A 57,671-nucleotide genomic window follows, 5' to 3' on the forward strand; every position below is an offset into this window, starting at 1 on the left:
CTTGAGGCCCCAGTCATACTGGTGGCTGCCTTTGAGGAAGAAGCCGGGGGCGGCCTGCGGGATGTCGGTGAAGTATTCCTTTTCCTTCTTGTCTGCTGCGCTGGTGGTGATGTCGGCCATGGTCGTGCGGGGTGGGGATGAATGAAGGCCGAACGCATACCCACAAGCGCCTTGGCTTCCATGCCTGCTTCGGCGGGAGTTGTGTCGGATTCCGCAACCATAAATCCACATCCCATTCTCTTCACAAGGCGTAGTGCCGTGCGTGTTTGATGCTTTTACCCTCCACTTCATGATCACCTGTGCCCTCGCCGGTCTGGTGTGGACGGTGCAGGTGGCGGTGTATCCACTGTTTGACCGGGTGGGCGTGGATGCCTTCAAGGCATGGCATGCGGCTTACACGACGTGCATCGGATGGGTCGTGGGGCCAATGATGCTGGCGGAGTTGGGCAGTGGTGCCTGGCTGTTGTGGACGGGAAGGCGTGACACGAGCTTTTTGATCAGTCTCGCGCTTTTGGCCGTCGTGTGGCTCTCGACGGCGCTGGTCCAGGTGCCGCTGCATCAGCGGCTTTCGAATGGTTTCGATGCCTCGACACACCAACATCTGGTGCGCTCCAACTGGCTCCGCACCGCCGCCTGGACGCTGCGCGGAATCTGTCTGCTTTTCTGTCTATGAACGATCTCTCTGGAAAACGCATCGCCATCATCGGCGCCGGGCTCGCGGGCATCGCGGCAGCGCGAGGACTTTCGCGACGTGGCGCGGCGGTGACGTTGCTGGAGAAGTCGCGGGGCTTTGGCGGGCGTTGTGCGTCGAAGCGCTGGGAAGGGCATGTCATCGATCAAGGGGCGCAGTATTTCACGATGCGCGATGACCGCTTTCGCGAAGCGGCCGTCGCGGCTTGTGGCGAGGCTTTGTGGAGACTGGAAATGCCAGTGCGGGATGAAAACGGCCGCGAGTTGCCAGATTCAGGCCGGTGGATTCATCGCGAAGGCAACAGTCGCCTCGCCCGCGAGTTGGCGAAGGGGTTGGAGATCCGCACCGAGTGCCAGATCGAGGATGCGCGGAGCCTGCTGGCTGATTTAGATCAGGTGGTGAGCACCGCGCCGTGGCCACAGACGGCGCGGCTTTTCGGTGTGGAGCAGAGTTTCGATTACATCCCATGTCTCGCGGTGGTGCTGGCCTATCATGGCGAGTGGATCGGCCGCACGCGTGAAACCTATGCCTTCAGCGCACCCGGCACCGCGCTGGCTTGGACGGCGTGCGAGAATCACAAGCCGGGACGCATCGCTCCGGGCTTCACGGTGCTGGTGGCGCATCTCGGTGAGGCCTTCAGCCGCGAGCATCTCGAAAAACCGCCTGCGGAGTATCCTGCGCTGGTTCGCTCGATGGTCGAAGAGCGCTGGGAGATCCCGGCAGATGCCTTTGCGGGTGCTTTCGGGCATCGATGGCGGCTCGCTCGTGTCGATGCGCCGATCACGGTGCCTGCTTTGCCCCCACGTCTGCACTTTGTGGGCGATGCGCTACGTCGTTCACGCGTGGAGGATGCGTGGCTCGCAGGACATGAGTTTGCCGAAACTACCTCATTTGAATCATGAACAACGTTCTCGAAGATCGCTGCGCCGGGATGGTCACCGGTGCCTACATTGGCGATGCGCTGGCGATGCCGGCGCATTGGTATTACGACCGCGCCGCGCTGCGTCGCGACTACGGCGTGATCCGCAGCTACCTGGCGCCGAAGCATCCGCACCCCGATAGCATCCTGTGGCGATCCAGCTACACGCCGCTCAACGAACGCGGCGACATCCTGCGAGAGCAGGCGCAATACTGGGGCCAGCCGGGCATGCACTATCATCCGTTTCTACGGCCGGGTGAGAACACGCTTAACCTCCAACTCGTGCGTGTGCTCGATGAATCGCTGACTGCCAAGGGTGGCTACGATCTCGATGACTACTTGCAGCGCTACATCGACTTCATGCTCACGCCGGGGCGGCATCGCGACACCTACGCGGAGGAGTATCATCGGCATTTCTTCACCCATCTGGCGCGTGGCTGGAAGCCGCAGCGCTGCGGCGGCGCGGATGTGCACATCGGCGGTCTCGCGGGCGTGGGACTGCTGTGTGCTCGTCTGGGGAAGGAAGCACCGGAGGCTGTGCTGGAGCATGTCGGCTTTTCCCATGGCGATGCCGACATGCTCGACGCGGCGAAAACCCTCACGCGCATGCTGCTGGCTCTGTTGCTCGGCGAGCCGCTGCGCGAAACGATTCTGCATCATGGCGGCCGCTGGTTCTCGGAGCGAAAAGCGGCGCTTTGGTCCAAAGAGCCCGATTTGGTGGTCATCGGCCGCCATGTGAGCCCCGCGTGTTACATCCGCGAATCGTTTCCCGCCGCGCTTTACCTCGCATGGAAGTATGCCGACGAGTTCGAGGCCGCCGTGGTGGCCAACACCATGGTCGGCGGTGACAACTGCCATCGCGGTGCGGTCATCGGAGCACTCGTGGGAACCGCGTGCGGCTTTGAACGGCTGCCACAGGCACTGCGAGAAGGTTTGCGCGTCAATGAGCGCAGCGCGGTGGAATCTCCGCCAAAGATCGCTTGATGCTCCAAGGCATCCCGGACAGGCTTGTATCCGATTCCGCAAAACCGCATGCCAGACAAGCCTTCCATCCTCAGTGTCGTGCCCGCTGGGTCGGCACATCGCGTGCAGGGTCACCGCAGCGTGGCGCTGCCGGGTGTGACGGTGGACATCCTCACCACGCGCAAAATCGAGCTGGAGCACTGGGAGCTGCGTCGGCTGAACGATCCCTACTGGCGGCTCTACTGGCCGATGCAGGAGGGCGGCGTGGTGGAGATCGACGGGGGCTCGACTGTGCTGAAACCGGGCACGGTGTATCTGATTCCGCCACGCACCACCTTCAGCACGACGACGCGGCGGCCCTTCAGCAAATGGTACTGCCATTTCAATCTCGGTCCCGCAGCGGATCGTGCCGCGCCGGGCATCTATGCCTTTCCCGCGACTTCGGCGCACAAGTCGATGCTCAACGAGCTCATCAAACTCGGTGCGAAACCGCAGAGCGTGCGCTTTCCATGGGTGAGCATCCAGCTCGTGAGCGAGTTCGTGAAGAAACTGCCCGCCAGCGTGTGGGAGCAGCAGCGACTCGATGCGCGAGTGCTGCGTGCGATGGAGTTCATGAACCAGCATCTCGGCCTGAAGCTCACCGCCGATCAAATCGCCCGTCACGCCGGCCTCAGCGTGCGCAATTTGAACCATCTCTTCAAAGAGGAGGTGAATCAGCCGCCCATGCGCATTCTGCTCGACTACCGCCTCGACGAAGCTTGCCGCCTCCTCCGCCACACCGACGACAGCATCGAAGCCATCGCCGAGACCTGCGGGCTGGTGAACCGCCACTACTTCAGCCGCATGATGCGCCAGTATCGGAATACTTCTCCTGCCGCCTATCGGCAGGAGAGTTGGGGATGAAGGTGGCGCATGCTCACTTCATCGGATGCGCCTTGAGGATCTCATCCGTCGTGAAGAGCATCATGCGGCCTTTGTTGGCGTCGCGGATGGCTTTGACTTCGGCGGGGGTGACGGGGTCGGCTTTGTTGCCGAAGTTGTTGCGGACGAAGGTGAGGACGTTGGCGATTTCCTCATCCTTGAGCATGCCGGCGAACGGGGTCATGGCGACCTGGCCGTTGTATTCTTTGCCGCCGACTTTGATGGGGCCCATGAGACCATACATGACGATCTTGATGAGGCGCTCCTTGTCGTCGGTGACCCAGGGGCTCTTCACGATGCTGGGGAAGGCGGGATCGAGTCCGGCCCCGTTGGGCTGATGGCAGGTGACGCAGTGGCCTTCGCGAAAATAGACCTCCTGTCCGGCGGTGAACTGGCCTTTGGCGACCGCGCTCAGATGCGCAGGCGGCGGGACGACCTTGTACTCGGGCTTGGCGACCTCGACGATGCCAGCGAGGCGGTCGGCGGCGGTTTTGGCGGCGTTTTGGGTCCATTCATCGAGCGGGAGCTTCGCGGCCAAAGCGACGATGTTCTTCGCGGCGGGGATGTTGGGCAGCCAGGAGGCGGCGATGATGGCTTCGAGGCGCACGCGGCCGTTTTCGTCCTGCGCGGCCTTTTCGAGCAAGGCGACGTGATCGGCGATGCGGTGCGTGTTGTAACGCAGCACGCGGACGGCGGCGGCGCGGGCGTGGAAGTCCTTCGCGGCAAGCATTTCACGCAGCAGGCCTTCATCGGCGGCATTGAGGCCCCAGGTGGTCCAGAGGGCTTCGAGCTTCGCATGCGTGTCGGTCTGCTTGGCAGCCCAGGCTTTGACGGCGGGCAGCACTTTCTCCGCACCGAGGCCACGCAGTTCACGACGTGTGCGGTAGCGCTGGCGGAGTTCGGGAGCCTTCAAATTCTCCAAAAGAGCCTCCACCGGTGCTCCGGCGACGGGCGCGGCCTTAACGAGCGGGCGGCTCGGATAGGTGATGCGATAGATGCGGCCGTGGACGTGGTCGCGGAGGGGATCGCGGGCGTTGTGCTGCATGTGGCCGATGAGCACGTTGTGCCAGTCGATGACGTAGAGACTGCCATCGGGTGCGAATTCGAGATCGACGGGGCGGAAGTTGCCATCGCTGCTCTGGAGGAGGTCGGGCTGGTGCGTGGTTTTCCAACCGGTGCCAGCTTCGTTGTCCTCGATTTTCACCTGCTTGATGCCGAGGAAGCCGATGGCGTTGCAGTAGATGAGGTCGCCCTGCACGTTGTCAGGGAAATGGCGGCTGCTGACGATTTCGAGGCCGCTGGTAGGACGCACGTTGTGGCCTTTCGGGACAAGGTCGGGCGTGGAGGGCGTCTTGCTGCCAAAGGCGGGCTTCACCTGCACGGGCAGCGCGTAGTTCATCGTGGTGCCGGAGGTGTGGAGGAGGAAATCCTGGCCCCATTGGTCAAAGACATAGCCCCAGGGATTCGGAATGCCCATCTGGATGGTGCGCTCGAGCTGGCCGCGCTGCGGGCTGTAGCGGAAGAAGCCGCCATCGACGCAGCGCACGGGGCCGTAGGGAGTTTCGACATTCGAGTGAAGGAACACGCCTTCGCAAAGCATGAACGCGCCACTGGGATCAGCCGTGAAGGCGCTGATGGCGTGGTGTGTGTCGTGCGTGTCAAAGCCACCGAGCACGATCTCCATGCTGTCGGCCTTGTCGTCGCCGTTCGTGTCGCGGATGAGCACGAGATTCGGCTCCTGCGTCACATACACGCCCTCGGGTGCGAACTCGAAGCCGATGGGCAGGTGCAGCTTGTCGGCGAAGACGGTTTCCTTGTCTGCTTTGCCGTCGCCATTGGTGTCTTCATAGATGAGCAGTTTGTCATCCGGCAGCGCATCACCGGGGCGATAGTGCGGATAAGTCGGCATCGTGGCGACCCACAGGCGGCCTTTGTTGTCAAAGCTGAGCTGCATGGGGTTCGCGAGATTCGGGAACTCCTTTTCGCTGGCGAACATCTCCACTTTGTAACCTTCCGGCACGGTGAGGCTCTTCACGGCTTCCTCGCCATACAGATACTTCGTGCTGCCGTTCTTCACGCTCGGCTGGTAGTTCGTGGGCACCTCGGGCAGCTTGTGCGTCTTGCTGTCATCGACCTTCAAATCGGTCGTCTTGCCGGCGGCGACATTGCGGATGAGGTCATCACGCAGCGCGGCCATCTCGCGGGTCTTTTTCACTTCATCGGGGTAATTCTGCGGGCCGTAGGGGTTGTAGCGCTGGCCGTGCGTGTGCACGCCGTTGAGGATGTTGTAGTCGTTGTTCCAGAACCAGTCCTTCTGCATCACCGCCTCGTGCACGAGCTTCGGATCGGCCTTCGATTCGCGGCTGGCGTGGCCGTAGAGGCCGGTGGCGAGCCATTCGGCCATCTTCTCATAACCCTTGTCCGTCGGCACAAAACCACCCGTGGTGAAGGCTTCGCCGCCTTCGGCATAAACCGCCTTCGAAGGCGAAAACACGTCGATGTAGGTGAGTGAGTGCTTCTTCGCCACTTTCTCGATGGCGGCGGCATAGAGCAGCAGGTTCGCGTTTTCAGTATCACCCTTCGGCAGATCGCGTTTTGCGCTCTGGTCTTCATACGCGATGGGGCTGACGAGCACCACACGCGGCGCTTCCTTGCCGTTGTAGGCCTTGCTCAGCGTGTGAACGACCCACGCATCGAGTTCCGCCTCGAAGTTGCCCACCTTGTTCGGGCCGTCGAAGCTCTCATTGTAGCCGAAGAAGGCCACGATGGTGTCCGCCTTCAGATGCGTGAGCCACTGGTCGGGCGTCGGGTAGAAGCCCTTGCCATTGTGCACGGTCTTGTCGGGATGAAACTTCTCCGCGCCGGGGAAGGCCCACTGCGAGACGCGTGCGGGATGCGGACGAAAGCCCGGCGTGTCACCCACATGGCCCATGTTGCGGAAGAAGAGCTCGCGGCCCGGATAACGAAGCTGCAGCTCCGTCTCGATGCGGCTGTACCACGTGTCACGCTCGGCGAGTCCATTGCCGATGAGCACGATGCGCTCGCCTTTGCTCGGTGGAGCGACGTTTTGCGCACGCGCCTTCGTGGCGGCAGGCGGCTCGGCATTCGGCGCATGCGGCGGATGATCGGCGGCTGCGGCATCAGGCTTTTTGTCACCGGGAAGGCCCATCGAGGGGCTCTTGCCCGTGGCGAAGTCACCGGGCTTCAAATTGCGCTGCTTGAAGTAGCCCGCGTCTTTGATGAAGCCATACATCGTCGGGTTGAACGGATCGACAAAGGCCACATCGGCCTTCGCAGGCACTTCGATGCCGGTGAGGTGATACGCGGCATTCACGATGAGGCGGCGCAGGTCCTCGTCGATGAAATCGACCGCCGCACCCATCGTGGTGCAGAAGGACTTGCCCTGCGTCTTGCCATCCGGCGCGGTGTAATTGAAAAGCCATGCGAGCGCCTGCATCGGGTTGTTCTTCGGGCCGTCGATGGGCAGCGAGCGATCATGCAGGCTGGAAGTCACCGCGCCGCGCAGGAGGATGGTGGCCTTGCTCAAATCGAGATTCTTCACGCCATAGACATCCGAGGTGCCAAAGATCTCCTCCACGCCGCGAAGGACGGGGTTTTTGAGGTTCGCGGTCTCAAACTGACTGCGTGTGCCTTCCTTCTTGTGCGCCCCATGATGCGACACCCACTGCTCACCGAGGATTTTGAGGCCGAACTGGCTCCATTTGAAGTCGCCGGTCGTCGCACTGCCGGTGAAGGCATGCGTGGCCGTGCGAAAACCGATCACCGGCTTGCCCGCATTCAGGAACTTCGCGAAATGCGCCAAATGCTCGTCCGGGAGCTGACGGAAGCGCGTGCCGATGATGAGCAGGTCGGCGTCGTTCAGCGTCTCGGTGCCGCGGATGTTCTTCTGGTTGTTCGGGTCGATGTAGCCCGCTTTTTCATCCGTGGAGAAAAGCACGATGCAGTTGAAGCCATGCTTCTTCGCCAAAATCTTCGCCAGCATCGGCATCGACTCCTCCGTGCGGTATTCTTCATCCCCTGCGACGAGCACGACTTTCTTCCCACCACCCGGCAAACCGGGATTCGCGGCGATTTCGAGGTATTCCTGCGCGGACGCGACCGAGGCAAGCAGGGCGAGAGAGAGGGCGATGAACTTCATGGGTTGGGGAAAAACAGCGGGGAGCGGATATACCGCATTAAAAGCCAAAACCGGACAAAAAAAGTGGGCGACCCTTCATTTTGCGGGCCGCCCACGATGGTTTGTAGAACTCAAACAGTTGTCACTTCGCGTGCAGTACGCCGCGCATGATGATGCCGTGGCCGGGGAAGCTGCAAACAAATGGGTAGTCGCCTGGAGCGGGCAAAGTGAACTCCAACGTCTCTTCTTTGCTCATGTCGAGGAGCTTGGTGTGGTGCAGCACGTCGTCGCTGGCGGGGATGAAGCCTTTTTCGAAGCCAGCGGCTCCCATGACGATGGCGGCGTTCATGACGGCGTCGGCTTTGCCGGGCTTGGTCACGAGGAGGTTGTGGGGCATGACGTCGGTATTGGCGAAGGTGAGCTTGATCTTCTTGCCGGCCTTCACGTTGAGCTCTTTGACGTCATACATGAGGCGCTCGCGGATGGTGGCGATGCGGATGGTGGTCAATTCAAGCGTGTCGCTGAGGATGCCGGATTTTTGGGCCTTCTCCTCGGCTTCTCCGGCGATGACGCCGCCTTTGGTGCTGGCTTCGACGTTGAACCAAAGTTGCTGCACGACGTTGGCGGCGTTGCGGGCGTGGAGTTCGGGGCTGGTTTGCAGTTTGGCGAGCAGGGCGGTGTCGCGGACGTTGTGCTGCTGGTGGAGCCAGAGGGCTTCGAGAAGGTGATGGGCGTCTTCTTTCTTCGTGGCGTCGAATTGCTTCATCCATTCCTTCGTGGCGGCGATGACTTCGGCGGTGGGGCGCTCGCTGAGTTCGACGCGGGTGCGATGGCGCACGCTGTCGGTGGGGTGCTTGAGGTTTTCGAGCAAGGCGGGGATGGGCTGGCCGTCGATGGCGACGGGCTTCTGCAACTCGCGGCCTTTGGCGGTCATGCGGTAGATGCGGCCGTGTTTGTGGTCGCGGTTCGGATCGCGGACGTTGTGCTGCATGTGGCCGATGATGACGTTGTGCCAGTCGGCGATGTAAAGGGAGCCGTCTTCGCCGAAGACGGCATCGCTGGGGCGGAAGTTTTTGTCGCCGCTCATGAGCAGGCCGCGGGATTTGTCCTCGGTGACGCTGCCGTCGGCCTGCGTGACTTTGACGGTGAGTTCGGCACCGGCAGGCTCGCCCCAAACGCTGGCTTTGTCGCCATCGCGAGCAAGGTCGTAGTGCTTGATGCCGAGGAAGCCGATGACGTTGCAGATGAGGAAGTCGCCTTGCATGTCTTCGGGGAAGTGGGTGCTGCTGACGACTTCACTCGCGGTGACAGGGCGCACTTCCTTCTTGAGCAGCTCATACATTTTGAAGCCGTTGCCTTCGGGGCGCACTTGATACGCGCGACCGCCGGTGCCGTCGGTGGCGTAATGATAGCCCCAGGTGTCGAAGGCGATGCCGTGCGGGTTCGGCGAGTTGTCGGCGTGTTTCGCGATAGTGAAGCGGCGCGGATCGAAGCGATACATGGCGCTGGTGCCGGTCTGCAGCGAGGGGCCCCACGGATGCTCGTGATTGTGCACCATGAAGACACCGCTCTGCCAGTAGATGCCGCCATCGGGGCCCATGATGAGGTTGTTCGCGCCGTGATGCGTGTCGGCGAAATCGACGCCTTGCAGCATGATGGTGCGCACGTCGGCCACGTCGTCGCCATCGGTGTCTTTGAGGAAGATGATGTCCGGGGCGCAGGTGACGATGACGCCGCCATTCCAGAACTCAAAGCCGAGCGGGTTCTGCACTCGGGCGAACTCGGTGAGGCGATCCGCTTTGCCGTCCTTGTTGTCGTCGTGGCAGATGACGAGGGCGTCCTTCATCTCTTTGAGCGGCTCCCACATCGGGTAGGTGTGCCACACGGCGGCCCAGAGGCGGCCTTTGGTATCCACCTGCATCTGCACGGGATTCACGAGCTGCGGGAACTGCGCTTCATCGGCAAACAGGCTCACTTCAAAGCGCGGATCAAAGGCCATGTGCTTGATGGCTTCCTGGCCGCTGATGTATTCCGTGCGGCCTTCCTTCATGGCGCTGGAGGACTTTGATTTGCCACCGACATTGGAAATTACCGGCACAGGCGGCGGCACGTTGCTGTCATCGACTTTGAGATCGCCGCCTTTGGATCGCGCCCACACTTTGGCATCGCGATTGCCGGTCATGACATCGAGCATCGTCAGCTCGTGCTGGAGCACCACGGCGTTGGTTTGGCCATCGGTGAAGGAGAGCGTCGAGCGGCCACCCCACACGTCATTGCCATCACGGGCACGGTAGCGGGCGTTCCAATGCACGTCCTTCTCCATCACGGCCTCACGCAGTTCTTCGAGCGAGGCGGAGGCGGTGACTTCCTTGCCGAGCAAGGCCTTCGCGATGACTTCCGCGAGCTGGCGATTGCCTTCAGCGCTGAGATGCACGCCGTTGATCGTGAGCGGCTCCTTCGCGGCTTTGAAAAGATCGAGCGAGGGATGGAAGAGATCGACAAAGCCCACGCCCGCTTCCTTCGCGGCGGCTTCAGTGGCCTTCGTGTAGGCTTCGAGTTGCGGATTGTGCTCCGCGCCGTTCGGCACGTTCGGGTTTTTCGTGTCCTCATGCGCGATGGGGCTGAAGAGCACGATGCGCGGGAAAGTTTTGCCATTGGGCTTCGTGCCGCGCACATACTTCACGAAATCGACGAGCTGCTTTTTGAAGTCGTCCGGCTTGTTCTCGAAGGACTCGTTGTAGCCGAAGAAGGCGAACACGACATCCGGCTTCACATGGCGCAGGTAATCCGTCATGTGCATGTGCCCGCCGCTGCGCGGAAAGGAGTTCGGGCGGTCACCGCTGGCGCTCATGTTGCGGAAGCGCACGTTCTGCTCTGGCAGGGCGCTTTGCAGCACAGTCTCCATCCAACCATCGTGCTGCATGCGGTCAGGCAGGCCGTTGCCGAGGATCGCCACGGTGTCGCCCTTGCTGAAAGCGAAGGGCAGCGTGTCTTTGTAGTCCGCAGGCACGTCAACGAGCGCAGGTTCTTTTGAGGCCGCTGGTGCAGAACGGCCGCCACCACTGCCTTTGACCGCGGGTTTCCCCGGTTTCCCATCAAACGTGAGGTAAGCGAGCTTGCCGCCGCCTTTCACATCAATCGTCATCGCTTCCATGCCCGCGACGTTTTTGACCTCAAACACCGGTTTGCGTGCCTCATCGAGCAAACTCAGCGTGAAGCCACCCAAACGCTCCGGGAAGCCCTGACGCGCCCACAGGCCGATCGAATCCACTTGCTGCGCCGAGCCCAGATCCAGCTCCCACCAAGGATTCGGCTTGTTCTCAATCGTGTGCGTCATGCCCTTGCCGTAGTTCGGGCTCTTGTCGCCATCCATCGCCCGACTCGCATCACCACCGTGCCCCGTCGTCGATTGCGTGGCCTTCCCACCCTTCGCGATGTTCTTGCCACCGCTCAGGATTTCGATCTCGGCGATCTGAATGCACTGACGCTCGCCAGGAATCTCGATGCGGACAAAACGGGCCGGTTTGCCCGTGGCGACGCTCGGTTTGGCATCGACGGTCGCGGCCGCAGGAGCCGCAGCGGTTTGCTTCGCTTCTTTTTTGGCCTCTTTCTTCTTCTCAGGCTTCTTGACGTTGTCGTTCGCGGGGATCGGGCTTTCAAAGCCGGCATACATCTCCGGTTTGATGCCGCGGGCGTAGGCGCCACCGCCGAAGGTATTCGGCTTGAAGGGGCCGACGAAGGCGATGTTGAGGTCGGCTTTGATCTGCTCTTCGAGACCGAGGGCCCAGAAGATGCCGTTCACGAGCAGGCGGCGGTAGCCGTCGTTCGTGATGTCTTCGGAGGTGCCGTAAAGAGAGGTGAAAACGCGGCCTTCTTTGCCAGCAGCGGATTTGTAGCTGCGGGTCCACTCGCTCGGCATCGGTGGCTTGGTGGTGTCGGCGGGGGAATCGGGCGTCATGCCGTTCAGCGGCTGCGCCATGGTCAGAATCTCGCCGGAGGTCGGTTTGCCGACGTAGCCGCCTGCCTGCACCCAAACGTCCTTCACACCGCGCAAGATGGGATGCGAGGCCTTGTCCGGCACGAGAGCGATGTGCGTGCTCTGCTTGTGATTCGTGCCGTAGTGGCCCACCCACGTCTGCCCGAGCACCTGATGGCCGAAGCCGAGTTCGTAGTCGCTGCCTTTGTAGTCGAAGGAATACTTCGCGTAGGGTGCGTCCTTCGGAATCTTGAAGCCGTGCGTGGCTGTGCGCAGGCCGACGACGGGGCCGCCGCGCTTCAGATACTCATCGAAGTGCTTCATCTGCTCAGCGGGGAAGTTTTGGAAGCGCAGGAACACCACCGCGAGATCCGCGGTGTCCAGCGCCTCGATGCCTGGCATGTTCGACGCATCACCCGCGACGATCTCACCCGATGCCGGATCAATGCCAAACAGCACGGTGCATTTGAAGCCCTGATGTTTTGCCAAAAGCCGCGCCAGCCCCGGAAGCGACTCCTCCGAGCGATACTCATGGTCATCCGCCATGAAGACGATGTGCTTGCCTTTGCCAGGCCCTTCGGTGCCTTCATAGACCAGGGGCGCAGCCGTCGCGAAGGTGGCGAGCGAGAGCAGAGTGAGGAGAGTGTGTTTCATGCGGTTGAGAGGACTTCTAAGTCGCCAGTTTGCCGCCAGATTTTACGACAAAAAGAGAAGATTTAGAGTCTTCATCTCGCACGAACCGCTGAAAGCGGACACAAAAATGTCCAAAGACCAACTTTTTCGTCACGCCACGATCTCCTTCAGCACGCCGGAGCTATCGCCGTGCCGCTCGGCATTCACGCCGATGCCATGGAGCAAGGTGAGCCAGGTATTGCACAGCGGTGTGTCCTTCGGCGCGACAATGTTGTGGCCGAGCTTGATACCCGCGCCGCCGCCGGCGAGGAGCGTGGGGCAGTTGTCGAGGTTGTGCTCGGTGCGGATGTTGCTGCCGTAGGCGAGAGCGACGTGATCAAAGAGGCTGCTCCCATCGGCTTCCTTGGTGGCTTTGAGTTTGTCGAGGAGTCCGGCGAGCAGCTCGCTCTGCACGAGATCGCGCTGCTGTGAGGCGGCGAGCTTTTCGCCCATGGTCGAGTGGTAGTGACTCATGTCATGCGGGGCCACTTTGATGCCGATGCTCGTCAGCAGCGTGCTCACCGGCTGGCGGTAGGTCAGCACGCGCGTGCTGTCCGTCTGCATCGCGGCGACGATGATGTCATACATGATCGTGATCTCTTCTTTGCCAGCGAGGCCTTCCTGCGGCTGCGGAATCGCCGCCTTCGGCTGCGGCACGCCGATCCATTGCTCGTCCTTCGCGAGGCGCGTCTCGATGTCGCGGATGCCCTGGAAGTATTCGTCTAGCTTCGCCCGGTCATTCTTGCCAAGCCCACGCTGCATCGCCTTCGCGTTCTCCATCACCGTGTCGAGCACGCTGCGCTTCTGCGCCAGCATCGCTTTCTGCTGCTCGATGGGCGTCGTGTCTTTGGAAAACAGACGATGAAACGCCTCCACCGGGCCTTTGTGACCACCGATGGGCTTGCCGCTGACATCCCAAGCCATCGAAAGCCCCGGCCCATGTCCCGAGGCCTCCGCGTTCTCGCTGCCATTGAGCTGGAGCGAGGCAAACCGCGTCTCCATGCCGAGCTTCGCCGCCGCCACCTGATCCGCCGAGATGCTGTTGTGAAACGTCTGCCCCGGCTCCGCGAAACGGTTCGCACCCGTGAGCCACATCGTGCTGCCCCAGTGACCTTCGTTCGAGTATTTGTTCCAAAGCCCCTGCACCACCGTGAAGTCCGCCTTGTGCCTCGCCAGCGGCTTCAAGCCCTCCGGCAGCGTGTAATCCTTCCCCGTCTGCTTGATGTCCGGAAACCAAGTCTCCGTCGTGATGCCCCAGCCGAAGCCCAAGAACACGAGACGCTTCGGCGGTGCAGACGGTGTCGCCGCCGAAGCAAAGCGACGAAAGCCCAACGACTCAAGCGCAGGGAGAGCGATCAGCGAGGTGCTGGACTGGAGGAAGTGACGGCGGGTTTTCATGGAGATTACTTGGTGTGAAATTCTTTGCTGCTGACCAGCGCCTGAATGAACTCGCGCATTGCGAGGTTCTTCTTTCCGGCCTGCGAGATCATCTCATCGACCAGCGGCTCATCGCGGAAGCCAAGCGGCCTTCCCAGGGCGAACTCGATCAAGGCTTCGCTGAAGCTACGGGCGAAGGCGTCGGACTTGCTTGCGATGATGTTGCGCAGCTCGAAATAGTCTTTGAAGGCGGGGCCTTTGTGGAAGGCGGCGGCGGAGTCGATGGTCCAGGTCTTCTTGCTTTTGGGGTCGGGTTTACCGTTGGCGTCGAGGGCGGTGTAGCTGTCTTCGGTGCGCCATTGGCCGGCGGCGTCGAAGTTTTCCAACCCGAAGCCGATGGGATCGATTTTGCGATGGCAACTGGCGCACTGCGGGTCCTCCTGATGCGCGAGGAGTCGCTCGTGCGTGGTGAGAACCTTGCCCGCGAGTCGCGTGATGGCGGGTACATTCGCGGGAGCTGGCGGCGGGGGATCGTGCAGCAGCTTGCGCAGCACCCAGGCTCCGCGTTCGACGGGGCTGGTGCGCTCGCCATTGCCACCCATGAAATGAATGGCTGCCATGCCGAGCAAGCCGCCGCGAGGCGAGTTCTTTGGCAGCGACACTTTTTCGTAGCCTTCACCCTTCACACCGGGGAGGCCGTAGTAGTGGGCGAGCACGCGATTGATGACGACGTAGTCGCTTTTCAAAAGATCACGCAGGCTGGCGTTGTGCTTCAAAATGTGCGCGATGGTCTCGTGGATCTCGCCTTTGGCCGCGACCTTGGTTCCCGAGTCAAAACGCGGATACAGCGCACGATTCACCTCAAAGAAGTCGATGCGGTCCAAACCGAGCCACTGATGCACAAATGCGGTCAAAAAGCCCTCCGAGCGCGGATCATCGAGCAGGCGGTTGGTTTGAGCGGCGAGCACTTCGGGCTTCGACAGATCGCTTTTTCGCAACTCGGCATCCGGCGGCGCGCTCCAGAGGAAGTAGGAGAGTCGTGTGGCGAGTTCGGCGTTGGACAATGAGACAGGGAGATGGGGAGACAATGAGACATCCGATTCGCGGATCCTCTGTGTCTCCCTGTCTGATTGTCCCCTTGTCTGATTGTCTTCAGCGTCTTCACCCAGCTCCGCGAGGTAAAGAAACATCGGCGAGGTCAGCACGACGGACAACGTCTCCTTCAGCGCGGCCACGGGCTTGTCACCAGCTTTGCGGCGCAAGTCGTAAAGGCTCATCAAGCGATCCACATAGTCCGCAGGCGGAGTGGTGCCGCGAAAGGCCTCCGTGGCGAAGCGCTCGAAGGCGGAACGCAGCTCGGCAGCAGCAGGTGCGGGCGATTTGTCATCGAGCGGCAGCTTCAGCGCGGCAAAACCGGGCGGCACGGGCTTGGCTGCATTCGGCACGCGTTCGACCTCGATCCAGTCCACCCACAGCGCCAGCTCGGGGCCGATGCCGTTGCGCTTCACGGCCTCGGCACGCTTGCGATTGCCTTCTTCGTTGGTGTCCCAACTGCCTTTCTCGCGGAAGAACAGCGAGCGATTGTCGCGGCTGAGATTCGCTCGCGTGAGGGTGAGCGGAATCTCGATGGTCTGTGGGTTTTCCATCGTGCCGGTGATCTCGTAAGTGTTCAGCACCTTGCCCGTGCGGGCATGAATGCCGAAATCGAGGAAGCGACGCTCTGCAGGCGCATCCTTCACCGCTGCTGCTCGCACACGGACGATGTAATCGCCCACCGGCCAGTCAAAAGGCACGAGCAGCTCGATGTAGTTCACGTTCAGCTCGGCTGGATGTCGCGTCTGCGTGCCGAGATACGCGCCCTGATCCACCGCAGGCATCTGCGTGTAATACTCGTGATACTTCAGCCAACCCGCGCCGAGCGAATCATTCGCCAGATCGGCATCGTTCTCGCCTTTCTTATCAAAGCCAAACGTGCGCGGATTCGGCGCCCCGGGGATGCGGGCCCACTCGCGGCGGAGGCGCGATTCGTTGTTCTTCACCTCCTCACGGATCTTCGCGACGATCTCCTTGTTCTCCGGCTTCGCCATGGCGGCCTCGACGGCCTTCACCCACTTCTGCGCACGCTCGCGGGCATCGATTTGATACTTCACAAAGTCCTTCACCCTCGGAGTGGTCGTCTCGCCCTCGTAATGGAGCTTCTTCGTCACGCTCGCCGCTGTTTGCCACGCAAAAGCCTCCTCCAGCGCCTCGCGACCGAGCGCCTGATACTGCTCGATCTGGTTCGCCGACATGAAGAGGTTCGAGCCCACGGTATCAAAGGCCCCTGAGCCCCCATCCGGCGGCAGCTCCGCCACATTGATTTCCACGCCGAGCAACTCTCGCAGCGTGTTTTTGTATTCCCGACGATTCAGTCGCCGCATCGTGATCACGCCCTTTTGATCGCCAAGGCTCCGCCGCGCCGCCACCATGACATTTGCGAGGTCATCGAGGAAATCGGCCTTCGCAGCACTCGCCGGCTGTTTTTCGTCCTCCGGCGGCATGTCGCCCGAGTTCATCGCATTTAGCACTTTCTGCCACTTCTCCGCGATCTCGACATTCGTGATCGCCAGCGGCAGATCATCCACGCGGAACTTTCCTTTCTGCTTTTCTGGCCCGTGGCAGCTCACGCAGTGCTCTTTGAAAAGCGCACGATGCTTCTCCGGCATCGCCGGATCAGCGGCGAGGAGGACGGAAGGGACTAAAAGGATAGAAACGATAGGTAGTCGCATGACAAGGGGGCGTGGGCTCACAGGCTCTTCAAATACGCGACGACGTCGGCGATGCTTTGCTCGGTGAGGCCGAGCATGGAGGGCTCGAACATGAGGCTGCGGCCTTTGAGCTTTTTGAGGCTCTGAATGCGCTTCTTCGGCACGGTCTGCACGCCGCCGCCCATGCATTTGATGAGCACGGGGTCGCCGCTGGTCAAAACGATGCCGGTGATGCTCAATCCATCCGTGGTGGTGATTTCGCTGCCTTCAAAACCGTGCGAGATGCCCTTGCTCGGCTCGGCGATGGACTGGATGAGCACGTCGGCGGTCTGTTGTTTCGCGAAGGTGGTGAGGTCGGGGCCGAAGTCGATGCCGTTGCTGCCAAAGCGATGGCAGGTGTAGCAGGTGGCGATGGCCGTGGCACCGCGTTTGGCATCGCCTTGGAGCTTGGCGATGGCTTTGAGGTCGAGCGGCTTCGCGTTCGTGGGAAGCGGCGGCAGCGGGCTGGCGGTGAGCTGTACCTTGTCGGGATCGTAGATGCCGAGCGCCTTCAGGCTCTGCTCGATGCCGTAGGCCTTCCAATCGTTGTTTTTGCGGTTCATGAGCCACCACTTCGCGAGGTCTTGCAGCGGAAAATCCTTCTTCTGGGCGAGTTCGATCATCGCACCGGCTGCTTCGGCGCTTTTGGTGAAGGCGAGCGCGGTGAGCATGAGCTGGCGCTGGTCTTTGCTGAGCTTGTCATTGAGGGCACGGGCTTTGAATGCCTCCACAGCTTCCGGCGGATGCAGACGCCATGCGATCCACGCGAAGGCATCACTCCAGGCAGCGCTATCTTTGCCCGCGAGCGTTTCAAAGGTCTTCCAGCCTTCCGCATGGCCTGTGGTCAGGACTTTGAAGAGTTCGCTCTCCTTACCTTCGCTGCCGAGGCCGAGGGCTTCGAGATAGGCGCGATCCTTGCCGTCAAACAAATGAGCGAGTTGCACAAGAGCGGGCGCGCACTGACTTGCGGGCATGTCGCGCAGCGTCAGGGCCACTTCGCGACGCACGGCGGCATCGCTGTCGCCAGCCATTTTTATCGCCATCATCAGCACATCGTGATTCGCACGACGCAGCGCCCGATAGGCGACGAGGCGCTGCGTAGCATCCTTCGACTGCAACCACGGCTTCACCTTCGTGATGCCTTCTTCTCCCATCTGCGCGAGCAGCCACGCGGCACGCGCGGCGATGAATGAATCGCCATCTTCGAGCAAAGCAGCCACCGCAGGAACGGTTTTGGATCCAGCGGCTTTCAGACGGTTGAAGCCGCTCACGCGCACATTCACGGCGGGGCTCTTCAAGGCGGCGATCTGGCCTTCGACGGTGTTCAGATCGAGTTTGGGCACCACGCTCTTGAATCCCTTTGGCGCGATGCGGTAGATGGCTCCGGTGAAGCCATCGTCACGTGTGCCGTGACCACCGACGCGGGCATCAAACCAGTCGGCGACATACAAAGCGCCATCGGGGCCGACGCAGACATCGCTGGGGCGGAATTTCGTCTTCAACTCGTTGGTTTCCTTGCCGCCGAGGAAGTCGCTGCCGGCCCATTGCTTCTCCTTGTTCGAGGTCATGAAGTCCATGCGCTCGAGTTTGAAGCCTGCGCCGTCGGGTTGCGGCTGGTAGCCGAAGATCACATTTTTGCCTGCCTCGCACGCGAGCAGCAGGCCGCGCCATTTTTCACCGAGCGCTCCATTTTCATAAAAGGCCACGCCGGTGGGCGATCCGCCGCCATAGACATCGCCCGCGGGCATCGTGCCGGGGTCTTCCTGACGCCATTCGGCGGTCGGCGTGTCCTGACCGGGCCGTTTGTCCGCGCCCCAGGCACGCTGGCCGTCGGCGCTGGCGAATCCGGCATTGCCGCCTTCGAGCACATGCGTCACGCGGCAGGCGGGCGGGTCATCATTGTCGCTTTGAAACAGATCGCCGTAGCTGGTAAGCGCCTGCTCGTAGCTGTTGCGGTAGTTGTGCCCGATGATGTTCACGTTCGTGCCATCGGGATTCATGCGCACGCTGAAGCCGCCGATCCACACGTGGCCGTCATCGCTCTTCATGCCCGCGATGTTTTGCAGCTGATACGGGCTGCCCATGCGGAAGGTCTTGCCGCTGCGGTCGGTGAACTCGGCGCCGGTGTTGCCTTGATTGAAATACCACTGGCCGTCCGGTCCAGCGGTGACGCTGTGGAGGCTGTGATCGTGCTGGCGGCCTGCGAAGCCGGTGAGCAGCACCTCGCGCTTCTCCGGCTTCAAATCGCCATCGGCATCCGAATACACGAGCAGGTCCGGCGGTTGCGACACGACCACCTTGCCATCGATCACCGCGACACCGAGCGGCGACGCGAGCGCAGGCTCCTGCACGAAAACGCTGCTCTTGTCGGCCTTGCCATCGTGATCGGTGTCTTCGAGCACGACAATGCGGTCGCCCTCTTTGCGGCGACCACCTTTGCCGCGATAATTCACGCCTTCCGCGACATACAAGCGGCCCTGCGCATCGAAGTCGATGTTCGTCGGATTGAAAAGCATCGGCGAAGTGGCCCACAGTGTCACTTCGAGGCCCTCCGGCACGGTGAAAAGCTCCACCGGCACCTGCGGCGGGCCTTCGTTGAAGTTCGGCGGATTCGCCGCGGCCTTCGCCTCCGGCGTGGCAGGCAGCGCGGTGTAGATTTGGAATTTCACCTTCGCATCGCTCGCCTTGCCGCCGCGCATCATGCCGCCGTCGTCGATGGCCACCTTCGCGGTGAAGCGTGCCACGCCTGCCGGCAGATCATACGCGATGGCCGAGGGCGCATGCGTGCCGATGCCGTTCGTGTAGGTCTGCTTGTCCACGAGCATGGGCTTGCCGGTGTGATTCGTGCCGATGCGTGTGCGGCCAAAGCCCGCGTCGTCGCCTTTCCACTTCAGCGTGGTGAGTTCCTTCACCGATCCATCGGCCATGATGAGCCGCGGCTCGATCCAGTTCGACCAATCGCAGCTCTTCGAACCTTCGTCGGAAACGACGAGATACAGCTCCTTCGCGTCCTTCAGCGGCACATCGATGGAGACGAGCCGCGGCGTGCTCGTGGAGGTCAATGCAGGCGTTTCGAAGATTGGTTTCGCCGTGCCGGAGGGCTTCGCCACCTTCGGGCCGTGCGCCTCGGCCATCATCGCGTCGAGTTCGGCCTGCGTCGGTGTTTTGGACGCGATCCCGCCCGCTGGAATCTCCAAACCGCTCACCCAGGCCACGCCATTCAGCATCGTCGTGCGGAAGCTGTCGTTCGTCATGTTCGCGAAGAAATGAAACCCCGTGAAGCCAAAGCCGCGACCGCCTTTCGGCCGGTCAAACGCCCACGCGAGATGCTGCGGCTTGCCCGCCTTCACATCCGCGAATGCGTCCGGGTTTCCACCATGCGCACTCGGCTTGTCGCCCTCTTTGAACTTCACCGTGTTCAGCGGCGCGATGGCGCTGAGCACCGGCGTCACGCCCTTCATCTCCGGCACGAAGCGCATGTGGTAATACCATTCATCCTTCGCGGAGAAGGCCTTCACGCCATTCGCCACCGGATGCTTGCCCGGCTGCACGCTCGCGTCCCAGGTCGGGTTCACCGAGTAGAACGTCTCGAAGAAGCCGCCCATCCAGTCGAGGAAGTTTTTCCCCTGCGAGCCGATCCTGGCCTCCACGCCATAATGAATCGCCGCGAAGCCCGCGCCGCGATCACAGGCCGCCTTGATGTTCGCATCATCCGCCGCCTTGCCGCCGTGATTCAGCAGCACGATGATCGCATCCGCCTTCGTGAGGTCCTTCGGCCAATTGTTCTCCGGATACACCACCGCAAAAGCCTGCGGATAGGTCTCATTGATGCGCCGCGCCAGATAGGAAGCCCCAGCGAAGAACTCATGCTGCCCGCCACCGCCATGCGTGCCTTTTGCTGCGATGAAAACTAGGCGCTTCGTGCCTGCCGGTGCGTTGTTTTGGCCGGTGTAGTCGAAAATGTCACGCGGCTGGGCGAACGCGGCCGTGGTGAGAAAGGCGAGGGCGAGGAGGGATTTCATGCGGTCTGCGAGAGTCTTTGAGAGTGATGATAAGGTTACTTTTTGCGCTTCTTCTCGCCTTTGGTCTTCGCGGGCGGGGTCCAATCGGCAGGAGATGGAGTGGCGACTTTCAGGGCGGCGGTGTCGCCGCTTTGCTGCATTTCTTTTTCTAGGGCGGTGCTGAGTTCGGCGACTTTGGCGACGTGCTCGGGCTTGTCGGCGAGGTTGGTGACTTCAAAGGGGTCGGCTTGCAAATCGAAGAGCTGGGTGCGGTCCACCTGTGGATAGCGGATGAGCTTCCAGCGGCTGTCGGTGAAGGCGCGTTGCACGTTCCGGTAGGCGAACATCAACTGGCTGCGGGCGGGCTTGGATGCATCGCTGAGCGTGGCGCTGAAATCGATGCCTTCGCTGGTCTTGGGCCCGGTGACGCTGCAGAGCTTGCCGAGGGTGGGCAGCAGGTCGAAAAGGTAGCACATCGCCTCGCTGCGCTGGTTTTGCGCGATGCCGGGGCCTGCGATGATGAGAGGCACGCGCATGGAGTGCTCATAGACGTTTTGTTTGCCGATCAGGCCATGGCTGCCGCGGGCGACGCCGCTGTCAGCGGAGAAAACGATGATGGTGTTCTTCGCATGTGGCGAGGCCTCCAGCGCGGCGAGAACGCGGCCGATCTGGGCATCGAGAAAGGAGATGTAGCGGTAGTATTCGGCGAGAAAGGCACGCACGCCGTCTTCCGAACGCGGCCAAGGTAGGAGCTGCTCGTCGCGGATGGCCATCTCACCATTGTTGAAGGGATGCCGGGGCAGAAAGTTCGGCGGCAGCGGGATTTGATCAGCGGTGTAGCGAATGGGAAAGTCGTCTGGAACGATGTGCGGATCATGCGGGCCATCAAAAGGCACATAGGCAAAGAAGGGGCCGCCAGACTGCTCCTGGATGAAGCGGATCGCTTCATCGGCGAAGACTTCGCAGGCGTGCTTCGTGCTCGGCTTTGCCGGGCCGACTTTGCCGTCCACCAGGTCACGCAACTTGGCATCCATCGGATTCGTCATGCCGCCGGTGAACATGGAACGCGCGATCTGAAAGCTCCTTGCCAGGGAGGCATCGCCATTGTGCCACTTGCCACTGGCGAAGGTGCTGTAGCCTGCTTTGCCAAAGGCCTCCGGCCACGTTTCGCTGCGCATGAGCTTCTCGTCGATGTGAAACAGGTTCTGACCCGAGAGCAGCATTGCGCGTGAGGGCACGCAAGTAGCGCCGTTCATGCCGCCCTGCATGTAAGCCCTGCTGAATGACACGCCGCGTTGCACCAACCGGTCGAGATTTGGCGTCTGGATCACCGGATTTCCCAGGGCCGCGATGGTGTCCGCGCGCTGGTCATCGGCAAAAAAGAAAAGGACGTTCGGCTTGGAGCTGCCCGCAGCGTTTGAGAGGGATGCGACACAGACAAAAGTCAGGAGGAGATGCTTCATGCGTTGAAGGCATCTAAGTCGTCGATCGAAACCGGGTTGTTGCAGCCTCACCGGCTCATGGCGGCGATTTCCGATTCGCCGAGCACGCGGTCCCAGAGCGCGAACTCGTCCATCGTGCCGCTGAGGTGGCGGATGGCGACGCCGTTGCCGATGGAACGCCGGTCATTCCAGTTGCCGAGCTCGGCGATGCCGGGTTTGAGCGGGGCGTTGTCCTTGAGCGCGATTTTGGCGAGGAGCATGCCGTTGGCGTAGTGGCGGACTTCTTTGGCCTGCTGGTCGAAAACGACAGCGAGATGGGTCCAGCGGCCAAAGCGCTCCGGCGTGAAGAAAACCTCGGTGTCGCAGTCCTGGTGGTGCTTGCCGGGAACTCCAGCGATACCGAGGCGGATCTTGCCCTCGTGGGTGATCTGCCAGTGGATTTTGCGGTCGCCCCAGCCCTCGGACATGAAGAGCGAGTTGAAGGCGCGGTCGAGGCCGTTGATGCGCACCCACATGGCCATGGTGAGCGCTTTTACCTCGGTCGGAGCGCTGAGGCGCACGCGGTCGCTCACGTTGCGGAACTCCAAAGCACCTTTGCCAGGCCAGCGGCCGGTGGTCCAGGAAGCGCCGACGATGCTACCCTCTTCACCGTGCGGCGTATGATTGCGCAAGCTGCGCGTGGAATCGTCGTCTTGAAAATCGAAATGCAGCTTCAGGGCAGGATCGGCGTTCAGTTTTCCGCTCGCGGTGCGCCAGCGCTCGAATTGTGTGCGGTCGGAGAGCGCGGTACGTGTGTCGAGATCGTTGAGCGAGGCAAAGCTGGATGAATTTGCGGCGAGAAGCTGCGTTTGCGCCGCGAAGGCCATGGCCTGGCCTTCTTTGAGTGATTTCATTGATTCTGAGGCCGGATGCAGCTCGACCTCGCCTTTGAAGACATGGACCTCGGAACTCGCCTCGCTGACATCAAGGCCGAACTCGGTGCCGAGATCGACGATGGTGCCTTTCGGCGTGTTGATGCGGAAACCTTTGGCCTGCGGAGGCACGTTGGCGCTGAGCTTGCCACGCGTGCAGGTGGCCTCGCCGCTGGAGATGAGTTGCAGCTCGGCGGGGCCTTCGATCAAGACGCGGGCACCTTGATAAAACTCGATCTGCGCAATGCCGGACTTCAATTTGAGCAGTCCGGGTGAAAGCGGTGTGCCGGGGGCGATGGTGGCGGATTCCCATTCGAGATTCACACCACGTGTGAGCACGGCGACGGAGGCGGTGGTGTCCTCGGTGGCCGGTTTCGGCAGTGAAAGCACCACCCAGGTGCTGGCGAGAGCGAGGCAGGCCGCCATCGCCGCCACCGTGGTGACGGTGGCGAAGGTGAAACGGCGCTTCGGCATCAAAGCGGGCTGGATGACCTTTCCAGGCACGGCGAGCGGCTTCGTGGCGCGGAGCATCGCGTCCATCTCGAAGTGCTGGAGGAGTTTTTCGCCGAGTTGCGGCTCGTTTTGCAGCCGCGTGTGCAGTTCCTCCGCCTCGGCATCGGTGAGCGTGCCTTCGAGGTAGTGCTGGATGAGCGTGTCGGCTTCAAGCATGAGCGTGACCTCCCTGGTTCATGGATTGCTGGATGCACTCGCGCAGCTTTTCCCGCACGCGAGAAAGGGCGCGGCAGACGGTGTCGGCCTTCATCTGAATCTGCTCGGCGATCTGCGGCGTGCCGACCTCGTCATAATAATAGAGCTCCACGAGTTCGCGGCTCTTTTGCGGCAGCTTTTGCAGGCAGGTGCGCAGCACGCGGACCTCGTCCTCATAGCGCGGTGGCGACTCACGCTCCTCGGCGAGGAGGCGGATGTGATCCGCGAGCTTTTGCACCACATCCGGCTGCTGCCGCGTGCGCTCCCGCCACAGCCGCATGGCGATGTGACGCGTCATCGTGGCCAGAAGCGGCCGCGCATCGCTGCTGAGGTCCCATTTCGACTCCTTCGCCATGAATTCGAGGAAGACCTGCTGCGTGATGTCCTCCATCAACCCCGGCCAGGGGGCATATTTGAGCGCCACGCCCTTCACAAAGTCGTGATGGGCGAGGAAAACCTGCGCGGCGTGGGTTTCGGCGATGTTCATGCAGCAGATACTATCTCACGCCTGAGATTAAAACCGGACACAAAATCTTCGCGATCTTCAGGAGAACGATTTGCGCAGATGACTGGGCAGGATGTTAAGCGCCTCGCGATACTTCGCGACCGTGCGACGGGCAACCTTGATGCCCTGCTTGTCGAGCAGCTTGGCGAGCTTGTCGTCGCTGAGCGGCTTGTGCTTCGGCTCGGTCTTGATGAGGTCGGCGATGGCGTTTTTGACGCTGGTGTTGCTCAGATCGTCGCCGGAATCGGTCTTCACGCCGTGCGAGAAGAAGAACTTCATGTCAAACACGCCGTGCGGTGTGGCAATGTACTTGCCGGCGATGGCTCGGCTGACGGTGGTTTCGTGCACGCCGACCTCGTCGGCCACGGTGGCCATGTTCAGCGGGCGCAGGAAGCTTGTGCCCTTTTCGAGGAACTCACGCTGGTATTTCAGGATCTGCGTGGCGATGCGGTGGATGGTGTGCTGGCGCTGATGGATCGAGCGGATGAGGAACTTGCCGCTGCGGATCTTGTCGCGGACGTAATTGCGCACCTCGCCGTTGTTGCCGGGCTGGGCGAGGAGGTCCTTGTAGGTGTTGCTGATGCGCAGGTGGGGAAGGTCGTCGTTGGTCATCACGGCGATCCATTCGCCGCCTTGCCGTTCGACGACAACGTCAGGCGTGACGTAGTTGTTGTTGGAGACGGCGAAACGCTGTGCGGGGCGGGGGTCGAGCGTGCTGATGAAGTCGGCGGCACGTGAGATCTGCTCCAAAGGCACGCCGAGTTTGCGTGCGAGGATGGGGTAACGCTTGTTGGCGAGGTCGTCGATGTATTGATCGACGAGACGCCAGGCGAGGCTCTGTTTTTTGCCGAGGCGCTCGAGTTGCACGAGCAGGCATTCGCGCAAGTCCTCGGAACCAACGCCCACGGGGTCGAAGCTTTGGAGGAGCCTTTTGGCTTTTTGCAGGTCCTCGATGGGAATCGCGTGCTGTAGGCTGAGGTCGTCGATCCTGGTGTTGAGAAAGCCGCGGTCGTCGAGGTTGCCGATGAGAAACTCGACCTGAGTGGCGATCTTCGGCTTCACCTCGGCGGTATGGAGCTGGGAGAGCAGATGCTCCTGCAGCGTGGTGGGGGCCACGATGGAGTCCATGATGAACTGCCAGCGCTCCTGGTCGTCGCTGCGGCGGGCGGCGGTCTGCTGGCGGCTCTGCTGCCAGTATTCGCGCCATTCCTCGTCCATCTGGGTGAGCGCGTCGATGTCACCGTCATCCACGCTGCGATCATCGGGATCGTCGGGAATGGCATCATCGATCGAGGTTTCCGGAGCGTCGAGCTCCAGGACAGGGTTCACCTCGATCTCCTGCTGGATGATCTGCCGCAACTCCAGGGTGGGCGCCTGCAGAATCTGCAAGCTCTGCTGCATCTGCGGCCCGATGGCGAGCTTCTGAGTCTGTGTCTGCTGGAGTCCGTATTCGGCCATGAATGGGTTGGAAGGCAGCGAAGCGCTGTCTTGGCATCACTTCAAGCAAACTTCAGGCCAGAGGCTTGTTTATTTTAAAAAACCCAAATTGAGACGGCTCTGGCACAAAAATCGAAGCCCCGGCCGTGCCGGGGCCTCTGGTCAGGCGAAGATGAGAAAATCAAAGGCTGTCAGGGCACCTCGAAGACTTTCTGCGTCGTCGGGTCGAGGGCGAGCGAGCCGCTTTCGAGCCCGGTGACGTCGAGTTCCTTGTATGGCGGATAGGGGCTGATGACACGGCCCGCCTTGGCGGTTTTTCTGCCTTTGAGGAATGATCCGGAGCCGCTGGAGGCAGTCGTGGACGGCTGCTCACGCGGCGGCGCGGACTCGGAGCGCCGTGCGGTGGTCGTGGGCGGCGGCGTTTCCTTCACCGGCTCCTTGGGGGCAGCGTTCGTTGAAGGCTTGGCCTGTGTTTTTGAGGAAGAACCACCCGCTTTGGGAGGTGTGTAAGTGCGCGTGCTGGATTTTGCCTGCGATGACGAGGCTGGCGACGAGGCCCCTTTTTGGGGCACGTTCTGCTGCGCGGGAGGAGCCTGGTTTGAGGACTGCGGCGGATAATTGTAGCGCGGCTGCGCCTGTCCCTGCTGCGGTTGGTAGTAACCGGACGGCGGCTGCTGCGGATAGCCCGGAGCTGCCTGCTGGCGGGGCGGGGCATCGAGATTGTAACCGCCGTTCGCGCCATAGCCCGGAGGCGGATTGTCCCAGCCTGTGGGATCCTGCCCGTAGAAGATGCGCCGGACGACCTCGCTCATGCGTTTGCCGAACTTCGGGAGGAATTCGATGGGATTCTCATACTGCTTCTGCGGCTGCTGCGGGTAACCGTAAGATGGAGCGCCGTAGCCGGGCGGGGGTTGCTGGTAATTCGGCGCAGGCTGGGTGTATTGCGGCTGCTGGGGGTAGTAGCGCTGGTTTTGCGCGGAGGCGTCCGCCGTGGCGAGCAGTGCGAGGGACAAACTCAACCAAGGGGCGATGCGTGACCCCGTGGGAGTGGTTCGAGTGTTCATGGTTGTTAATAGTTCTTAACTTTCTCTGTAGTTCAAGGCGCAATTTGCGGAGGCAGGCGACCGAAGGGAGAGGAGGCACGCAGATAGACGAAGGCGGCTGAAGTTTGTTCAGCCGCCTTCGAGTTGATGGAAGATGGAAACGCCGAATGCCGGCGCCCTACTGGGCCAGCCGTGCGTCGATGTCCTTTTCCAGCCAGGCCCACATGCCGACGAGCGACTCGGTGACCTTGACCTTGGCGGTGTTGAGCTCTTCCGTGCTGAGTTTTTGGCCCTCGGCGGGCATGCGGCGGCCGAACATGTAGTATTTGATCTTCGGCTCGGTGCCGGAGGGGCGCACGGCGAAGCTGCGACCGTCGGCGAGATCGACGAAGAGCATTTTCTCCTTTGCCACGATCTCGCCTTCCTCGTCCTTGATCTCATCCTTGCGGAAGTCGCGCACCTTGACCACGGCGGAGCCGTCCACTTCCTTCGGCGGGTTGCTGCCGTAGCTGTCGGCCAGCTTCGCGATTTGTGCGGCACCGGTCGCGCCTTCAAAGACCTTGCTCTGGTTCACCTCAAGGAAGTAGCCGATCTCGCAGGACACCTCGTCGAGCAGTCCGGCCACGGTGAGACCACGGCTGGCGGCGTAGGCGGCGAGTTCGGCAAACATCACGACCGCGCCGTTGCCGTCCTTGTCGCGGCTGAAGTCGTCGCCCATGTAGCCGTAGCTCTCCTCACCGCCGAAGACGAGGAACTTGCTGTGCTTGAGACGCGCGGCGCGGCTGTCGGCGGCGTTGAGGTCGCGGTAACGGTTCAAAATGTCCGAAGGCAGAGCTGCCTCATACTTGGCGAGCTTCGAGCTGATCCACTTGAAGCCGGTGAGCGTGTTCACGCAGTTGATGCCGAATTTGGCCGCGATTGCGTCCTGCATCGGGCTGGTGACGAAGGTCTTGAGGAAGACCGCGTTTTTCTTGTTCGCGTCGTTGAGGATGCCGAGGTCAAACATCGTCTTGATGCGATACCAGCCCATGAGCGAGCCGGTTTGGTTGCCGGTGAGCAGCACCATGTCGCCCTTCGCGTCACGCACGCCCACGCCCATGCGGTCGCAGTCAGGATCGGTGCCGATGACGATGTCCGCGCCTTCCTTGTTTGCGAGATCGACCGCCATCTTCAGGGCGGGCGCGTTTTCCGGATTCGGCGACTTCACGGTGGGGAAGCGGCCGTCGCGCACGTCCTGCTCCGGCACGGTGAGGAAGTTGAAGCCGAGTTTTTTCAGCAACACGGGCACCAGCACCCCGCCGGTGCCGTGGAGGGCGGTGAAGACGATCTTGAGCTTCTTCGCCTCCTCCTTTTGCAACAGCTCAGGCTGCAGCATCATCGTCTCGACGCGGGAGAGGTATTTCTGGTCCATTTCGTTGCCGAGCGTGGTCAGCTTGCCGCGCTGGGCGTCCGGCAGCGGGGTGTATTCCTCGCCCTTGATCGCGTTCACCTCCTTGATGATGCCGCTGGCGTGCGGCTCCACGATGCCGGCGCCATCGTTGAAGTTCACCTTGTAGCCGTTGTCATGCGGGGGGTTGTGCGAGGCGGTGAGCATCACACCCGCGTCGGCGCGGAGCTGACGCACGGCGAAGGACATCTCCGGCGTGGCGCGGCAGCCGTCGAAGAGATAAACGTTCGCGCCATGGTCCATCGCGATCTTCGCGCAGAACTTCGCGAATTCCGGCGAGAAGTGCCGTGTGTCATGGGCGAAGACGATGCTCGGCTTGCCGGTGAGCTTGGCGTTGGCGCGCCAGTTCTTGATGTAGGTCACGAGTCCGCGCGTGGCGCGGCTCACGTTGTAAAAGTTCATCGCATTCGTGCCCACGCACGGATTTTCGGGTCGCTGATCCTCCGGCGCGCCGCCGCGCTCGGCCTTCGTCACCACTTTGCCGATTGTGCGGCCGCGCAGGCCGCCGGTGCCGAATTTCAGCGCCTGGAAGAAGCGGTCGTTCAGCTCCGCCCACTGGCCTGCGGCGGCGAGTTCCTCGATGCTGGCGCGGTAGAGCGGATTGTCGCTCGCTGCGAGCAGGGCGCGGATGTTGTCGTGGCTGGCGGCGAGGAGATCGCCGGAATTGGCGGCGGCTTGGAGTTGATCGGCAAGGGACATACTGGGAGGGCGGATGTTAGCCAGCAAAGGGCGGAAGCAACCGCCAAAGCACTCCCGCAGGGCAGGGGGCGGAGTTATAAATGCGTGCCGAGAATTGGACTCGCCAAATAACGCCGGCGTCCCTAAAGTCGGCGCGCTTCAGAAAACACAAACCACTCACCGCACACGACTATGGGCCTCATGGATTACCTCAAAGGACAGTTCCTGGAAATCATCCAGTGGACGGACGACTCGCGCGACACGCTCTCCTGGCGCTTTCCGGACGAGGACAAGGAAATCAAGCGCGGCGCGCAGCTCATTGTGCGCGAGTCACAGATCGCCCAGTTCGTTTATCTCGGCCAGTTCGGCGACACCTTCGGGCCCGGCAAGCACACGCTGAGCACGGACAACATCCCGGTCCTCTCCACGCTGAAGGGTTGGAAATACGGCTTTGAGTCCCCCTTCAAGGCGGACGTGTATTACGTCACCACGCGCCTCTTCACCGGCAACAAGTGGGGCACCAGCAACCCCATCATGATGCGCGACCAGGACTTCGGCATCGTGCGCGTGCGCGCCTTCGGCACCTTCGACTTCAAGATCGTCGAGCCGAAGCTCTTCTTGAAGGAAGTCGCCGGGTCGGATCATCATTTCCGTCTCGATGAGTTTGCCGACACGATGCGCAGCCGCATCGTCAGCGTCTTCACCGACGCGCTCGCCACGGCGAAGGTGCCCGTGCTCGATCTTGCCACGCGTTACTCCGAGCTGGGCGAGGCGCTGCTGCCGATCATCAATCCCATCACCACCGGCAAGTACGGCATCGAGATCGCCAGCTTCATCCTCGAAAACGCCAGCGTGCCGCCGGAGGTCGAGCAGGCCATCGACAAGCGCAGCAGCATGAGCGCCATCGGCAATCTGAACGACTATGTGAAGTTCCAGATGGCCGAAGGCATGGCCAAAGGCGGCGGCGGACCCGCCGGATCAGCCGCGGAGATCGCGATGGGCTTTGGCATGGCGCAGCAGATGATGGCGCAGGGTGCCTTCAACATGAGCCCTGCTGCTGGCGCGGCCACTCCGCCTCCGCTGCCAGGGGCTGCGGCTCCCGCCGCCGACATTCTGACTCCCGCGCAGGTCGCGCAGACCTTGGGCGTCACCGAGGCGGATGTCATCGCCACCATCGAAGCCGGAGACATCAAGGCCAAGAAGATCGGCACTCAATACCGCATCACCAAGGCCGCCTTGGACGAGTTTTTGGCGAAGTAATCGCCGGCATGATTAAACTGAGATGGCGGGAGGTTATTCCTTCCGCCATTTTTTTCTGTCTCAGTTACCAAGGTGCCTGCTGATTGAGAAGCAGCGGCGTTTCGCGGATGAGGAAGAGGCCGTGGAAGGGAAGGAATGACGAATGAGGAATGGCGAATGACGAATTCGCAGTCTCCTGAAGCTGCCAGAGCGGTGTTCCGGTGCTATTGTCGAGGTAGTAGCTGGTGTAGTCGCTGGCGCCGGTGGTGGTGTCGCCATTCCAGAGGCGGAGGCGGTCGGCGGTGTCGGGCGCGGGGCCGGAGCGCAGGCCGGTGACGGGGGCGGGGATGGATGCGGGCCAGCCGGAGGCGATGAGTTGCGTGCCGGGGACGAGCGGTGCGGTGAAGCCGTGCGCGCGAACCTCGCCGGTGAAGAGGAGGGACGCACCAGGGCCGCGAACCTGGACGAGCGCGGCCTCGTGCGCGGCGAAGGGACGCGCGTTCATGCTTAGCACGTCGTGCAGCCAGGCGTCGCCGCCGTGGACGAGGGTGGTGAAGTTGTTCGCGGCGGTGTCGAAGAAGAGGACGCGGTCTTCGGCGCTGAAGACGTTCGGTGGCAGAAGATCGGCGAGCGTGTGATGCGGACGGATGACGACACGGGCATCGGCAAGGGCTGAGGGAGCGGTGTCTTGCAGGGCGACGGTGTTTCCGGAGCTGGCGGCGGCGTCGATCTCGAAGCGCTGGCCGGCGAGCGGGCCGCTGACGGCCTCCAGGTAGTGCGAGCCGGCCGGCAGCGTGATCATGTAAGGCAGCACGACCTCACGGCCGCTGACGGTGTTGACGCGACCGGTGAAGACTGAGGGGCGCAGCAGCGGCATGCTGAAGGTGCGCGCGCCGGTGGCGAAGGCCTGGCGGCTCCAGGCGTGGATGGAGGAGGTGACGGCGGCCTCGGGAACACCGTCGCGATTGGCATCGAGCTCGACTTTGACGCGGAGGAAGCCGGTGTTGAGACCTTTGAAGACGAGCAGTTTCTCCAAGTTCGCATACTGGCGGGTGAGCGTGCCGTCGCCGTTGAATCGGGTGGTGTGGGCCATGGAGAGCGGCTTCCATGCGGCGGCATCGGCGGCGCGGGTGAGGTCGGTGAGGGTTTCGAGCCTGAGGAGGATGTCGTCGTGCGTGGTAACTGGCAGGGTGAGCAGGGCGATGAGGCCGCCGGCGGTGTCCTGGCCGAGGGTGAAGCGCGCGGATTCGAGCGGACTGACGGGGTTGGTGCCGAGGGCGTATTCGAGCAGGTTCGGGAGGCCGTCCTCATCAGGATCGTCGGCGGGGCCGCCGATGGAGCTGTCCGGACTCCAGGTGGCGAAGGTCGTGGCACCGGGAAGGACGGTAGCGGTGAAGCCGCCGGTGATGATGTGACGGCGTATGCGCTCGGAGGCGGCGAAGCCGGTGCCCGCGGGCGCGACGACGCCGAGGTCGCGGGTAAGATCGACGCGGGCGTCGATGGCGTCGTCGATGGTGCCTTCGCCGCCGGATTCAGCCGCGCCGGCGGGGCATTGACCCGGACGCAGGGTGAAGACAGCAGTGCTGGCGCCGTTGGTGGCAGGGTCGTTGTTGTAGATGAGGTCCTGACCGGCATCATCGTCGCCCGCGACGACGGCGGACATGGGCTGCAATCCTTCCAGCGGCATGCCGGTGGCGAATTGCGAGGCGGGGATATGGAGGAAGTAATTTCCGGGATTCAGGCCCTCGATGTAGTAGCGGCCTTTGCAACTGCAGCCGGAGGAACCGACGCTGACGGGCGCGTCCACGCCGGGTGTGGCACCCTGGGCATAAAGTTCGACGAAGATGTTGCCGAGGCTCTCGCCTTCGTTGCGGACGCCGTCGCCGTTGATGTCGAGGAAGATGAAGTTGCCGACGGCGACGCTGGACCAGAGGCCGAAGTCGAGGGTGAGGTTCGTGTCGGCGTCGGTGTCGCCATCGGTGATGGATTCGGCGGCACCTGCGAGCATGATCACGGGGCTGAAGAGCGGCGTGCCCTCGCCACCGGGCTGCGAGCCGTCGTTGTTGTTGTCGATGTCGTTGTCCGTGGTCGCCGGCGTGCCTCCGGTGCCGGTGTAGTCGGCGGGCGGGGTGACTTTGACATAGTACCTGCCGGGCGGGACCTTGGTGAAGAGATAGGCGCCGGTGCTGGTCGTCACGATGTCAGAACCCGTCTGGGTGTCGGCCGCCGAGCCGGTGCCGCCGATGGCGTTGTCATCGCCGGTGGCAAAGAGCTGGACGAGAGCACCGCCGACGCCGGGCTCCGCAGCATCCTTCGAGCCGTTGCTGTTGGAATCCTCGAAGACGAGGTTGCCGAGGGAGAGCGAGCGGACATTGAGCGTGTAGTCGAAGGAGGTGGAGCAGCCGTAGGTGTCGGCGACACGAACCGTGAAGGTGAAGAGGCCGGTGACGGAGGGCACGCCGGAGATGACGCCGTTGGTGGCGAGGAAGAGGCCGGTGGGCAGCGCGCCGGTTTGGATGACATAGGTGTAGGGTGCGGTGCCGTTCGAGGCGGTGAGCGCCTGCGTGTAGGAGCCGCCAAAGTAGGCGGCGGGCAGCGAAAGAGGGCTGATGCCGAGCACAGGGCAGCCGGAGACGATGGTGTAGGCGCGAGTGCCCGAGCAGCCGTTCGCGTCTGTGGCGCGGATGGTGAAATTGGAGGTGGCGGCGGCGGTCGGAGTGCCGCTGATGACGCCGGTGCCCGGGTTGAGTGTGAGACCTGACGGGAGACTGCCGCTACTGACCGCATAAGCGTAAGGGGTGGCTCCTCCCGAGGCGCTCACGGTTTGAGTGTAGGCCGTGCCCACCGTGGTGTTTGGCAGGCTGGCAGGAGTGAGGGTGACCACCGGGCAGATTCGGACAGTGTAGGCGCGTGTGCCCGTGCAGCCTTGTGATGAAGGCATCACCAATGAGGCTCCGTTCAGCGTATCTAGTTCATACACATTGCCGAGGCCCGAGGTGCCGAATTCAGACAAACCGCCCGAGCCGCCATTCGGGGAACCTGCCTGCGATCCGGTGTATTCTTTGTTCCAAAGGTAGTTGCCGGGATCCTTGGTGCCTTTGTTGGCCTCAAAGACGACGCGACCAAGCGCCTCCATCTGAGCCCGGGTGAAGCCGAGCGCGGCGTAGTCGATGGCGATTTCCACCATCTTGTTGTTGGAGGGGCTGACGCGGCTGAAGGCGATGACTGCTCCAGCTCCACCGATCTTGCCATCAGAGGCGATGACGCTCTCGTAACCGTTGCCGTTGATGTTGAGGTCGTTGTTGGTGTCACGGTAAACAAACAAGCTGTTGCCACCCCAGTTGGTGCCATTTTTTGCCTCCGGCTGGTCAGTGATGACCAGCAGGCCACCACGGCTATCTGCCGCCGTGGCGAGACGGACGCCATACTGGTAGTTCAGACCCTCGGCGGTCTGGGTGCCGTCGGCGGTCACTTTGTTGCGGGAATAAAGACGGATGCCGAAGTAGGCGTATTTGCCGTCCATGGCGCTCAGACCTTCGGTGATATCGAGATTGCCGTAGTACTCGACATCCTTCGTGGCATAACCTTCGGGATACTGCTCATAGGACTGCGCGGTGGGGCGCTCGTAAACGTCGTTGGCATGCACATCCGCACCCGGCGTGACGCGCCAGCGCCACAAACCGCCGCTCTGGAAGGAGTTGGTTCCGGTGACGGCGTCAGCGTATGACTGATTGTAAACGGGCGCGACCACCGGACTTGATGGTGTTGTCACGGAGGTCACCACACTGGCGTCGTTCACACGAATGGTAAACGAGGCGAGGCCTGCGCCGCTGGGGGTTCCAGACAACACACCGGTCGCTGGATTCAGATTCAAACCGGCCGGGAGCGAGCCGCTGGCGACCGCCCATGATCCATGAGGAGTGAGTCCGCCCGCGGCGGTGAATGTCTGGGAATAGAACGAGCCGACGGCACCCTGATTCAACGAAGCCGGAGTGATGCTGATGGCGGCGCAAACGGGGGTCATGGTGTATTCCCGCGAGCTGGTGCACCCGTTCGCATCCGTGGCGGTGATGGTGAAGTTGGCGGGGGAAGGGCTCGAGGGGGTGCCGCTGATGATCGCAGTGGCGCTGTCGAAGGACAGGCCTGCAGGAAGGGAGCCGCCGCTCAACTGGTAAACCACCGGGGCATGAATTGCGGTGTTGGTGAGTGTCTGCGAGTAAGCCGTGCCGACAGTGGCGGCGGGAAGCGTCGCGGGATTGACGCTGAACGGCAGGCAACTGACGAGCGCCATGTGGTCTTCGACCTCGCCCATGCCGCCGGAGCCGGTGGGGGTCGGATTTTGCGCGCTGGTGAGACGGAAACGCGCGCCGCGGGTGCCAGGAACGGAGTTCACCGGCACGCTGAAGGAGAGATTCTGGTTCACGCCGTTGCTGCCGGTCGCGACGGTGATGTTGGTGGCGATTTGCTCGCCGGCATCGGCGAAAGTGCCGTTGTTGTTGAAGTCGATCCACGCGTTGAGATAAGCGGGGGAGCCGGTGTTGTTGGTCACGACCACGGTGGCGCTGCCGGTGGCGCCGCCGGTGGTGCCCGGTGTCAGCGTGGGCAGGGTGACGCCGTCCTCGTCGTCGCTGCCGGTGATGTCATCTGCTGTGGCGGCGGAATTGAGGGTGGAGACGAACTCGGTGTCCGCCAGCGCGCCCATGCGAAGGTCGGAGCTGGCGATGTTCGAAGCATTCGCCGCGCCGCTCCAGTCGCCGAAATCGGTGACAGGCACGGCGACGTTTGCGGTGTAGTCCTCCACCTCGCCGTTGCCGGAGTTTCCAGTCACGCCGGGAGAGATCACGCTGGTGAGGCGGAAGCGCAGGCCGAGGCTCGCACCGGTGACCGTGCTGGCGGGGATGGTGAGGTTGAGATTGACCGTGGCATTGGTCGTGCCGTTGGCGACGAGCGTGTTGGTGGCGATCTGCTCGCCCGCGTCGGCGACGGAGCCGTTGTTATTGAAATCGAACCACGCGTTGAGGTAGGCGGGGGCGCCGGTGGTGTTGGTGACGACGACGGGAATGGTGGCGGGCGCGCCCGCGATCATCGAGGGCAGGGTGACGCCGTCCTCGTCGTCCAGCTCCGTGTTGTCATCACCGGAAGCGGCGGTGTTCCGCGTGGACGCAAATTCCGTGTCCGTGAGCGCGCCGAGGCTCAGGCCGCTGACGACCGTGGACGATGCGTCCGCGAGTCCGCTCCAGTCGCCGTAATCCAACGGCGGCGCTGAGATGGTGACGACGTAGTCCTCCACTTCTCCCGTTCCAGCGGCGCCGGTGGCCGCAGGCGAGGAAACCGAGGTCAGACGGACGCGCATGCCGAGAGAGGTGACGGTCAGCGCCGTCGGCGGTACGGTGAAGCTGAGATTGCGCACGCCGTTCGCCGTTCCGGTGGCGATGACCACATTGGAGGCAACCTGCTCGCCCGCGTCGGTGAGCACGCCGTTGTTGTTGAAGTCGATCCACACGTTGAGGAAGCCGCTGGCTCCCGTGCTGTTGGTGACGGTGACGGGCAGCGTGGCAGGAGCGCCTGCCATCATCGAGGGAACGGTGACTCCGTCCTCGTCATCGCTGCCGTTGGTGTCGTCGGCCGTGGCCGTGAGATTGTTGCTGAGGACGTATTCGGCGTCCACCAATGTGCCGATGCGCAGGGAGTTGCTCGCGGTGCTGCTGGCGGTCGCGAATCTGGAGAAGTCACCGAGATCCGTGGTCGGCGCCGCGATGGTGACGACATAATCCTCCACCTCGCCGATGCCGCCCCCGGTGCCGGTGGCTCCCGGAGAAGCGGAGGAGGTCAGACGGAAGCGGACACCCACGCTCGTGCCGGTGACGGCGCTGGCCGGCACGGCGACAGGAGGCGAGATCGAGAGGCTGCTGCTGCCATTGACCACCGTGAGATTCGTGACGACCTGCTCGCCCGCGTCGGTGAAGAAGCCGTTGTTGTTGAAGTCGATCCACGCGTTGAGGTAGGCCGGTGATCCCGTGAGATTGGTCACCGTGACCGGTGTGTTGAACGTGCCGCCCGCGATGAGCGAAGGAAGCGTCACGCCGTCCTCGTCATCGGTGCCGTTGAGGTCGTCGCCGGTGGCGGAGGTGTTGGCAGTGACGACATATTCGGCGTCCACCGAAGCCCCCATGAAGAGATTGTTGTCCAAGCCGTTGGACGCGGTTACGGCCCGGCTCCAGTCGCTGAAGTCATTGCTCGGCGAGTTGATCAGAACAGCGTAGTCCTCGACTTCGCCGGTGCCGGAGGCACCCGTGGGGCCGGAGGTCGATGAATTGGTCAGTCGGAAACGCACGGCGCGATTCGGGCCGGCGCTCACGTTCAGCGGCACTGTGAGATTGATCTGGTGGGAGGGCTTGAAGACCTGGCCGCCGCTGACCCACGGCGCGAGATACTGTCCCGCGATGACCACCGGGCCGGTGCTGGTGCCGGGAAGCTCCCACGCCGCCGCGAGATTGTCTCCACCGGCGCCTTCCTTCATCAAAGCCTCGATGTAGTAAGGCTTTCCGGCCTCCAGCGTGATCTTGACGGACTTCTGGCTCGTGAACGTGTTCCATTGAAGTGATCCCGTCCAAGTCGGCACGTTGGCGATCATCGTGGCGTTGGCGGGCGTTTCATCCGTGCTGAGGAAGAGCTGCGTTTCATCATCGCCCGAGATCCAGAAGGTGTACTGGCCGCTCACAGGTGGATAAACCCAGCCGCGCATGCGCTGGCCCATGTTGTCCGCCCAATCGACCGGCGCGGTGAAGTTGGCGCGGTAGTCGAAGCTGGTGGGGCTGTTGGGATAGGCGGCACTGCTGGTGAGATTGGAGACGCTGGCGCCGGCGATGCCCGTCCAGTATTCGCGGAGGATGGTGCCGGTGTTCAGGCCGGGGATGAGGCGCGCCGCCTCAAGACGTTCGCCGCCGCTGCTCACGAGCGTGTCGTTGAGCACGCCGTCGTTGTTGAAATCAATCCACGCATGCATCCAGGCATTGGCCCCGGTCCTGTTCTGCACGGTCACAGGCAGGGAGATGGTGGTGCTGGGGTCAAGCGAGGCTGGCATGGTGACGCCGTCCTCGTCATCGCCGCCGGTGATGTCATCACCCGTGGCCGCGGCGTTGGTGGTGGCGGCGAACTCGGCGTCCACAGCGGTTCCGAGCAGCAGGTTCGCGCTCATCGTGCTGCTGGCGGCGGAGAGTAGCGCATGGTCGCCGAAATCCGTCGTCGGCGCGGCGATGTTGACCACATAATCCTCAATCTCACCGGCGAGCGAGTTCGTGCCGGTGGCACCGAGGCCGCTGGGCGCGGAAAGGCGGAAACGCAGGCCGACATTGGTGCCGGTGACGGCGTTCGCAGGCACGGTGACGGTCAGGTTCGTGACGCCGTCGGTTGTGCTGCTGGGGATGATGATGTTCGTGGCTATCTGCTCGCCGGAATCAGTGAGCACGTTGTTGTTGTTGAAGTCGAACCAGGCGTTCAGGAAGCCATTAGCGCCGGTGTTGTTAGTGATCGTGACGGGGATGTTCACGGTCTGGCCAGCGATCATGGATGGCAGCGTGACGCCGTCCTCGTCATCGCTGCCCGTGGTGTCGTCACCGGTGGCGGTGGCGTTGCGGGTGGAGACAAACTCGGTATCAAGCAGTGCTCCCATGCGTAGGGCGGGGTTCGCACCCTGAGAGGCGTCGGCGAAGCCGCTGAAGTCGCCGAAATCCGTCGTCGGAGCGAGGATTATGACAACATAGTCCTCCACCTCACCGTTGCCGCTTGCGCCGGTGGATGTGGCGCTTATCGCGCTCGTGAGGCGGAAGCGCACGCCAACGTTCACGCCCGTCAGAGCAGTGGCGGGAACGGTGATGGCAAGATTTTGCGTGGCGTTGCTGGTGCCGGTGGCGATGGGGACATCGACAGCGACCTGCTCGCCGACATCGGTGAGCACGCCATTGTTATTGAAGTCGATCCAGGCATCGAGGTAGGCAACCGCACCGCTCGTATTCGTGACCAGGACGGGGATCGTGGCCGGTCCGCCCGCGGTGAGGCTCGGCAGGGTTACCGCATCCTCGTCATCACTCGCGGTGATGTCGTCACCTGTCGCCGTGGCATTGGCGGTCTGCGCAAATTCAGTGTCAGTCAGCGCGCCTAGCTTGATCCTGCTGTCAACAATGCTGCTGGCGCTGCCGAAGCCGTTGAAGTCGCCGAAGTCGGTCGTCGGCGGCGCGATGGTGACGACATAATCTTCCACCTCGCCAACACCGCCCGCGCCCGACGAGCCTGGTGAGAGGTCGCTGGAGAGGCGGACGCGCAAGCCCAGGTTCGTTCCGGTCACAGCGGTGGCGGGAACGGTCAGGCCGATGTTGCGCGCGACATTGTTGGTGGCCGTGGCCACCAGCACGTTGGAGGAAACTTGCTCGCCCAGATCGGTGAAGACACCGTTGTTGTTGAAGTCGATCCACACGTTCAGGTAAGCGCTTGCGCCGGTGTTGTTGGTTACCACGGCAGTAATGGTGGCCGGTGCGCCCGCCGTCATGGCTGGCAGGGTGACGCCGTCCTCATCGTCCACACCGCTGGTGTCGTCACCAGTGGCGGAGGTGTTGCGGGTGGACGCGTATTCGGTGTCCACCAGGGAACCGAGGCGCAAGTTGGTGCTGGCGGTGTTGGAAACCTCAGGCGCGCCGCTGAAGTCGCCGAAGTCGGTCAGCGGCGCGAGGATGATGACGGGATGGTCCTCCACCTCGCCGATGCCGATGAATCCGACGGGGCCGGGATCCTGTACGTCGGTGAGGCGGAAACGCGTGCCCAGGCTCGTGGAGGCGGTCACCGCGTTGCTGGGCACGTTGAAGTTGAGCGTCTGCGTGCCGGCGATGGTGCCCGCGGGGACGAGGATGTTCGTGACGATCTGTTCGCCCGCGTCTGTAAGGACGCCATTGTTGTTGAAATCGATCCACGCGTTCAAATAACCGGGAGAGGCCGTGGTGTTGGTCACATTCACGGGCAGCGTCACCGGCTGGCCGGCGGTGAGCGACGGGAAGGCCACGGCGTCCTCGTCATCGCTGGTGGTGACGTCGTCACCGTCGGCGTTGGCCGTCTTGGTGGGCGAGCCTTCGGTGTCCACCGAGGAACCGAGGCGCAGACTGGTGCTGGCGGTGCTGCTGGCGTTCGCAAAGTCGAGCTCGTCGCCGAAATCGGTCGTGGGCGGGCCGATGGTGACGAGGTAATCTTCGACCTCACCGTTGCCGTCGAGTCCATCAGTTCCGGGAGCGGCGACACTGGTCAGACGCACGCGCACGCCGGCCGCGCCGAGGCTGGCGGCCGCCGGAGAGGTGAAATTGATCACGCGGCTGACGTTCGTGGTGCCGGTGGGGAGGTTGATGTCGGCGGCGATCTGCTCGCCCGCGTCGGTGAGAACGCCGTTGCGGTTGAAGTCGATCCACGCGTTCAGGTAGGCGAGACTGCCGCTGTTGTTGTTAACGATCGCGGTGATGCTGCCGGGAGCGCCCTGCTCGATGCCTGCTGGAACGGAGACACCCTCCTCGTCGTCCGTTCCATCGAGGTCATCTCCGGTGGCGGCAGCGTTTGTTGCGGGACCACCTTCGGCATCACTGAGAGTGCCGATCCTCAGGGAGCTGAGCACCGTGCTGCTGGCGCTGCCAAAGGCGGAATAGTCGCCAAAATCCGTCGTGGGAAGCACCAAAACACCCGCGTCGATGTAGCTGATGGAATCACACGGCAGCATGGTGAAAATATCCGACCGGCCCGTGCTGGTGTCAGCGTCACTATCGAGGCGATCATCTCCCCCTAGATCCTTGCTGGTAAACGCGTGGTTGAACGGGGCGACGAACTCGACCCGGTAGTCCCCAGGGGCCACGGCCGTGAAGTTGTAAATGCCGGAGCCGTCCGTCGTGGTCGTGGCGACCGTGTCCGAAGTCGCGGCGTTGAGCAGCCGCACGGTCACGCCGTTGACGCCGCTTTCACCACTGTCCTGGATGCCGTTTTTGTTCACGTCATTCCAGACTTTGTCTCCGACGACCCCTGCGTTGGTGGGATTGTCCGTGAAGGGATTGTCACTCATGCCGAAGAATTTACAGTCAGCGCCCGCTACGCTGAGGCGGAAGCCAAAGATCGGTGATGGAGTGCCAAAGATGCCATGACGGATGACCGTGAGGAAGTAGGGCTGGTCACTGATGTAGGAAGCGGAAGCGTAGCCCGTGTTCCAGTCATGCGTGCCGCGCACCTGCACCGTTCGGGAGCCGGGGATGATGTTCCCCGTGGCATCCAGCGCCTGGAGCTGGATGTGGGAGTTCCCAAAACGCTCCTGGCAGACGACATAGTCCTCCGCGGTAAAGGCGTAGTTGAAGCGGATGTCATATTCACCCGTACCGTCCGGCTCGCCCTCGCCACGATCATCAAAGATGTAGTGATTCAGATTGTTGTTCGTGGAAATCTGTGCGGCAGAGTTCTGGAAGGCCGTCAGTCCACTGCTGGCGATGCTGGTGGCCGTACCATTAAGCAGAACCCCAAAAGAGCCATTGGAGGCAGAAACCGTCACGTTGCTCACCGATCCCCCATTGAGATTGACCACGTTCAGCGTCTTGCTCTCTCCGTTGTCATTCAATGTGAGGGTGGAAAGGTTGATGGCCGAGTTTGTGTTCACGGCAACGCTACTGCCGGACTGATCGCTGGACTGTATCCTAGTGGCACCATTCACCACATAGGAGGCAGCGGTGATGGGTACATTGTTTGTGCCAGCCTCACCGTAAACCTGGACGGTGCTTCCCGCGCCCACAATGGACATCGTGTAGTTACGACTGATCGTGCAGCCGGAGGAATCAGTGGCCGTGACGGCAAAAGTTCTGGTCTGAACGGTGGTCGGCGTGCCACTGAGCAGGCCGGTGCTGGCATTCAGGGTGAGGCCAGCGGGAGCGCTGCCTGAGCTGACGGCAAACACAAATCCGCCTGAACCACCCAGGGCCGAAATCGGCAGGCTGTAGGCGGAGCCGACCGTGCCGACGGGAAGGATGCTGACCGCCGGGCAGACCACCATGAGAGGGCAGGTGCGCACCAGGTGATCTTCCACTTCCCCATTGCCGGACGCGCCCGTGGCACCAGGGCTGCTCGTGCTCGTCAGGCGCACTCGCGCGGCGGTGTTGCCCTGGAAAGCGCCAGCAGGCACGGTGAAGTTGATGGTCCGGTTCGAGTTCGACGTGCCGTTTGAGATGGTCGTATTCACTGCCACCTGCTCGCCAGCGTCCGTGAGCACGCCATTCCGGTTAAAGTCGATCCAGACATTCAGAAAAGCCGTGGAGCCGCTGGTGTTGGTCACGTTGACCGTCATCGAACTGGCCGTTCCTTGGTGCAGTGACGGTGGCAGGGTGACGCCATCTTCATCATCACTGCCGCTGGTGTCGTCGCCGGTGGCGAAGGGATTGGTTGCGGCGGTCGTTTCGTCATCGGTGGTGGCACCGATTTTTAACGTCGAGACCACGATGCTGCTGGCATCGGTAAAGCCAGAGTAATCCCCGAAGTCAGTGGGGGGATTGCTGACGACCACCGTGTAGGCTTGTGAAGCGGAGCAACCATTGGCCCCCGTGGCCGCAATGGTGAAATTGAAGCTGCCCGCGCTGGTAGGCGTACCGCTGAGCACGCCGGTGCTGCTGTTGAGCGTGAGACCGCCTGGCAGCGTGCCGCTGCTTCTGCTGTAGGTCCAGGTAGTGGCCACACCGCTGGCGGTCACCGTCTGGCTGTAGGCCGTGCCCACGGTGCCATTGGCCAAGCTCGTTGGACTCAGGGTGATCGTCGGGCAGGCGATGGTCACCCGGTAATCCTCGACCTCCCCGTTGCTGTTTTCGGTCCCGGTCGGCCCTAGGCCGCTGGTGCGCGCCAGCCGCAGACGCAAACCCGCCAGCCCCAGGCCGGCATCAGCAGGCACTGTGAAGGTGTAATTGACGGCTGAATTGCTCGTGCCATTGGCCACGCTGACGTTGTTGATGACTTTTTCGTTCGCTTCGGTCAGCCCGCCGTTGCGGTTGAAATCCAGCCAGCCGTTGAGGTAGCCGGTCACCCCGATGGTGTTGGTGCGTGTGACGCTGATGGTGGCGCTCTGCCCAAGAAACACCGTGGCAGGGACCACCGCGCCGTCTTCGTCATCGCTGCCGTTGGTGTCGTCCCCGGTGGCAGTGTCGTTCGTTACTGCCGCGCTCTCCACGTCCACCAGCGCACCGAGGCGCAGGCGGCTATTCGCCACATTCGAGACACTGCCGAAGCTGCTGTAGTCCCCGAAGTCGCTGACGGTTTGGACCGTGATCGCATAATCCTCCACCTCGCCCTCCAACGCGGCAGTGCCGCTGAAAGCAGGTGCAGTGCTGCCCTCGGTGAGCCGGAGGCGCAGATACTTCGTGCCTGCGGTCGTATTGACAGGCGGTGTGAGAGAAAAGGTGACATTGCTCGTGCCTGCGGCCGCCACCGTCTGCGCGGTGAGCGTTTCATTCGTGTCGGCCACGTCACCATCGCCATTCCAGTCCACGAACACATTGAGGCGCGAGGTGCTGCCGGAAAGATTGGCCAGGACCGGGATGGTCACAGGAATGACGAGGTTGTTCGCCATGCCGACGGTGAAAGTCGGCATGACCAGATCTTCGTCGTCGGTGCCGGTGGTGTCGTCCGCCGTTGCGCTGCCGGTGGTCGGGTTGATGTCTTCCACATCCGTGGCGTTGGTGCCGATCTTGAGGTCCACGCCGGCAATCTGCGAGGCGGAGGCAAAGCTGGGATAGTCCCCAAAATCCGTGATCGCATTCACGGTGACCGCGTAGTCCTCCACCTCGCCCTTGAGCGCGGCAGTGCCGCTGAAAGTCGGCGCCGTGGCGCCTTCCGTGATACGGATGCGCAGATATTTCGTGCCGGACACGGTGCCGGCGGGCGGGGTGAGAGAAAAGGTCACGTTGCTCGTGCCTGCGGTCGCCACTGTTTGTGCTGTCAGCGTTTCATTCGTGTCGGCCACATCGCCATCGCCATTCCAGTCCGCGAACACATTGATGCGCGAGGTGCTGCCGGATATATTTGCCAGCACAGGAATGGTCACCGGAATGACCAGATTGGTTGCTCTGCCAATCGCAAAAGTCGGCATCGTCAGGTCTTCATCATCGGTGCCGGAGGTGTCGTCCGCCGTCGCCAAGCCGGTCGTCGGATTGGTCGCCTCGCTGTCGGTGGCGTTGGTGCCAACCCTGATGTCCGAGCTGAAGATCTGCGAGGCGGAGGCAAAGGAAGGGTAATCGCCAAAATCGGTGTTCGGTATGATCGTGACGACCGTGTCCTCCACCTCGCCATTGCCGCTGACCGTGGTGGCCCCCGGGGTGCTCGTGGAGGTCAGACGCACGCGCACGCCCGCCGTCCCCAAGCTGGCCGTGGCAGGTACGGTGAAATTGACCGTTCGATTCGAGTTGGAAGTGCCGGTTGCGATGGTGGTGTTTACCGCCACCTGCTCGCCAGCATCCGTGAGCACACCGTTGCGGTTGAAGTCGATCCAGACATTCAGATAAGCCGTGGATCCCGTGGTGTTCGTCACATTCACTGTCATTGAGGAGGCGGTGCCCTGCGCCACGGATGTCGCAATGGTCACACCATCCTCGTCGTCCGTGCCGGTCGTGTCATCACCGGTTGCTGTCGCGTTCGTCGTCGCCGTGGACTCTTTGTCCGTAGTCGCGCCGATTTTCAGTGTGGTCACCACCGTGCTGCTGGCCGAGCCAAAAGCATTGTAGTCCCCAAAGTCCGCGGTTTGCGCCTGCGATTTTCCCGTCATCAGCAGGACAACCAGAGCGCCGCACATCGAAACGACGAAGCGTGCCGCTGGCAGGCGGCACGCTATTTTGTCAGTTCGTGATGGGCGTTCCCTCATGGGGTGCTTTCAAGGCATGCTTGTGCGGCTCAGATGACGGGCGCGGCGGATCACATGCGCGGCGGCGGCCGCGAGAAGGAGAAAGACGGAGCCGGGTTCCGGCACCACGGCCGTCTGAAGGCTGAACGAAGGCGGGATCACACCGAAGCCGCCGTCACTCTGAATCCCGTTCACGCCGCCGATGATCGCCGCGTCCGCATCCGCGAGCTGCCAGTCATACGAGCCAAGCGTGTCGCTCGGGTCCGGGATCAGCCATGGGCTGCTGGAGTTGCTGAGGAAGTCAGAGTCCGACACCAGCGCCCACTCGCTGGTCGGCACGATGACCTTGGAGTTGTAGGCCCACAGATAAACTTTTTCATCCAGCGCGAACACGTCCGCAGGATTTGCATCCAGGGAGTCGGAGTGGCCCAGCGTGTCATGCACCACCGTGGCGGTGAAAAATTGGTCCAGCACGTTCCAGCCCTCCGGGTCGCCGTCATTGGGATCCAGCGGGGTGGGGTCAAACGTGCGGTCAAAGACCTTCCAATTAGCCTCCCAGAGATCGACATTCTGATATGTCGGGAGAAAACTGCCGAAGGTGCCGATCTCGAAGGAATAGGTACCGTCCAGAGGCTGGCCGTTGCTGTCATAGAGCAGGTCATTGAACGCGCTGTACCAGAAGACGGTGCTGGCGCTGGCGGAGCCGCACATCCAGACCAGCGCCAGAAATCCGGCGCGGAATGCAGTGAAAATGGAGAGCGATTTCATGGGGAGCGTGTTTGGGGGTCTCAGTCAGGCGCGAACTCGCAAGCTGAGCGCGTGAGTAGCTCTCACGTCTCATAAATCATGCTTATTATAATTATAATAACAAACAAGCGCAGAAACAAGCCGCTTTTGAGAAATAGTATTCATCTCCAAAATATCGGCTACCCCGAGTTTTCCACCCTTCTCGGCTCACTTTCGGTCTTCCCAGCCCAGCATCGCCCGTTTTCGTTCCCAGCCCCAGCGATACTGCCCCATCACGCCCGTTTCCCGGATCACCCGATGGCACGGGATTAAAAAAGCCAGCGGATTGCTCCCCACGGCGGTTCCCACCGCCCGCGCTGCTCCCGGACGGCCAATCGCCGCCGCGAGATGGCCGTAACTCACCACTGCACCCTGCGGCACCTTCATCAGAGCACGCCAGACCCGCAGTTGGAACGGCGTCCCCCGAACCAGCGCCTTCAAATTCACGTTTGCGCCGTTTTGAAACATCTGGGCGGTGATTGCCCGCGCCATGCCGTCATTTCGTTTCAGCTTCGCAAACGGCCAGGCGCGCTGAAGTTCACTGAGCCCCTCGTTTTCGACAAACGCCAGATGGCAGACGCCGCGTGGCCCGTTCCCGACACAGCACCGTCCGAACGGCGTCTCCGAAATGCCCGCGTCAATCGTCCAGCCCGCACCACCCGCTTTGATCTCCCCCGGAGTCGCGGCCTCCAGCGTCACGCACAGGTCATGCAAACGCCCAGGCGACGACAAACCCGTGTTCAATGCCGCGTCCAGCACGCTCTCACCTCTTCGCAGTCGTTCCCGCGCATGCTCCGCCGTCAGGCATTGCAGAAAGTCCTTCGGCGTCACTCCCGCCCATCGAGAAAACAAGCGATGAAAATGAGCCGCGCTCAAACCCGCCACCGCCGCCAGTTCATCCAGGCCCGGCTGCTCCAGTTGATGCGCGTCCAGATAGCGGATCACCTCCGCCACACGTTCATAATCATTCATGTGCTGAATGTGTCGTGCGGAAGCCTTGCATCCACCCGGTTCTTGCGGTGATCACACCGCCTCGAAAAACAGCGTAAACTCATGCCGGTTGTAGGTCAGGTGCGTTTGCGCAAACAGGCGCAGACCTGCGGCCGCGGCGATGCCAACGATGAAACGGAACAGCGAGCACGGCTCCTCCACGTTTTCGATCCGCGGCACTTTGAGCGTGAAGACGATGAGGCCGCCCTTCTTCGAAAAGCGCGAGAGGCGGGTCACTTGCTCGATGGATTCCTCTGGCGGGCCGTTCATGTCGCAAAGCAGCGCGTCGTAGGTTGTTCCGGCCTTGGGTTGAAAAACAGCCACATCAGCGAGCACAAATTTCAATCCGGGACGGCCATCGAGGCGTTTGTCGAGCGGCGCACGATCAATCGCCGTCACACGCTGCTTGCGTGCGAGCAGTTCGGAGGTCATGCCACCGGGACACGCGCCGAGTTCGAGCCAATGAGCGCCCTCGGGCATCGGCGAGCGGTGCAGCAGCAGGTAATGCAGCGCCTCCGCGATCTTCGCGCCCGCACGGCTGATCGTGTCCGGCGAGTCCTGGTCAATAAACTTGCTGCCACCGGGATACAATCCGTTGCTCGCACGCGGACTCTGCATGCCGCAGAACAATCCCTCCTTGCCCACGAGGCAGAATAACGTCTCCGCCGTCGCGTCCTGTTCTTCCACCGTGTTCGCAGGCAGCTTCGGGAACAATTGCAGCACACGTCCGCGCAGGTTCGAGGCGAGACCCTTGTAATACTTGTCGGGCGATGCCGGGTTTAGCGTTCCGATGAAAATCCCCTGCGGTTTTCGCTCGCCAAACTTTTTCAGCAGCGTCTGCGCCGCCTTTTCGATGAAACCGTCCATCTTTTGCGGATTGCACGGCCAGGTGTGGTCCATCGGGAGGTTCCACCGCGCGAACTTCGCCGCGTCAGAGTGCTGGATGAGCTGCGGCGTCGTGGTCTTGATCAAATAAAAGTCCATTCCCAGTCGCGTGCCCGTCTCCGCGCCAAAACGCCGCAGAATTTCCGGCGCGATCCCGGCAAAAATCTCCGGGATGCGCACCACCCAGGGCTGGGGTGTCGGTTGGGCGTTGTCACTCATGTGCTCACGCACTCGTCTGGTCCCGGCCTGTGCGCAAGCAGGTGTGAAATGCGCTTGCGACTTCGCGTGGCTCGTTACCCTCCGCGCCCCGCATGTCCGTCAAGCTCCGCCTCAACACCGCCACCGTCACCAACGTCGTCCTCGCCAAGGTCGGCAATCCTCAGCGCGAAGAGCCGCTGCAAACCTCCCGCGAAGTCTTCAAAGTCGCCGAGGAGGACCAGGAAAACCTCACAGCGCTCTTCATTAAGCCCTTCAAAGCCTGCATCGCCCACCGTTTCACGCACCACACCTCGCTGAAGCAGCATGAGGTGAACAACTGCGCCAAGGCCATTTTTGCCGATGAAGACAATCTGCTCGCCAAGGGCGTCGAAATCGCCCAGCGGCTCTATGCCAAGTCGAATCACCCGAATATCAAAGCTGGCGACCTTTGCATCGCCATGCTCAGGGAAGTCCACATTGAGGGCGAACTCGTGAACGGCCTCTGCATCCTGAAAAGCGACAGCGTGGTGCCCTTCCTCACCATCACCCCACGCAACGGCGATCTCCAGCTCAGCACCGAGCACGGCATCAATCCCGACAAGATCGACAAAGGCTGCCTCATCCTCGATCACTGGGCTGAAAAAGGCTACTACGTCCTCACCTTCGACCGCAGCGGCAGTGACTCCCGCTTCTGGGTGCGCGAATTCCTCGGCGTCGAGGCCGTGCCCGACGCCGCCTTCCTCACCAACGCCTACGCGAAGATGGCCGTCTCCTTCTTGGAGGAACAAAAGGCCGCCGATGACGACACACCGCCCTGGGAGACCGCCAACGCCGCCAAAGACGCGCTCGATTACTTCGAGGAGCGCGAAAAGTTCGAACTCCAGGAATTCGAGCAGGAAGTGCTCAAATCGCCCGAAACCATCGCGCAGTTCAACGAACACCGTGCCCGCATCGAGGAGGAGCAGGGGCAGCCGCTGGAAACCTCATTCGAAATCTCCAAGAAAGACCTCACCAAGGCCAAAAAACGCATCGCCGCCGTCCTCAAACTCGACACGGGGGTCGAAATCCACATCAAGCCCGGCGTTTCCGATGCTGATCCACAACTCGAGCGCGGCTACGACGACAAGAAGGGCATGAAATTTGTGAAGGTGTATTACAACAAGGACATCAACGCGAGCTGAGCCGCCATCACGGTGGAGATGCGGCCCGGGGAAAACCAGTTGCCAGCACTCCCCCGGCTGCTAACGCTGAAAACTCCAACTATGATCGTCGCCCCCAAAATCCGTGGATTCATCTGCACCACCGCGCATCCCGTCGGCTGTGCGAAGCATGTCGCTGACCAGATCGCCGTCGTGAAAAGCCGCGGTCCCATCGCCAACGGGCCGAAGAAGGTGCTCGTTGTCGGCTCCTCCACCGGTTACGGCCTCTCCTCCCGCATCGCGGCGGCGTTTGGCTGCGGTGCCGCGACCATCGGGGTGTTCTTTGAGAAGCCCGGCGAGGCCGATCGCTGCGGCACCGCCGGCTGGTACAATTCTGCCGCGTTTGAAAAGGAGGCCAAGGCCGCCGGCTTGTATGCGCGTTCGTTCAACGGTGACGCATTCTCCGACGCAATGAAGGCGGAGATCATCGAGGCGATCAAAAAAGATCTGGGGCAGGTCGATTGCGTCATTTACAGCCTCGCTTCACCCCGCCGCACGCATCCGAAGACGGGCGAGGTGTTCAAATCCGTTCTCAAGCCGACCGGCGGCGCGTCCTACACGAACAAGAACCTCAACACCGGCACCGGCGTGGTCAATGAAGTGACCATCGAGCCTGCGAATGACGACGAGATCGCGCAGACAGTCGCCGTGATGGGCGGCGAGGACTGGGAGATGTGGATCGACGCGCTGCAAGGCGCAGGAGTGCTGGCGAACGGTGTGCAAACCGTCGCTTACAGCTACATCGGGCCTGAAGTGACCTGGCCGATCTACAAGAACGGCACCATTGGCCGTGCCAAGGAAGACCTCGAACGTGTGCAGCGTGTGCTAGATGGCAAACTCGCTGCGATCGGTGGCAAAGCCTGGGTCTCGGTAAACAAGGCCCTTGTCACGCAGGCCAGCTCGGCGATTCCTGTGGTGCCGCTTTACATTTCGCTGCTCTACAAGGTGATGAAGGCGGAAGGGACGCACGAAGACTGCATCGAACAGATGGACCGTTTGTTCCGTGAGCGCCTCTACAACGGCAATCCGCAGCCGGATGAGGCTGGACGCATCCGCGTCGATGACTGGGAGATGGCGCCCAAGGTGCAGCAGCTCGTCGATGCGCGCTGGAAGGAAGTGAACACGGAAAATTTCCCGCAGCTTGGCGATTTCGAAGGCTATCAGACCAGTTTCCTGCGCCTGTTCGGCTTCGGTCTCGCCGGAGTCGATTACAACGCGGATGTCGATGTCAGCATCGGCGTGCCGTCGTTGGCGTGATCAATGCGCGCGTTTGCGCGTGAGCATGATTTCGTTGCCCTCGGTGTCCACGCACATCGCAAGATGCGGCGGCTCGCCGTTTTCGGGCTGCGGTTCACGCGTGAGCTGACCGCCAGCTGCTACGATTTCGCGCGCGCCTTCGATCACATCGGGCACCTGGAAGCTCAGGCCGGTCCAGGTGCGATTGCCTTCGCCGCCGCCGTGGATGCCGATGATGCCGTCGCAGATGGATACCTCGCTGATGATGTCGTTCTGCTTGAGAATCGTGCCGCCAAAGACCTGCGCGTAGAAATTCACGGCGCGGTTCATGTCCGCGGCCCAGATGACGTATTTGAGTCGTTCTACTTTCATGTGCCTCGTCTGTGCCACAGTTCAGACGAGGACGACAGCGAATCCTCGGTTCAACTTGCCCCGCTGCCGCGAAGGACAGCGGGCAGGGTCTGAACGAGGATTTTCAAATCGAGGAGCAGCGACCAGTTGTCGATGTATTTGAGGTCGAGCGCGACCCATTCCTCGAAGTTCTTGATGCCGTTGCGACCGGTGACCTGCCACAGGCAGGTGAGGCCGGGCTTCACGCTCAATCGGCGGCGCTGCGCATGCTTTTCGATGCGCTGGATTTCATAAACGGGCAGGGGACGCGGGCCGACGAGGCTCATCTCGCCGCGCAGCACGTTGATGAGCTGCGGCAGCTCGTCGATGCTGGTGCGGCGCAGCCAGCGGCCGAAGGCGAAGATGCGCGGATCGTTGGTGATTTTGAAAACGGGGCCGTTCATCTCGTTGTGAGCCTCCAGCTCGGCTCGTCTGGCCTCCGCATCGGTGTGCATGGTGCGGAACTTCCACATCACAAACGGACGTCCGTAATGCCCGGCGCGCTCCTGCTTGAAGAAAATCGGTCCGCGTGAGCCGAGGCGGATGCCGATGATGGCCACCAGCCAGAGCGGCAGCGAGAGCAGCAGCAGGATGAGCGCTCCAACGCGATCGACAATGCCTTTGAACAGCAATTCCCACGAAGCCTGCGGCGTGGAGTGAAACACGAGCATCAGCCGGCCGCCCAGCACGTCGAAGGTGGGACGCGCGATCGCGGTCTGGAAGAAATCCGCGGCGATCCAGGCCTCGACGCCTTCGGTCTCGCAGGCCTGCACGGCTTCCTCGATCTTGCTGAAATGCACATGCTGCGCGGCAAAGAGCACACGGCTGATGGAGTGCTCATGCAACGCCGCCACTAGGTCGGACACAGGCCGCTGCATGATGTCGATACGGTCTACCACTTCGACTTCGGCGCGCTGCTCCACGGTCATGTTGGCTAGAAAGGTTTCGATGTCCTCCTGGCCGCCGGCGATGATCACGCGTTCGCGTCCTTTGCCTGAGACCATCTGCTTGCGCAGCATTTCACGCTGCCAGGCCTCCCGCAGCAGGAGCGAGAGCGCGCCCAGCGCCACAGAGAAAATGACCACCGCGCGGCTCTCCACCGACCATTTGAAGAAAACCATGCAGAAGGCCACGAACATGCCAATGATGACCAGCGCCTCCAAAAGCTGGCGGATGGAGCGTCCCGGTGTCTTGTTGACGAGGTTCGAGTAAAAGCCCCGCGCCTCCAGAACGATCGGCGTGAAAGGCGCGACGACGGCGATCACCCAGTAAAATTTTTCCAGCGGCGGAATCTCGGCCACGTCCGGGACGAACACCGGCACCAGGCGTGAACGCAGAAAATGCCCAAACCACAGGCAGAACGCCAAAAGCGCGCTGTCGAGCAGTTCGGTGAGCTGCAAATTGATTTCTTGCTTCCGGCCCAGCATAATGGCGAGGAAATAACTAAAATTTATTCAGAATTGTTAAAATTATAGTCCACCTAGCCAATGGCTCAACTCGTTTCCTCGAAAAATTTGCTCATGTCCTCCCGCCCGCTGGCGGTGGGGGTCATTTCCGATGTGGCAGCCTTGGATCACTTTTGCGCCCTCGATGCCCCGGCAAGGGCCGCACTTTGTGACGTGGCGGAAATCCGGCTCGATTTGTTGAAGCTCCCGGCGGCTGATTTGCGCTCGAAACTGGCCGGAAACACGCTGCCGCTGCTCCTGACCGCCCGCCATCCGGCGGAGGGCGGGCAGGCCCCCGAGGATCCTGCGGCCAGGGGGGCGATGATCGAGCCGCTGCTTGATCTCGCGGCCCTCATCGACCTTGAATTGCGCAGCGCCATGCCGATGCAGGGCACGATCCAAAAGGCGCGTGCCGCCGGGGTGCCGGTGATCGGCTCGTTTCATGATTTCCAGGCCACACCGGCTGACGATGTGCTGCTGGGCGCGGTGAATTTCGGCCAGCAGGCCGGCCTCGACGCGGTGAAGATCGCCACCTACCTCAACAGCCAGGAGGATCTCATCCGGCTGATGAAACTGGCCGGTGGCACTCATCGTCTGCGGCTGTCCGTGATGGGCATGGGGCCGTGGGGGCGTGTTTCGCGTCTCGTGCTGGCAAAAAGTGGCAGTTTGTTGAATTACGGCTTCATTGGCAGCTCGAATGCTCCCGGCCAGTGGCCTGCGGCCCGTTTGAAAGAACTGCTTTCCGAACTTTGAGATGATCACGCGCCTCTTTTCAAAACTTTGTTTCCCATTTCTGCTTTCGGTGGTTTGCGCCGCGACCCTGACCGGATGCATCGACGAAAAACGGGAGAAGGAGCTGCAATGGCGCGAGGAGGAGGCCGAGGCCAAAATGGCCGCCGCCTCAAAAATTCAGCGGGAAGTCGTCGCCGAACGCCAGCGCATCGAGCAGGACAAGGCCCAGCTCGTCGCGCGTGAGAGCGCCGTGCAGGAACTGAAAAAGCGGCTCGAAACCGAACTGGCGGAAGAGGCCGAGAAACTCAGGAAAGTCCGCCGCGAGATCGAGATCAAAAACCTCCGCGGCGCGATCCCGCAGATCAGCGCCGGTCGCTGCATCATCATCGACCCGGAGACGGATGACGTCTTGTTTGAAAAGAACCCTGACGTCAAAGGCGCCATCGCCAGCACCACGAAGATCATGACCGCCCTGCTTGTCGTCGAGAACGGAGATCTGGACAAGATTGTCACCGTGGAGTTGAGCGACACGCAGTGCGCGCCCGTGCGCATCGGTTTGAAGGTGGGGGAAACCTACACTCGCCGCCAGCTTCTCACCGCGATGATGGTGAAAAGCTCGAACGACATCGCGCAGGCGCTCGCACGGGACAATGCCGGCAGCGTGGCCGCCTTCGCCGCGAAGATGAACGAGCGCGCGAAAGCGCTTGGCCTGCAAAACACCTTCTTTGTCAATCCGCATGGCCTGCCCTCGACTACCGATGAGGATCCTTTTAGCACCGCCCGCGATCTCGCCTTCATCGCGAAGGCCGCGGACAAGCAGCCGGAGCTCCGCAAGATCGTGAAGCTGCAAAGCTACAAGTTCACAAGGCCGGACGGCAAGTCCATCGACCTCTCCAACACCAACCGCGTGCTGCGCACGGCCAGCTACTGCGACGGCATGAAAACCGGCTTCACCGAGGCCGCTGGCTATTGCCTCGTCGCCACCGGCGAGCGTAACGGCCGCCGCCGCATCGTCGTCGTGCTGAATGACACCAGCGAAGGCGTCTGGCGTGACGCTCAGGCGCTGCTCGACTGGGCCCTGAAGGCCTGAGGCAACATCACGCTTGCCAGTTTCATGGCTCCCCGGCATCATCGCCGTCCCCGACCATGAAATCATTCGCACTCACCCTTGCCACGCTGTGCCTCGCCGCGGCCAGCCTTGCTGAAACCGCCAAAAATCTCGCCATCAGCCCGCAGCCGCGTGAGGGCGGCTGGGTGAAGCGTCACGAGTCCTTCAACGAAACTTCCAAGAAGGGCGAGGCGCAGTTGGTTTTCCTCGGCGACTCGATCACCCAAGGGTGGGAAGGCAATGGCAAGGATGTGTGGGCCAAAACTTGGGCGCCGCTCAAGGCCGCGAACTTCGGCATTGGCGGCGATCGCACCGAGCACGTGATCTGGCGCCTGCAAAACGGCAACTTTGACGGCCTCAAGCCGAAGCTGGTCGTCCTCATGATCGGCACGAACAACACCGGCCACCAGAACCGGCCCGCCAAGGAGCACGGTGGAGCGATTTACATCAGCACGGCGGAACAAACCGCCGAAGGCGTGAAGATGATCCTCGACATCCTCGGCAAAAAGCTGCCGGAGACCAAGGTGCTGCTGCTCGGCATCTTCCCGCGTGGCGCCACGAAGGATGACAAGATGCGCCAGCAGAACGTCGCCACGAACAACCTCATCTCCGGCTTCGCCGACGGCAAACGCGTCCACTACATGGACATCGGCAACACCTTCCTCCAGCCCGACGGCACGCTGCCAAAGGAAATCATGCCCGACCTGCTTCACCTCAACGCCAAAGGCTACGAGATGTGGGCCAACGCCATCGAAGGCAAGGTCAAGGAACTCATGAAGTAACCAAGGAGTGGGGACACCCTGTCCCCACACTTCAATTCAGCATCATCCCGGCCATGAAATTCATCCTCATCCCGCTTCTCTTCGCTGCCACGGCTAGTTTCGCCCAACTCGCAACGCAGGCCACGCCTGTGGACAAGATCAAGGTCGCCAAAGGCTTCAAAGTCGAGCTGCTCTACTCCGTGCCGAAGGAAACCGAAGGCTCGTGGGTGGCGATGACGCAGGATGACAAGGGCCGCATGATCTGCAGCGACCAATACGGCGCGCTCTACCGCATCACGCCGCCCGCCATCGGCGGAAGCCCCGGCGAGACGAAGATCGAGAAGCTGAGCATCGACTTTGGCCACTGCCAGGGCTTGCTTTATCATGCCGGGGCGCTCTACGGCGTGGTGAATAATGACGCGTATCAGGGCAGGGGACTTTACCGCTGCAAAGACACGAACGGCGATGATCAATTCGACTCCGTGGAGCTGCTGCGTGCCTTTCCTGGCAAGGCGGGCGAGCATGGGCCGCACGGCGTCATTGCCGCGCCGGATGGCAAGAGCCTCTACGTGATGTGCGGCAATCAAACGCCCGAACCGAGCTGCGAAACCAGCCGCGTGCCGCGCCACTGGGCCGAGGATCAATTGTTCCCGATGCTGCTCGGTCGCGGTTTCATGCGTGATGTGCTCGCACCTGGCGGCTGGCTGGCGAAGACCGATCTCGACGGCAAAAAGTGGGAGCTGATCAACACCGGCACGCGCAACACCTATGACATCGCCCTCAACCGCCACGGCGACATCTTCGGCTTCGACGCCGACATGGAATGGGACACCGGCATGCCGTGGTATCGCCCCACACGCGTCTGCTTCATGCAAAGCGGCGGCGAGTTCGGCTGGCGTACGTGTAGCAAGAAATGGCCCGTGCGCTGGGAGGACAGCCTGCCGCCCGTCGTGGACATCGGCCCCGGCTCACCCACCGGCGTCGCCTTCGGTTACGGAGCCAAATTCCCCGCGAAATACCAGGACGCGCTCTACATCTGCGACTGGAGCTACGGCAAGATGTATGCCGTGCACCTCAGCGCGAACGGCGCTGGCTACACCGGCACTGCGGAAGAGTTCATGAGCGCCTCCCCGCTGCCTCTGACGGACATCGAGATCTCGAAGAAGGATGGAGCCATGTATGTGAGCGTGGGTGGTCGCAAGGTGCAGTCAGGTTTGTATCGGGTGACTTACACGGGCGCGGAGAAGTCTGAAGCGTCAGACAAATCTGCCTCGTCCGACCTCGCGAAGACGCGTGAAGCCCTCGAAAAGCCCGGAGCCAGCGTCGAAGCCGCGTGGCCGCATCTGTCTTCTCCGGACCGAAACCTCCGTTTCGCCGCACGCATTGCCATCGAGCATCAGCCGGTGGCTTCGTGGAAGGATAAAGCCCTCAACGAAACCAATCCGCGTGCCGCTTTGACCGCGCTCATGGCGCTGGCACGCAGCAGTGCAGGCGACAAATCGCTGCAGAAGCCGATTCTCGACGCGCTGGGCAAGATCGACTTCAAATCGCTCAAGGGCCTCGATCGCAACACGCTGATTCGCGATCACATGCTCGTCTTCACGCGTCTGGGTGAGCCGGATGCGGCGACGAAGGCCAAACTGATCGAGAAGCTCAATCCTCTCTTCCCGACAAACGACACGGGCCTGAATCGCGACCTCGCGGAGGTGCTCGTCTATCTCGGCGACTCCGGCATTGTCGCGAAAGCGGCGCCGCTGGTGAACGAGTCACCCACACAGGAGGAACAGATCGACTACGCCCGCATCGTGCGCTTTGCGAAGACCGGCTGGACGAAGGAACTGCGCGCCGATTACTTCCGCTGGTTCCTGCGCGCCGCAAACTACAAGGGCGGTGCCTCGTTTGACCTCTTCATCGGCGAGATCAAAACCAACGCGCTCTCCACCATGAAGGAGGAGGAGAAGCTGGCCATCAAGGACGTGCTCGATGCCAAGCCGGAGGCCAAGGCCCCGAGTTTCACGGTGAAGCCGATGACGTTCGTCAAAGCGTGGACGCTGCCGGAGCTCGAAAAATCCCTCGGCGTCGGTCTGGAGGGCAATCGCAACTTCCAGAACGGCCGCAACATGTTCGGCGCGGCCACCTGCTTCGCCTGTCATCGTTTCAACAACGAAGGAGGAGCTGTCGGTCCTGATCTGACCTCCGTGGCGGGCAAATACAGTCCGCGCGACCTGCTGGAGCACATTCTCGAACCGAGCAAGGAGATCAGCGACCAGTACGGCAGCACCGTTTTCACCAAGAAGGACGGCACCCAGGTCATCGGACGCATCGCCAACATGAAGGAGAACATCATGATGGTCTGCACGAACATGATGGACCCGAACAACTTCACCAATGTCGATGCGCGTGATGTGGTGAAGACCGAGGAGAGCAAGATCAGCATGATGCCGCCCGGCCTGCTCTTCATGCTCAAGGAGGACGACATCCTCGACCTCATGGCCTACCTGCTCAGCAAAGGGAATCCGGACGACCCGATGTTTGTGAAGTAAACCACCCGTCAACAAAAAGCCCCGGTTGGTTGACAACCGGGGCTTTTCGAGAGTGGTTTTTCGAACTGGATGCGTCCGTTACTTGCCTTTCTTGGCAGTCTCGGCCTTTCGCGCGGCCCAGCGTGCCTTTTGAGCCGCGGCGATCTTCTTGCGGGCGGCGGCGGACATGGTGCGCTTCTTTTTCGCAGGCTTTCCAACGGCTGCGGGCGCGCTGCTGCCAAGAAGGGAGGCAAGCTCGGCTTGGATGGCTTCGATCTTTTCCTGGAGCGCTGCTGCGCGGCGGAGTTGGGAGGCGGATAGGTTCATGATAGTTGCAGTCGGGTGACTGTTTGTCCTGTGTATGAGTTAGCAGAGGGTGTCAATTGTCATTTACTCCCCGGAAGCATCCCATGGATACCTCAGACGGGTCTCTGGTAGATCGAATGGAACACCTGCGGTGAGTTCGGATCGATGATGGTGATGCCATCCTTGCCGAAGCGGGCGGTCACGGTCGCGCCCTTGCCTTCCTGCATGTATTTCCAGTTCAGATCCCGCACTCGGGCCGCGGCATCGACGATCGCGCAGGTGATGCGCGCCTCCTCGGCGGTCGGATAGAGTTCGGCGACGGCATCGCGGCTCTCTTTGGCAAACTTCACGCGGCAGATGGCGACGAGGCCGACGGTGAGACTATCGACGCCGTAGCCGATGTAGCCCTTGCTGCCGTCAGGGCGTGCGACTTCGCGCGTGAAGTGGTTGTTGCTCGTGCGGGAGCCGCCCCCCGCGTTCCACCAGCGGAAGCCGCGATACTGCTGGTCGCTTTCGACCTTGCCGTCCGCGCCGACGATTTCGTGGCCTTGGTTCACCGGACCTTCAAAGTCCGCAGGTGTGATCCAGTTGTTGTGGAAGTTGATCGACATGCCGTTGTCGAAGTCCACGCGCACCTGCACGGCGTCGAAGGCGTTGATGCCGTCGCGCACCAGCCGCTTCTTCTGCCCCACGGCAGTCAGGCTGACGGGCTTCGACTTGTAGTAGCTCCAGATCAGATCCGTCCAATGCGGGCCGACGTAGCTGAAGGGATCGCTGTCCTCCACCCACTTGAAGGTGCTGGTGCTGACTTCGAGCGGTTCTTCGAGATAAGCCGTGCCATAGAGCGGCGCGCCGATGCGGTTTTGGATGTCATCGCGAATGCGCAGGTGATCGGGGTCGTAGCGCTTGTGCATGTCCACGGCGACGATGAGGTTCTTTGCTTTCGCGGCGTCGATGATCTCGTCGGCCTCCTGGATCGAGAGGCACATCGGCTTCTCTGTCAAAACGTGAACGCCTTTCGACAGCGCCGCGAGGATCGGCTGTGTGTGCAGATGATCCGGGGTGGCGACGGCCATCACATCGAGATCGGGAAATGCGGTGAGGATGTCATTCCACGGCTCATCGCCGAAAAACGCCCGCGGCTCATGTCCGGTCATCTCCTTGAACGCCGCGGCGGCCTTCCTCGCTGATTTCTCGCTGCGGGTCGCCACGGCGACGAGATCAAACCTCACCGGTGCGAGTTCACGCGAGTATTTGTCCAGTCCGACGCGGGCGAGCTGGCCGGCGATGCCGAAACGCTGCAGGTCCGCGTAGGCGCGTGCATGCACATCTCCGCCGAACATGCCGGCACCGACGAGGGCGATCTTGAGGGTG

The 57,671-nt window shown here is 61.9% G+C and carries 30 protein-coding genes (1 of these 30 running past the window's edge); 11 read left to right on the forward strand and 19 right to left on the reverse strand.

Annotated elements, in window-relative coordinates; translation table 11 throughout:
* Positions 1-289: 289 nt before the first annotated feature.
* From ACILSE_RS06055 to ACILSE_RS06070, 4 genes are read left to right on the forward strand one after another with little or no spacing between them, the layout of a single operon-like run.
* Positions 290-673 (forward strand): hypothetical protein, encoded by a 384-nt coding sequence (locus ACILSE_RS06055; RefSeq protein WP_395716470.1) that lies wholly within the window; start codon positions 290-292, stop codon positions 671-673.
* Entirely contained in the window at positions 670-1,593 is a 924-nt protein-coding gene (locus ACILSE_RS06060; RefSeq protein WP_395716471.1) for an NAD(P)/FAD-dependent oxidoreductase, read from the forward strand. Before ACILSE_RS06055 ends, ACILSE_RS06060 begins: the two co-directional genes overlap by 4 nt.
* Complete coding sequence (locus tag ACILSE_RS06065) at positions 1,590-2,594, forward strand: ADP-ribosylglycohydrolase family protein (RefSeq protein WP_395716472.1); 1,005 nt, start codon at positions 1,590-1,592, stop codon at positions 2,592-2,594. Before ACILSE_RS06060 ends, ACILSE_RS06065 begins: the two co-directional genes overlap by 4 nt.
* 48 nt (positions 2,595-2,642) lie before the next feature.
* On the forward strand, positions 2,643-3,476 hold the full coding sequence (locus ACILSE_RS06070; RefSeq protein ID WP_395716473.1) for a helix-turn-helix domain-containing protein: 834 nt from the start codon (positions 2,643-2,645) through the stop codon (positions 3,474-3,476).
* Positions 3,477-3,489: 13 nt separating this feature from the next.
* Here the strand turns inward: ACILSE_RS06070 and ACILSE_RS06075 are convergent, their stop codons facing one another.
* The 11 genes from ACILSE_RS06075 to ACILSE_RS06125 form a co-directional block, all read right to left on the reverse strand.
* Entirely contained in the window at positions 3,490-7,653 is a 4,164-nt protein-coding gene (locus ACILSE_RS06075) for a PVC-type heme-binding CxxCH protein (RefSeq protein WP_395716474.1), read from the reverse strand.
* 121 nt (positions 7,654-7,774) lie between these two features.
* A complete protein-coding gene (locus ACILSE_RS06080) occupies positions 7,775-12,262 on the reverse strand; it encodes a PVC-type heme-binding CxxCH protein (protein WP_395716475.1) in 4,488 nt (1,495 codons plus the stop codon).
* A gap of 129 nt (positions 12,263-12,391) precedes the next feature.
* A complete protein-coding gene (locus ACILSE_RS06085; protein ID WP_395716476.1) occupies positions 12,392-13,678 on the reverse strand; it encodes a DUF1552 domain-containing protein in 1,287 nt (428 codons plus the stop codon).
* Positions 13,679-13,683: 5 nt separating this feature from the next.
* Positions 13,684-16,425 carry a DUF1592 domain-containing protein gene (locus ACILSE_RS06090; protein WP_395716477.1) on the reverse strand — a complete coding sequence of 914 codons (2,742 nt, stop codon included), beginning with the start codon at positions 16,423-16,425 and terminating at the stop codon, positions 13,684-13,686.
* A gap of 17 nt (positions 16,426-16,442) precedes the next feature.
* A complete protein-coding gene (locus tag ACILSE_RS06095; protein ID WP_395716478.1) occupies positions 16,443-20,465 on the reverse strand; it encodes a PVC-type heme-binding CxxCH protein in 4,023 nt (1,340 codons plus the stop codon).
* Between the two features lie 35 nt (positions 20,466-20,500).
* A complete protein-coding gene (locus ACILSE_RS06100) occupies positions 20,501-21,907 on the reverse strand; it encodes a sulfatase-like hydrolase/transferase (protein ID WP_395716479.1) in 1,407 nt (468 codons plus the stop codon).
* 47 nt (positions 21,908-21,954) lie between these two features.
* The gene (locus ACILSE_RS06105; RefSeq protein ID WP_395716480.1) at positions 21,955-23,466 is read right to left on the reverse strand and encodes a LamG-like jellyroll fold domain-containing protein; all 1,512 of its coding nucleotides are present in this window, start codon (positions 23,464-23,466) and stop codon (positions 21,955-21,957) included.
* Entirely contained in the window at positions 23,459-23,992 is a 534-nt protein-coding gene (locus ACILSE_RS06110; protein ID WP_395716481.1) for an RNA polymerase sigma factor, read from the reverse strand. Before ACILSE_RS06110 ends, ACILSE_RS06105 begins: the two co-directional genes overlap by 8 nt.
* Positions 23,993-24,049: 57 nt before the next feature.
* Positions 24,050-25,468, reverse strand: a complete 1,419-nt coding sequence (rpoN, locus tag ACILSE_RS06115) for an RNA polymerase factor sigma-54 (RefSeq protein WP_395716482.1) — start codon at positions 25,466-25,468, stop codon at positions 24,050-24,052.
* 170 nt (positions 25,469-25,638) lie between these two features.
* Positions 25,639-26,511: a hypothetical protein gene (locus ACILSE_RS06120; RefSeq protein WP_395716483.1), complete on the reverse strand. Its 873-nt coding sequence runs from the start codon at positions 26,509-26,511 to the stop codon at positions 25,639-25,641.
* Between the two features lie 157 nt (positions 26,512-26,668).
* On the reverse strand, positions 26,669-28,636 hold the full coding sequence (locus ACILSE_RS06125; protein WP_395716484.1) for a phospho-sugar mutase: 1,968 nt from the start codon (positions 28,634-28,636) through the stop codon (positions 26,669-26,671).
* A gap of 171 nt (positions 28,637-28,807) precedes the next feature.
* On the opposite strand from ACILSE_RS06125, the gene ACILSE_RS06130 reads away from it, so the two are divergent.
* Entirely contained in the window at positions 28,808-29,875 is a 1,068-nt protein-coding gene (locus tag ACILSE_RS06130; RefSeq protein ID WP_395716485.1) for an SPFH domain-containing protein, read from the forward strand.
* 64 nt (positions 29,876-29,939) lie between these two features.
* Here the strand turns inward: ACILSE_RS06130 and ACILSE_RS06135 are convergent, their stop codons facing one another.
* The 4 genes from ACILSE_RS06135 to ACILSE_RS06150 all read right to left on the reverse strand — a co-directional run bounded on the left by ACILSE_RS06135 (position 29,940) and on the right by ACILSE_RS06150 (position 46,619).
* Positions 29,940-43,760, reverse strand: a complete 13,821-nt coding sequence (locus ACILSE_RS06135; RefSeq protein WP_395716486.1) for a GEVED domain-containing protein — start codon at positions 43,758-43,760, stop codon at positions 29,940-29,942.
* Between the two features lie 9 nt (positions 43,761-43,769).
* Positions 43,770-44,507, reverse strand: coding sequence for a PEP-CTERM sorting domain-containing protein (locus ACILSE_RS06140; RefSeq protein ID WP_395716487.1), 738 nt, complete (start codon positions 44,505-44,507; stop codon positions 43,770-43,772).
* Between the two features lie 186 nt (positions 44,508-44,693).
* Positions 44,694-45,497, reverse strand: a complete 804-nt coding sequence (locus ACILSE_RS06145) for a methylated-DNA--[protein]-cysteine S-methyltransferase (protein ID WP_395716488.1) — start codon at positions 45,495-45,497, stop codon at positions 44,694-44,696.
* Positions 45,498-45,548: 51 nt separating this feature from the next.
* Positions 45,549-46,619: an SAM-dependent methyltransferase gene (locus ACILSE_RS06150; protein WP_395716489.1), complete on the reverse strand. Its 1,071-nt coding sequence runs from the start codon at positions 46,617-46,619 to the stop codon at positions 45,549-45,551.
* Between the two features lie 92 nt (positions 46,620-46,711).
* Between ACILSE_RS06150 and ACILSE_RS06155 the strand changes: the two genes are divergently transcribed.
* Positions 46,712-47,779: a nucleoid-associated protein gene (locus ACILSE_RS06155; protein WP_395716490.1), complete on the forward strand. Its 1,068-nt coding sequence runs from the start codon at positions 46,712-46,714 to the stop codon at positions 47,777-47,779.
* Positions 47,780-47,860: 81 nt separating this feature from the next.
* Positions 47,861-49,054, forward strand: coding sequence for an enoyl-ACP reductase FabV (fabV, locus tag ACILSE_RS06160; protein ID WP_395716491.1), 1,194 nt, complete (start codon positions 47,861-47,863; stop codon positions 49,052-49,054).
* Here fabV and ACILSE_RS06165 read toward each other — a convergent pair whose 3' ends face one another.
* A complete protein-coding gene (locus ACILSE_RS06165; protein ID WP_395716492.1) occupies positions 49,055-49,405 on the reverse strand; it encodes a VOC family protein in 351 nt (116 codons plus the stop codon).
* A 50-nt stretch (positions 49,406-49,455) separates the two neighbouring features.
* Complete coding sequence (locus ACILSE_RS06170; RefSeq protein ID WP_395716493.1) at positions 49,456-50,850, reverse strand: sugar transferase; 1,395 nt, start codon at positions 50,848-50,850, stop codon at positions 49,456-49,458.
* Positions 50,851-50,943: 93 nt separating this feature from the next.
* Between ACILSE_RS06170 and ACILSE_RS06175 the strand changes: the two genes are divergently transcribed.
* Genes ACILSE_RS06175 through ACILSE_RS06190 form a run of 4 tightly spaced genes read left to right on the forward strand, consistent with a single transcriptional unit; the run spans position 50,944 to position 56,012 of the window.
* Positions 50,944-51,621, forward strand: a complete 678-nt coding sequence (locus ACILSE_RS06175) for a type I 3-dehydroquinate dehydratase (protein ID WP_395716494.1) — start codon at positions 50,944-50,946, stop codon at positions 51,619-51,621.
* A 1-nt stretch (position 51,622) separates the two neighbouring features.
* A complete protein-coding gene (locus ACILSE_RS06180) occupies positions 51,623-52,690 on the forward strand; it encodes a D-alanyl-D-alanine carboxypeptidase family protein (protein WP_395716495.1) in 1,068 nt (355 codons plus the stop codon).
* Between the two features lie 56 nt (positions 52,691-52,746).
* Positions 52,747-53,490: a platelet-activating factor acetylhydrolase IB subunit gene (locus ACILSE_RS06185; RefSeq protein ID WP_395716496.1), complete on the forward strand. Its 744-nt coding sequence runs from the start codon at positions 52,747-52,749 to the stop codon at positions 53,488-53,490.
* Between the two features lie 53 nt (positions 53,491-53,543).
* Complete coding sequence (locus tag ACILSE_RS06190; protein ID WP_395716497.1) at positions 53,544-56,012, forward strand: c-type cytochrome; 2,469 nt, start codon at positions 53,544-53,546, stop codon at positions 56,010-56,012.
* A 78-nt stretch (positions 56,013-56,090) separates the two neighbouring features.
* Here the strand turns inward: ACILSE_RS06190 and ACILSE_RS06195 are convergent, their stop codons facing one another.
* Both ACILSE_RS06195 and ACILSE_RS06200 read right to left on the reverse strand, forming a co-directional pair.
* Positions 56,091-56,318 carry a hypothetical protein gene (locus tag ACILSE_RS06195; protein ID WP_395716498.1) on the reverse strand — a complete coding sequence of 76 codons (228 nt, stop codon included), beginning with the start codon at positions 56,316-56,318 and terminating at the stop codon, positions 56,091-56,093.
* 92 nt (positions 56,319-56,410) lie between these two features.
* Positions 56,411-57,671 carry the 3' portion of a Gfo/Idh/MocA family protein gene (locus ACILSE_RS06200; protein ID WP_395716499.1) on the reverse strand. Its footprint extends 8 nt past the window's final position, so only the last 1,261 of its 1,269 coding nucleotides appear in the window; the start codon falls outside the window, past its right edge; its stop codon occupies positions 56,411-56,413.

The organism is Prosthecobacter sp. (assembly GCF_044236155.1).
Taxonomy (GTDB): domain Bacteria; phylum Verrucomicrobiota; class Verrucomicrobiia; order Verrucomicrobiales; family Verrucomicrobiaceae; genus Prosthecobacter.

Bases quoted from the DNA above. Each gene is read 5' to 3' on its own strand.
- ACILSE_RS06055 (WP_395716470.1), top strand. From the start codon at position 290: ATGATCACCTGTGCCCTCGCCGGTCTGGTGTGGACGGTGCAGGTGGCG.
- ACILSE_RS06060 (WP_395716471.1), top strand. From the start codon at position 670: ATGAACGATCTCTCTGGAAAACGCATCGCCATCATCGGCGCCGGGCTC.
- ACILSE_RS06065 (WP_395716472.1), top strand. From the start codon at position 1,590: ATGAACAACGTTCTCGAAGATCGCTGCGCCGGGATGGTCACCGGTGCC.
- ACILSE_RS06070 (WP_395716473.1), top strand. From the start codon at position 2,643: ATGCCAGACAAGCCTTCCATCCTCAGTGTCGTGCCCGCTGGGTCGGCA.
- ACILSE_RS06075 (WP_395716474.1), bottom strand. From the start codon at position 7,653: ATGAAGTTCATCGCCCTCTCTCTCGCCCTGCTTGCCTCGGTCGCGTCC.
- ACILSE_RS06080 (WP_395716475.1), bottom strand. From the start codon at position 12,262: ATGAAACACACTCTCCTCACTCTGCTCTCGCTCGCCACCTTCGCGACG.
- ACILSE_RS06085 (WP_395716476.1), bottom strand. From the start codon at position 13,678: ATGAAAACCCGCCGTCACTTCCTCCAGTCCAGCACCTCGCTGATCGCT.
- ACILSE_RS06090 (WP_395716477.1), bottom strand. From the start codon at position 16,425: ATGCGACTACCTATCGTTTCTATCCTTTTAGTCCCTTCCGTCCTCCTC.
- ACILSE_RS06095 (WP_395716478.1), bottom strand. From the start codon at position 20,465: ATGAAATCCCTCCTCGCCCTCGCCTTTCTCACCACGGCCGCGTTCGCC.
- ACILSE_RS06100 (WP_395716479.1), bottom strand. From the start codon at position 21,907: ATGAAGCATCTCCTCCTGACTTTTGTCTGTGTCGCATCCCTCTCAAAC.
- ACILSE_RS06105 (WP_395716480.1), bottom strand. From the start codon at position 23,466: ATGCTTGAAGCCGACACGCTCATCCAGCACTACCTCGAAGGCACGCTC.
- ACILSE_RS06110 (WP_395716481.1), bottom strand. From the start codon at position 23,992: ATGAACATCGCCGAAACCCACGCCGCGCAGGTTTTCCTCGCCCATCAC.
- rpoN (WP_395716482.1), bottom strand. From the start codon at position 25,468: ATGGCCGAATACGGACTCCAGCAGACACAGACTCAGAAGCTCGCCATC.
- ACILSE_RS06120 (WP_395716483.1), bottom strand. From the start codon at position 26,511: ATGAACACTCGAACCACTCCCACGGGGTCACGCATCGCCCCTTGGTTG.
- ACILSE_RS06125 (WP_395716484.1), bottom strand. From the start codon at position 28,636: ATGTCCCTTGCCGATCAACTCCAAGCCGCCGCCAATTCCGGCGATCTC.
- ACILSE_RS06130 (WP_395716485.1), top strand. From the start codon at position 28,808: ATGGGCCTCATGGATTACCTCAAAGGACAGTTCCTGGAAATCATCCAG.
- ACILSE_RS06135 (WP_395716486.1), bottom strand. From the start codon at position 43,760: ATGAGGGAACGCCCATCACGAACTGACAAAATAGCGTGCCGCCTGCCA.
- ACILSE_RS06140 (WP_395716487.1), bottom strand. From the start codon at position 44,507: ATGAAATCGCTCTCCATTTTCACTGCATTCCGCGCCGGATTTCTGGCG.
- ACILSE_RS06145 (WP_395716488.1), bottom strand. From the start codon at position 45,497: ATGAATGATTATGAACGTGTGGCGGAGGTGATCCGCTATCTGGACGCG.
- ACILSE_RS06150 (WP_395716489.1), bottom strand. From the start codon at position 46,619: ATGAGTGACAACGCCCAACCGACACCCCAGCCCTGGGTGGTGCGCATC.
- ACILSE_RS06155 (WP_395716490.1), top strand. From the start codon at position 46,712: ATGTCCGTCAAGCTCCGCCTCAACACCGCCACCGTCACCAACGTCGTC.
- fabV (WP_395716491.1), top strand. From the start codon at position 47,861: ATGATCGTCGCCCCCAAAATCCGTGGATTCATCTGCACCACCGCGCAT.
- ACILSE_RS06165 (WP_395716492.1), bottom strand. From the start codon at position 49,405: ATGAAAGTAGAACGACTCAAATACGTCATCTGGGCCGCGGACATGAAC.
- ACILSE_RS06170 (WP_395716493.1), bottom strand. From the start codon at position 50,850: ATGCTGGGCCGGAAGCAAGAAATCAATTTGCAGCTCACCGAACTGCTC.
- ACILSE_RS06175 (WP_395716494.1), top strand. From the start codon at position 50,944: ATGTCCTCCCGCCCGCTGGCGGTGGGGGTCATTTCCGATGTGGCAGCC.
- ACILSE_RS06180 (WP_395716495.1), top strand. From the start codon at position 51,623: ATGATCACGCGCCTCTTTTCAAAACTTTGTTTCCCATTTCTGCTTTCG.
- ACILSE_RS06185 (WP_395716496.1), top strand. From the start codon at position 52,747: ATGAAATCATTCGCACTCACCCTTGCCACGCTGTGCCTCGCCGCGGCC.
- ACILSE_RS06190 (WP_395716497.1), top strand. From the start codon at position 53,544: ATGAAATTCATCCTCATCCCGCTTCTCTTCGCTGCCACGGCTAGTTTC.
- ACILSE_RS06195 (WP_395716498.1), bottom strand. From the start codon at position 56,318: ATGAACCTATCCGCCTCCCAACTCCGCCGCGCAGCAGCGCTCCAGGAA.